Origin of the sequence: Polymorphospora sp. NPDC051019, from assembly GCF_040683055.1 — a bacterium.
In the GTDB taxonomy this organism is placed as follows: domain Bacteria; phylum Actinomycetota; class Actinomycetes; order Mycobacteriales; family Micromonosporaceae; genus Polymorphospora; species Polymorphospora lycopeni.
Window position 1 is genome coordinate 286,472 of record NZ_JBFBCH010000002.1, and the last position, 56,992, is coordinate 343,463.

52 protein-coding genes and 3 pseudogenes (2 of these 55 cut by a window edge) are annotated in these 56,992 nt (G+C 72.8%); 15 read left to right on the top strand and 40 right to left on the bottom strand.

Going from position 1 to position 56,992, the window contains the following annotated elements; all coding sequences use genetic code 11:
• From AB0M79_RS05410 to AB0M79_RS05445, 8 genes and pseudogenes are all read right to left on the bottom strand, one after another.
• Nucleotides 1-504, bottom strand: the 5' end (the start) of a protein-coding gene (locus tag AB0M79_RS05410; protein ID WP_364208018.1) for a hypothetical protein. 2,586 nt of this gene lie to the left of the window's left edge; the window shows 504 of its 3,090 coding nt (coding positions 1-504); it begins with the start codon at nt 502-504; its stop codon lies beyond the left edge, outside the window.
• A gap of 502 nt (nt 505-1,006) precedes the next feature.
• Nucleotides 1,007-2,062: a hypothetical protein gene (locus AB0M79_RS05415; protein WP_364208019.1), complete on the bottom strand. Its 1,056-nt coding sequence runs from the start codon at nt 2,060-2,062 to the stop codon at nt 1,007-1,009.
• A 323-nt stretch (nt 2,063-2,385) separates the two neighbouring features.
• Nucleotides 2,386-4,629, bottom strand: a complete 2,244-nt coding sequence (locus AB0M79_RS05420) for an LLM class flavin-dependent oxidoreductase (RefSeq protein WP_364208021.1) — start codon at nt 4,627-4,629, stop codon at nt 2,386-2,388.
• Between the two features lie 106 nt (nt 4,630-4,735).
• Nucleotides 4,736-5,320: a MarR family winged helix-turn-helix transcriptional regulator gene (locus AB0M79_RS05425; protein WP_364208024.1), complete on the bottom strand. Its 585-nt coding sequence runs from the start codon at nt 5,318-5,320 to the stop codon at nt 4,736-4,738.
• Nucleotides 5,321-5,455: 135 nt separating this feature from the next.
• Entirely contained in the window at nt 5,456-5,680 is a 225-nt protein-coding gene (locus tag AB0M79_RS05430; RefSeq protein ID WP_364208027.1) for a hypothetical protein, read from the bottom strand.
• A 112-nt stretch (nt 5,681-5,792) separates the two neighbouring features.
• A complete protein-coding gene (locus AB0M79_RS05435; RefSeq protein WP_364208030.1) occupies nt 5,793-7,937 on the bottom strand; it encodes an EAL domain-containing protein in 2,145 nt (714 codons plus the stop codon).
• Between the two features lie 53 nt (nt 7,938-7,990).
• Nucleotides 7,991-8,809 (bottom strand): SAM-dependent methyltransferase, encoded by an 819-nt coding sequence (locus tag AB0M79_RS05440; protein WP_364208810.1) that lies wholly within the window; start codon nt 8,807-8,809, stop codon nt 7,991-7,993.
• A gap of 417 nt (nt 8,810-9,226) precedes the next feature.
• A pseudogene (locus AB0M79_RS05445) lies at nt 9,227-9,529 on the bottom strand (SDR family NAD(P)-dependent oxidoreductase); the annotation flags it as partial.
• Nucleotides 9,530-9,576: 47 nt separating this feature from the next.
• Between AB0M79_RS05445 and AB0M79_RS05450 the strand changes: the two are divergent.
• The 5 genes and pseudogenes from AB0M79_RS05450 to AB0M79_RS05470 all read left to right on the top strand — a co-directional run bounded on the left by AB0M79_RS05450 (nt 9,577) and on the right by AB0M79_RS05470 (nt 13,359).
• Nucleotides 9,577-10,542 (top strand): glutathione S-transferase C-terminal domain-containing protein, encoded by a 966-nt coding sequence (locus AB0M79_RS05450; protein WP_364208032.1) that lies wholly within the window; start codon nt 9,577-9,579, stop codon nt 10,540-10,542.
• Nucleotides 10,535-11,344, top strand: coding sequence for a DUF998 domain-containing protein (locus AB0M79_RS05455; protein WP_364208035.1), 810 nt, complete (start codon nt 10,535-10,537; stop codon nt 11,342-11,344). The genes AB0M79_RS05450 and AB0M79_RS05455 overlap by 8 nt, the downstream gene beginning before the upstream one ends.
• Before the next feature lie 10 nt (nt 11,345-11,354).
• Nucleotides 11,355-11,870 carry an ArsR family transcriptional regulator gene (locus AB0M79_RS05460; protein WP_357535796.1) on the top strand — a complete coding sequence of 172 codons (516 nt, stop codon included), beginning with the start codon at nt 11,355-11,357 and terminating at the stop codon, nt 11,868-11,870.
• Nucleotides 11,867-12,559, top strand: a pseudogene (locus AB0M79_RS05465) (serine hydrolase); the annotation flags it as partial. The gene AB0M79_RS05460 and the pseudogene AB0M79_RS05465, both read left to right, overlap by 4 nt.
• 77 nt (nt 12,560-12,636) lie before the next feature.
• The gene (locus AB0M79_RS05470) at nt 12,637-13,359 is read left to right on the top strand and encodes a serine hydrolase (protein WP_364208860.1); all 723 of its coding nucleotides are present in this window, start codon (nt 12,637-12,639) and stop codon (nt 13,357-13,359) included.
• A gap of 13 nt (nt 13,360-13,372) precedes the next feature.
• Here AB0M79_RS05470 and AB0M79_RS05475 read toward each other — a convergent pair whose 3' ends face one another.
• Nucleotides 13,373-13,891, bottom strand: a complete 519-nt coding sequence (locus AB0M79_RS05475; RefSeq protein WP_364208038.1) for a hypothetical protein — start codon at nt 13,889-13,891, stop codon at nt 13,373-13,375.
• 130 nt (nt 13,892-14,021) lie between these two features.
• Nucleotides 14,022-14,861: a GNAT family N-acetyltransferase gene (locus AB0M79_RS05480; RefSeq protein WP_364208041.1), complete on the bottom strand. Its 840-nt coding sequence runs from the start codon at nt 14,859-14,861 to the stop codon at nt 14,022-14,024.
• A gap of 244 nt (nt 14,862-15,105) precedes the next feature.
• Between AB0M79_RS05480 and AB0M79_RS05485 the strand changes: the two genes are divergently transcribed.
• On the top strand, nt 15,106-15,705 hold the full coding sequence (locus AB0M79_RS05485) for a PadR family transcriptional regulator (RefSeq protein WP_364208044.1): 600 nt from the start codon (nt 15,106-15,108) through the stop codon (nt 15,703-15,705).
• A gap of 273 nt (nt 15,706-15,978) precedes the next feature.
• On the opposite strand, the gene ispG is transcribed toward AB0M79_RS05485, so the two are convergent.
• From ispG to dxr, 3 genes are read right to left on the bottom strand one after another with little or no spacing between them, the layout of a single operon-like run.
• Entirely contained in the window at nt 15,979-17,151 is a 1,173-nt protein-coding gene (gene ispG / locus AB0M79_RS05490; RefSeq protein WP_357535787.1) for a flavodoxin-dependent (E)-4-hydroxy-3-methylbut-2-enyl-diphosphate synthase, read from the bottom strand.
• Nucleotides 17,152-17,158: 7 nt separating this feature from the next.
• Nucleotides 17,159-18,397 carry a site-2 protease family protein gene (locus tag AB0M79_RS05495; RefSeq protein ID WP_364208047.1) on the bottom strand — a complete coding sequence of 413 codons (1,239 nt, stop codon included), beginning with the start codon at nt 18,395-18,397 and terminating at the stop codon, nt 17,159-17,161.
• Nucleotides 18,397-19,608, bottom strand: coding sequence for a 1-deoxy-D-xylulose-5-phosphate reductoisomerase (gene dxr / locus AB0M79_RS05500; RefSeq protein ID WP_364208050.1), 1,212 nt, complete (start codon nt 19,606-19,608; stop codon nt 18,397-18,399). The genes AB0M79_RS05495 and dxr overlap by 1 nt, the downstream gene beginning before the upstream one ends.
• Before the next feature lie 109 nt (nt 19,609-19,717).
• On the opposite strand from dxr, the gene AB0M79_RS05505 reads away from it, so the two are divergent.
• The 3 genes from AB0M79_RS05505 to AB0M79_RS05515 all read left to right on the top strand — a co-directional run bounded on the left by AB0M79_RS05505 (nt 19,718) and on the right by AB0M79_RS05515 (nt 23,053).
• On the top strand, nt 19,718-20,623 hold the full coding sequence (locus tag AB0M79_RS05505; protein WP_364208053.1) for a YhjD/YihY/BrkB family envelope integrity protein: 906 nt from the start codon (nt 19,718-19,720) through the stop codon (nt 20,621-20,623).
• A 65-nt stretch (nt 20,624-20,688) separates the two neighbouring features.
• A complete protein-coding gene (locus tag AB0M79_RS05510) occupies nt 20,689-21,390 on the top strand; it encodes a TetR/AcrR family transcriptional regulator (RefSeq protein WP_364208056.1) in 702 nt (233 codons plus the stop codon).
• A 52-nt stretch (nt 21,391-21,442) separates the two neighbouring features.
• Nucleotides 21,443-23,053, top strand: a complete 1,611-nt coding sequence (locus tag AB0M79_RS05515; protein ID WP_364208059.1) for an NAD(P)/FAD-dependent oxidoreductase — start codon at nt 21,443-21,445, stop codon at nt 23,051-23,053.
• A gap of 381 nt (nt 23,054-23,434) precedes the next feature.
• On the opposite strand, the gene AB0M79_RS05520 is transcribed toward AB0M79_RS05515, so the two are convergent.
• Complete coding sequence (locus AB0M79_RS05520; RefSeq protein WP_364208062.1) at nt 23,435-25,030, bottom strand: Rieske 2Fe-2S domain-containing protein; 1,596 nt, start codon at nt 25,028-25,030, stop codon at nt 23,435-23,437.
• 173 nt (nt 25,031-25,203) lie between these two features.
• Between AB0M79_RS05520 and AB0M79_RS05525 the strand changes: the two genes are divergently transcribed.
• The gene (locus AB0M79_RS05525; protein WP_357535775.1) at nt 25,204-25,425 is read left to right on the top strand and encodes a DUF2631 domain-containing protein; all 222 of its coding nucleotides are present in this window, start codon (nt 25,204-25,206) and stop codon (nt 25,423-25,425) included.
• Nucleotides 25,426-25,560: 135 nt separating this feature from the next.
• Here AB0M79_RS05525 and AB0M79_RS05530 read toward each other — a convergent pair whose 3' ends face one another.
• The 8 genes from AB0M79_RS05530 to AB0M79_RS05565 form a co-directional block, all read right to left on the bottom strand.
• A complete protein-coding gene (locus AB0M79_RS05530) occupies nt 25,561-26,748 on the bottom strand; it encodes a DivIVA domain-containing protein (protein WP_364208065.1) in 1,188 nt (395 codons plus the stop codon).
• A 143-nt stretch (nt 26,749-26,891) separates the two neighbouring features.
• Nucleotides 26,892-28,088, bottom strand: a complete 1,197-nt coding sequence (gene rlmN / locus AB0M79_RS05535; protein ID WP_364208068.1) for a 23S rRNA (adenine(2503)-C(2))-methyltransferase RlmN — start codon at nt 28,086-28,088, stop codon at nt 26,892-26,894.
• 69 nt (nt 28,089-28,157) lie between these two features.
• A complete protein-coding gene (locus AB0M79_RS05540) occupies nt 28,158-29,381 on the bottom strand; it encodes a phosphatidate cytidylyltransferase (RefSeq protein WP_364208070.1) in 1,224 nt (407 codons plus the stop codon).
• Nucleotides 29,381-29,938 carry a ribosome recycling factor gene (gene frr, locus AB0M79_RS05545; protein ID WP_364208073.1) on the bottom strand — a complete coding sequence of 186 codons (558 nt, stop codon included), beginning with the start codon at nt 29,936-29,938 and terminating at the stop codon, nt 29,381-29,383. Before frr ends, AB0M79_RS05540 begins: the two co-directional genes overlap by 1 nt.
• Nucleotides 29,939-29,982: 44 nt before the next feature.
• Nucleotides 29,983-30,750: a UMP kinase gene (pyrH, locus tag AB0M79_RS05550; protein WP_357535770.1), complete on the bottom strand. Its 768-nt coding sequence runs from the start codon at nt 30,748-30,750 to the stop codon at nt 29,983-29,985.
• Nucleotides 30,751-30,933: 183 nt separating this feature from the next.
• Complete coding sequence (gene tsf, locus AB0M79_RS05555) at nt 30,934-31,764, bottom strand: translation elongation factor Ts (protein WP_364208076.1); 831 nt, start codon at nt 31,762-31,764, stop codon at nt 30,934-30,936.
• A 135-nt stretch (nt 31,765-31,899) separates the two neighbouring features.
• Nucleotides 31,900-32,745: a 30S ribosomal protein S2 gene (rpsB, locus tag AB0M79_RS05560; RefSeq protein ID WP_364208079.1), complete on the bottom strand. Its 846-nt coding sequence runs from the start codon at nt 32,743-32,745 to the stop codon at nt 31,900-31,902.
• A 295-nt stretch (nt 32,746-33,040) separates the two neighbouring features.
• Nucleotides 33,041-34,312, bottom strand: coding sequence for a hypothetical protein (locus AB0M79_RS05565; protein WP_364208082.1), 1,272 nt, complete (start codon nt 34,310-34,312; stop codon nt 33,041-33,043).
• Between the two features lie 437 nt (nt 34,313-34,749).
• Between AB0M79_RS05565 and AB0M79_RS05570 the strand changes: the two genes are divergently transcribed.
• The 5 genes from AB0M79_RS05570 to AB0M79_RS05590 all read left to right on the top strand — a co-directional run bounded on the left by AB0M79_RS05570 (nt 34,750) and on the right by AB0M79_RS05590 (nt 40,584).
• Nucleotides 34,750-35,109 carry a YraN family protein gene (locus tag AB0M79_RS05570; protein WP_364208085.1) on the top strand — a complete coding sequence of 120 codons (360 nt, stop codon included), beginning with the start codon at nt 34,750-34,752 and terminating at the stop codon, nt 35,107-35,109.
• A 145-nt stretch (nt 35,110-35,254) separates the two neighbouring features.
• A complete protein-coding gene (locus AB0M79_RS05575; protein ID WP_364208088.1) occupies nt 35,255-36,775 on the top strand; it encodes a YifB family Mg chelatase-like AAA ATPase in 1,521 nt (506 codons plus the stop codon).
• A gap of 58 nt (nt 36,776-36,833) precedes the next feature.
• Nucleotides 36,834-38,060, top strand: coding sequence for a DNA-processing protein DprA (gene dprA / locus AB0M79_RS05580; RefSeq protein ID WP_364208091.1), 1,227 nt, complete (start codon nt 36,834-36,836; stop codon nt 38,058-38,060).
• 132 nt (nt 38,061-38,192) lie between these two features.
• On the top strand, nt 38,193-39,125 hold the full coding sequence (locus AB0M79_RS05585) for a tyrosine recombinase XerC (RefSeq protein ID WP_364208094.1): 933 nt from the start codon (nt 38,193-38,195) through the stop codon (nt 39,123-39,125).
• Between the two features lie 271 nt (nt 39,126-39,396).
• Nucleotides 39,397-40,584 carry an aminotransferase class V-fold PLP-dependent enzyme gene (locus AB0M79_RS05590; protein ID WP_364208097.1) on the top strand — a complete coding sequence of 396 codons (1,188 nt, stop codon included), beginning with the start codon at nt 39,397-39,399 and terminating at the stop codon, nt 40,582-40,584.
• Between the two features lie 27 nt (nt 40,585-40,611).
• Here the strand turns inward: AB0M79_RS05590 and AB0M79_RS05595 are convergent, their stop codons facing one another.
• The 18 genes and pseudogenes from AB0M79_RS05595 to AB0M79_RS05680 all read right to left on the bottom strand — a co-directional run.
• Nucleotides 40,612-41,226, bottom strand: a complete 615-nt coding sequence (locus AB0M79_RS05595) for a peptidoglycan DD-metalloendopeptidase family protein (protein WP_364208100.1) — start codon at nt 41,224-41,226, stop codon at nt 40,612-40,614.
• Between the two features lie 355 nt (nt 41,227-41,581).
• Nucleotides 41,582-41,905, bottom strand: a complete 324-nt coding sequence (locus tag AB0M79_RS05600) for a DUF2469 domain-containing protein (protein ID WP_212816376.1) — start codon at nt 41,903-41,905, stop codon at nt 41,582-41,584.
• Nucleotides 41,902-42,831, bottom strand: a complete 930-nt coding sequence (locus tag AB0M79_RS05605; RefSeq protein ID WP_364208103.1) for a ribonuclease HII — start codon at nt 42,829-42,831, stop codon at nt 41,902-41,904. The genes AB0M79_RS05600 and AB0M79_RS05605 overlap by 4 nt, the downstream gene beginning before the upstream one ends.
• Entirely contained in the window at nt 42,825-43,298 is a 474-nt protein-coding gene (locus AB0M79_RS05610) for an NUDIX domain-containing protein (RefSeq protein WP_357535752.1), read from the bottom strand. Before AB0M79_RS05610 ends, AB0M79_RS05605 begins: the two co-directional genes overlap by 7 nt.
• 132 nt (nt 43,299-43,430) lie before the next feature.
• Nucleotides 43,431-44,072, bottom strand: a complete 642-nt coding sequence (gene lepB / locus AB0M79_RS05615) for a signal peptidase I (protein ID WP_357535751.1) — start codon at nt 44,070-44,072, stop codon at nt 43,431-43,433.
• A complete protein-coding gene (gene lepB / locus AB0M79_RS05620) occupies nt 44,069-44,959 on the bottom strand; it encodes a signal peptidase I (RefSeq protein WP_364208107.1) in 891 nt (296 codons plus the stop codon). Before lepB (AB0M79_RS05620) ends, lepB (AB0M79_RS05615) begins: the two co-directional genes overlap by 4 nt.
• A gap of 255 nt (nt 44,960-45,214) precedes the next feature.
• Complete coding sequence (rplS, locus tag AB0M79_RS05625; protein ID WP_364208813.1) at nt 45,215-45,580, bottom strand: 50S ribosomal protein L19; 366 nt, start codon at nt 45,578-45,580, stop codon at nt 45,215-45,217.
• 155 nt (nt 45,581-45,735) lie between these two features.
• Nucleotides 45,736-46,506 carry a tRNA (guanosine(37)-N1)-methyltransferase TrmD gene (trmD, locus tag AB0M79_RS05630; protein ID WP_364208110.1) on the bottom strand — a complete coding sequence of 257 codons (771 nt, stop codon included), beginning with the start codon at nt 46,504-46,506 and terminating at the stop codon, nt 45,736-45,738.
• Between the two features lie 24 nt (nt 46,507-46,530).
• Nucleotides 46,531-47,088: a ribosome maturation factor RimM gene (rimM, locus tag AB0M79_RS05635; RefSeq protein WP_364208113.1), complete on the bottom strand. Its 558-nt coding sequence runs from the start codon at nt 47,086-47,088 to the stop codon at nt 46,531-46,533.
• On the bottom strand, nt 47,088-47,321 hold the full coding sequence (locus AB0M79_RS05640) for an RNA-binding protein (RefSeq protein ID WP_212828255.1): 234 nt from the start codon (nt 47,319-47,321) through the stop codon (nt 47,088-47,090). Before AB0M79_RS05640 ends, rimM begins: the two co-directional genes overlap by 1 nt.
• Nucleotide 47,322: 1 nt before the next feature.
• Complete coding sequence (gene rpsP / locus AB0M79_RS05645) at nt 47,323-47,760, bottom strand: 30S ribosomal protein S16 (protein ID WP_364208116.1); 438 nt, start codon at nt 47,758-47,760, stop codon at nt 47,323-47,325.
• 226 nt (nt 47,761-47,986) lie between these two features.
• Nucleotides 47,987-48,637 carry a DUF402 domain-containing protein gene (locus AB0M79_RS05650; RefSeq protein WP_364208119.1) on the bottom strand — a complete coding sequence of 217 codons (651 nt, stop codon included), beginning with the start codon at nt 48,635-48,637 and terminating at the stop codon, nt 47,987-47,989.
• A gap of 92 nt (nt 48,638-48,729) precedes the next feature.
• Nucleotides 48,730-50,136: a proline--tRNA ligase gene (proS, locus tag AB0M79_RS05655; RefSeq protein WP_357535739.1), complete on the bottom strand. Its 1,407-nt coding sequence runs from the start codon at nt 50,134-50,136 to the stop codon at nt 48,730-48,732.
• Between the two features lie 95 nt (nt 50,137-50,231).
• Nucleotides 50,232-51,314, bottom strand: a complete 1,083-nt coding sequence (locus tag AB0M79_RS05660; protein WP_364208122.1) for an amidohydrolase family protein — start codon at nt 51,312-51,314, stop codon at nt 50,232-50,234.
• Nucleotides 51,315-51,390: 76 nt separating this feature from the next.
• Nucleotides 51,391-52,938: a signal recognition particle protein gene (gene ffh / locus AB0M79_RS05665; RefSeq protein WP_364208125.1), complete on the bottom strand. Its 1,548-nt coding sequence runs from the start codon at nt 52,936-52,938 to the stop codon at nt 51,391-51,393.
• Between the two features lie 712 nt (nt 52,939-53,650).
• A pseudogene (locus AB0M79_RS05670) lies at nt 53,651-55,831 on the bottom strand ([protein-PII] uridylyltransferase); the annotation flags it as partial.
• A gap of 23 nt (nt 55,832-55,854) precedes the next feature.
• Nucleotides 55,855-56,193, bottom strand: coding sequence for a P-II family nitrogen regulator (locus tag AB0M79_RS05675; RefSeq protein WP_212828248.1), 339 nt, complete (start codon nt 56,191-56,193; stop codon nt 55,855-55,857).
• Between the two features lie 24 nt (nt 56,194-56,217).
• Nucleotides 56,218-56,992 carry the 3' portion of an ammonium transporter gene (locus tag AB0M79_RS05680; protein WP_364208128.1) on the bottom strand. It continues 560 nt past the right edge of the window, so only the last 775 of its 1,335 coding nucleotides appear in the window; its start codon lies beyond the right edge, outside the window — the gene reads right to left on this strand; it ends in the stop codon at nt 56,218-56,220.

Consider the following 56,992-nt stretch of genomic DNA (forward strand, 5'->3'; position numbering starts at 1 on the left):
CTGCCGGTGGAAGGTGCGCCACACCTGCGTCTGCGCACCCCGGAACAGGATCTCCCAGACGTGTTCCTGGGTGCCGGTGCGGATCTGCTCGATCGGCGGCACGATGCCGCCCAACTCCTCGCCGGTGGTGGTGCGCAGCAGCGCGCCGACGGTCGGCCCGCCCAGGTACGCCCCGTCGGTCTCGGCCAGTTTCGCCATCGACGCCGCCAGCAGCAGCAGCTTCGCCGGCGACTCGTCGTCGGCGCGGACGGCCTGCGTCACCGCCGTGGTGGTGACGGTGAGGTGCTGCTGGATCTCCGGCCGGGCGGCGCTCGGGTTCCTGGCCCGCCAGTCCAGCAGCTCGGCGGCGACCACCGTGTCGACCAGTGCGGTGGTGCCGGTACCGCGTACGCCGACCGCGGCCGCGAACAGCGCGTCGTGGGTGCCCGGCTCGTCGTAGGCGACCGGGTCCGCGGCCCGGGCCGGGGCGGCGAGCCCCAGCACCAGAGCCGCACAGAGTGTCATCGCGTACCACCGGTGCCGGTGGCCGCGACGGCGACGAAAGTCCACCATCTTCTCCTTCGTGTGGTGCCGCCAATTGCGCCCGGCCACACTTGCGGGTCTCTTACGGCCGGCTTGTCGCCCTGCTCAGCACCCCGCCGCGGCGTAATTGCGTTGCCGATCGGGGCGGGCCGGCGCATGCTCGTTGGCATGACAAGGCACCACGGAGCGCGCCGGCACCGGCGCACACGCAGCGTGGTCCTGCGAAGGGTCCTCAGGCGTCGTTAGCGCACCGGGCCCGGCAGGGCCCGGTCCCTCCCCGGGAGTCGCCTGACGACTTCCCCGCCGGGTCTTCGGCCGACCCGGCACCGCGGCGGCGCGGGGCGTGCTCACCTCTCTCACCCGTACGGCGTTCGCCGTGCCAGCGCCCGCCCCGCGCCGCCGCCCTTTCGCCCCCGGCTCGCACGCCGGTGGGCCGGGTGCCGAGGATGCGATCCACGACTCCCGGCCCACCTTCACGTGCTGGCTAGGCCTGCGGCCTGCCCGGTTCGATGGTGTAGTCCACGCCACCGACGACGAAGCTCTCGCCGGGCTCACGCAGCGGCCCGACCTGGGTGATCTGGAGCCCGTACGACTTCTGCAACGGCTGGGCCGCCGAGAAGCTCAGTTTCAGCACGGGACGCTCACCCGGGTTGATCAGGATGCCCTTGATCGTGGCCCGTTGCGGGTCGGCGAACTCGATCTGGGTGCGGCCGACCACCCGGATGCCCTCACCCTGCTGGCCGCCCCGCTGCCAGCGCGCGAACAGCTCCGGACCGAGGTCGGCGACGAGCCGCAGCCCCGGGACGGGTTCGGCCAGTGGCCGGACCGCGATGTCGAAGGGGGCGGCGACGTTGAGCGCGTTCGCCACCGCGAACGGCCGGTCGATGATGATCCCGCCGCCGCCGACCGAGACGGTGTTGGCGTTCTTCCACACGATGTTGTTGTTGTACTGGGTGTTGATGGACGTGGCCGGCCCTTCGAAGAGCATCGGGTCGGTCTCCGACTCCCAGCGGAGCAGGATGCAGAAGTGGCCGAGGGAGGGCACGTTGGGCCACGTGATGAAGGTCGAGGTGACCCCGCCGGGGGCGACCGCGATGGTGCGGGAGCCGATCGGGGTCCAGTCGCCCGGCCAGTTCGCGCCGCCACCGGACGTGGTGTAGTAGGCCTTCAGCGTCCCGAAGCTCACACCCGCCCCGTACGGCCCGTTGGCCCGGAGGTTGGCGTGGATGTAGCTCGTCGACCCGACGACCGGGTTCGAGTGGACGCAGCCCGGCGACGTATTCGGGCAGACCTTGACGTCCGGGCTGTTGAAGAAGGACGAGAGGATCGCGCCGTGAGGCTCGAAGCCGACGTCCGAGGAGCTGTCCTTGAGGTAGGCGTCGGTGCGCGACGACACCGTCGAGCCGGAGCCCGGGCCGGCGTCGACGGTGGTGCCGGCCGTGGCGGCACCACCGGTGGAAACGGCCATCAGCGCCGCCAATGCCGCGCCGAACAACAGCCGCGCCACCGCTTTGCGGCCGCGCGGAACTGATGCGTTCATGGGTTTTCCTTCCCGTCGAGAACTGGGGTGTCGAGCAGCGGGGAGCACTCTCTAGAGCCGGCGGGAATACTGTAGTTCAGCGACGGACGGCAATGGAATAACTGCATAAAAGCAATTGGGGGACGTGCCCACTTTTGCCGGGGAGTGGCCATTTGTCGAATGCGGGAAAACGCGAATGGAAAAAGCGTCGGGCGATATGTATCAATCGGCGGGACCGAGCCTCTTGTACGCCTGCACCGCCCCGCACCCGCCGGCCCGGCCCGCACCGGACCGGACTGCACCGGACCGACCCGACCCGCCGGCCAGCGGACCGGCCGGCGGGGTCAGGACACGTTGAAGTTGTCGCGGAACAGGTTGCCGGGGTCGTGGCGCCGCTTCAGCTCGCGCAGTCGCCGCAGCGTCGCGGGCGGGAAGGCGTCGGTGATCCGTTCCGGGCGCAGGTCGGTGTCGAAGTTGGTGTAGAGCCCGGAGAAGTGCCGGGCCAGGTCGTCCCACAGCCGGTCGAGGCGCCGGCGGTCGGTCCCGAACGCGACCGCCTGGAAGTTGGCCGACCGGTGCGCGAAGGCGGTCGCGTCGGGGTCGACGTCGGCGACGGCGCCGCCCATCGCGCGGATCTGGAAGAAGTACACCGCCCCGCTGGCGACCAGGTAGGCCGCCGCGTTGGCGAACTCCGGGGTGAGGTGCTCGAGCAGGCCGGACCGGGCGACCGGTTCGCCCTGCCCCTGGTGCGAGCCCTCGACGTGGTGCATGAGCGCGGCGTACGGCACGATCTGCGCGGCCTGGTCGAGCACCGGCGCGATCCCGGCGATCGGCTGGAGCCGCTCGCCCACGGTGTCCGGGTCGGCGGCGTCGACGACGGTGAGGATCTGCGCGACCGGCGGTCGACCGCGCCGCGCCCCGCCCATGATCAGGTTGGCGGTGGTGTCGCGCGGTGCCGCCTCCAGCACCGCGCCGAAGCGTTCCAGCAGGCCGGCGGTGTCGCTCGCGTCCAGGGCGAACTGTCCGAAGCCGACGTCGCCGACCTTGTCGACGACGAACTCGAACGACGTCACGATGCCGAGGTTGGCGCCGGCGCCACGGACGCCCCAGAACAGGTCGGGGTTCTCGTCGGCGCTGGCCCGCACCGTCGTGCCGTCGGCGAGGACGAGGTCGACGGCGAGCAGGTGGTCGATGGTGAGCCCGTACCGGCGGACGAGCCAGCCGATCCCGCCCGAGGTGGCCAGCCCGCCGACCCCGACCCCGCCGTAGTCGCCGGAGGTGAGCGCCCAGCCGTACCGGGCGAGGGCGGTGGCGACGTCGCCCCAGCGGGCCCCGGGCCCGATACGTACCCGGCGGGTTTCCCGGTCGACGACCTCGATCGTGTCGAGGTGGGCCAGGTCGATCACGATGCCGCCGTCGTTGGTGGAGCGTCCGCCGATGCCGTGCCCGCCGCTGCGGACCGACAGCGGCACCGGTTGCTCGCGGGCGAAGGCGAGCGCGTCGACCACCTCGGCGGGGTTCCGGGGCTGGATGACGAGCCCGGGCGAACCGGCCCGCATCGCCGACGAGCGGACGCGGGCGTACCCGAAGTCGCCCGGCTCGACGGTCACCGCCGCGAGCGACGGGGGTACGCCGTCGTAGTCGATGCCGGTGCGGCGGCGGGCCAGCGCGGCGGCGCCGCGCCGCTCGGGCTCGGCCCGCGGGCCGCGTTCCCGGGCGACGGCCTCGCGCAGCGCGGGCGCGACCTCTTCGGCGAACCTGCGTGCGACGTCGGGGTCGTCGGCCATCAGGATGAACGTGCCGATGCCGTCGCGCAGCGCCAGCGGCAGCAGTTCCTCGACCCACTGGTCGGCCGGGCCGTCGAGGAAGCCGCGCCGGGACGCGGCGAAGGTGCCGCTGATGTTGAGCAGCCGGCGGATCTCGCGCGGGTCGCGGCCGGCCTCCCGCGCCGCCTCGTCGATCACCGCCTGGCCGGCGGCCAGGTCACCCGGTTTCAGGTACGGCAGCGACGGCAGCCAGCCGTCCGCCTTGCGCCCGACCAGGCGCAGCATGCGGGGCTTGTACGCGCCCAGCCAGATCGGGATGTCGTGGGCGGGCAGCGGGCCGCGTTTGGCGCCGTGTACCCGGTAGTGGTCGCCGTCGTGCTTCAGGATGCCGGGTTCGTCGGCGGCCCAGATCCCGCGGATGATGTCGATCGCCTCGTCGAGGGCGTCGACCGACTGCCCGGGGGTCAGCCGGCGGCCGCCCATCGCCTCGATCGCGTCCCAGAATCCGCCGGCGCCGAGGCCGAGGTCGAACCGGCCGCCGGAGAGCAGGTCGAGGCTGGCGGCGGCGCGGGCGGTGACGGCCGGTGGGCGCAGCGGCAGGTTGAGCACATTCGCCGAGATGTGCACGGATCGGGTCTTCGCGGCGACCCAGGTCATCAGGGTCCAGGTGTCGAGGAAGCCCGGCTGGTAGGGATGGTCCTGGAAGGTGACCAGGTCGTAGCCGAGTTCCTCGCTGAGCTGGGCACGCGCGACGGCGGCGTCCGGCGGGGTGACGGTCGGGGTGATGAACGTGCCGAACTGCAGCGGGTGCCCGTAGTCCATGACGCCCTCCGATCGAGTGGTGATGACGACTGTCTGGGATGCCAATCGTATGTCGGACCACTCATTTTGCGACCAGCACGTGCCGTCACGCTCGTCACAGGAAGCGTCAGGAGGCCGCGTCGGCCCGACGGTCGGCCGAGCCGCGCCGAACACGTCGCTTCGGGGTCGGCGCCGGGCCGGAACCGAGGTCCTGGACCAGCTCGCAGGCGTTGTCGAGCCGGTCGGCCTCGTTGGCGCGCACCGCGAGGCGCCGCAGCACGTCGCGAAACACCCGCGCCTCGTCCTCGGAGACCTCGCCGAGCAGGTGCGTGTCGATCGCCCGCAGGTGACGCTCGGCCAGTTTCCAGGCGAGGTGCCCCTTGTCGGTGGCGACGATCTGCCGGTTGCGCCGGTCGGCCGGATCGGGCCGGCGGGCCACCAGCTCGGCGGTTTCCAGATCGTCGACCAGGTAGGTCATCACCGTGCGGTCGATGCCGAGCCGCTTGGCGAGGGCGGACTGGCTGCCGGCGTCGCCGTGGACCGCCGCCGCGAGCACCTGGTATCCGCGCGGCCCGCCCGGGATGTCGCTGACCACCTCGTTGGACGCCTTGACGTACGCGCGGAACAGCACCCCGAGGTTGAACCCGAGGTCGTGGGCGAGCGACGCGCCCGCCGGGGCACCGAGGGCGGAGGCGGGCGGGGTGTTGTCCATACCGACGACCCTAACAAGCCCTGCTGTCCAGCCAGAAGATCACAATTCGCGACGTTCTTCAGCGAAGACCGTCTGTCCCGAAGATGGGTCACCGGCTGCCGGTGCCGGCCACGACGGGCCGGCACCGGACCCTGGCTACCGGGCGCCGTCGGCGAGGGTGACCAGGGCGGTGGCCGCGCGGAAGTACTTGTTGCGGCCGAGATCGCCGATCGTCTTGATGTTGAGCGCTTCCCTGAGCAGCTTCGCGTCGTCGTCGGTCACGCCGGCCAGTGCGGCCACCGGCGCGTCGACCAGCTCGGCGAGTTCCTTGTCCTCGTACGACTTGTCGAGCAACTTGGCAAGATCCGCTGTCACCGCCATGACGCCTCCCTCCGTACGGGCATCCGACCGGACACCTTGAGATGAGAGAAACTTTTACATATCGGACTTGTCCCATGTGCAGCATTCGCCGACATTGGCGCTGAGTTACGGCTCAGCGGCGGGAGGCGACGCCGGCCGCGCCACGCAGCAGGGCGGTGATGCCGCCCGCCTCCTGCGGCGGCCCGTAGAAACGGCCCTGACCGGTGTCGCAGCCCAGCGCCGACAGCCGGTCGGCCTGGTGCCGGGTCTCCACCGCCTCCGCCGTCACCGAAAGGTTGAGCGCGTGCGCCAACCGCACCAACGCGTCGACGATCCGCTCGTCGACCCGGCTCACCGGATCGTCGCCCCGGATGCCCTCCACGAACGCACCGGCCAGCTTGAGCGAGTGGATCGGCAGCCGGCGCAGATAGGCCAGGTTGGAGTAGCCGGTGCCGAAGTCGTCGATCGCCAGCCGTACGCCCAGCGCGGCGAGCCGGCGCAACGACCGCAACGGCTCCCCCGTCGTGGCCATCACCGCGCTCTCGGTCAGCTCCAGCTGCAACAGCTCCGCGGGCAGGCCGGTGCGCTTCAGCACCGCCGCGACCTTGCCGACCAGCGCCGCTTCGCTGGCCTGCCGCGCCGCCAGGTTGACGCTGACCCGCAGCCGGGCGTCGGGAAACTCGGCCAGCCAGCGACTCGCGTCGGCGCAGGCGGTCGCCAGCACCCGTTCACCGAGGTCGACGATCAGCCCGGTCTCCTCGGCCAGCGCGATGAACCGGTCCGGCCCCAGCCGGCCGAGCTGCGGGTGCTGCCAACGCACCAGCGCCTCGACGGCGATCAGCCGCCGGTCGCCGGTCGCGACGATCGGCTGGTATTCGAGGACCAGCTCGTCACGCTCCAGTGCGGCCGGCAGCGCGGTCGCGAGTGCCGACTTGGCCCGGTCGCGGGCGCTGCGTACCGGGTCGAAGACCGCCCAGCGGCCGCGACCGTCGGCCTTGGCCCAGTAGAGCGTGGTGTCGGCGGCCTTCATCAGGTCGGCCGGATCGGTGTCGGCGACCGGACGCTCGACGATGCCGATGCTGGCCGAGACGGCGAGCTGGTGTTCGCCGATGCGGACCGGCTCGGCGACGGCGGACAGCGCCGCCTCGGCGACCCCGACCACGTCCTGGCGGCCGGTGCTGCCCTCGACCAGGATGACGAACTCGTCGCCGCCCATCCGGGCCACCAGGTGCCCGCCGTCGGCCACGCAGTCGGCCAGCCGGTTGGCGACCACGCTGAGCAGCCGGTCGCCCAGGTCGTGCCCGAGGCTGTCGTTGATCGCCTTGAAGCCGTCGAGGTCGATGAAGCAGACCCCGATCCGGTCGCCGGGCGCGGCCCGGCCGAGCACCGCCGTCAGCCGGTCGAAGAACAGGGTGCGGTTGGGCAGCCCGGTCAGCGGGTCGTGCTGGGCCTGGAACCGCATCCGCTCCTGGAGTTCGTAGCGGTCGGTGATGTCCTCCATCATCGCGACCGTGAAGCGCGGCCGGCCGTCGTCGTGGCGGACCAGCGACACGGCCAGGTTGGTCCAGAAGGCGGTGCCGTCGCTGCGGTGGTAGAGCTTCTCCATCCGGGCCGCGTCGTGGCGGCCCTGGATCAGGTCGGTGTAGTGCTGCCACATCCCGTCGGGGTCGTCGGTGTGGAAGAGCTGCGCGACGTTGACCTGCCGCATCTGTGCCGGGGTGTAGCCGAACATGTCGGCGAGCGCCTGGTTGACCTCGACGATGCGGCCGTCGGTGTCGGCGATGCCGATACCGATCGCGGCCCCGGTGAAGATCGCGCGGAAGCGTGCCTCGCTGTCGCGCAGGGCCTGCTCCGCCTCGTTGCGGGCGGCCCACACCGAGCGGCTGAGCCGCTCCTGCTGGACGAAGGTCCGGTCGCGCAGCGCGGCGGAGAAGCCGGCGGCGAGCGCGCCCTGCAGCGCGGTGGCCCGTTGCCGGACCGCCGGGGAGTCGGCCAGGTCGGGCAGTACGTGGGTGACGAACCGTTCGCCGAGCGCGCGCACGGTCCAGCCGAGCACCGCCGGCTCGGTCAGGTGCGCCTCCACCAGGGCCGTCCCGACGTCGTGCCCCGGCCGGTCGGTGAACTGCGGTGCGAGCGTCGCCCGGGCGAGCCGGACCGTGTGCGCCAGGAGCATCTGCTCGATCTCGACCGAGCTGACCGGCACGAAGCCGAGCCGCCCGACGGCGGCGGCCCAGTCCCGGGCGAACAGCTCCGCCCCGGCGTGGCTGAAGCCGTCCACATCGGACCGACCCGGTGTCGCGCCGGCTGGATCGTCCGCGGGCCCTGTCACGGCTACCCGTCGGCGCGGTCGTTGCGGCCGAGCGCGCCGAACGCGCCGAACCGCTCCGGATGATCGTCCACGTCGGACGGTACGTCGGGCCGCCACAGCGGCATGTGGACGACGCCGGGCGGGAGAATGGTGAAGTCGCCGAAGAACGCGGTGACCTCGGCCTTGGACCGCAGGGTGATCTCGGTGGAGGTGCGGGCGGAGAGCCGCTGCGCGTCGAGCATCTCCTGCGGCTGGTCCTCGAACGTCGAGTGCGAGATCAGCAGGTAGCTGCCGGGCACCGTCGCCCCGCGCAGGGTGGCCAGGATCGCGCCCGGGTCGTCGGCGTCCGGGACGAAGTGGACGACGCCGGCGAGCAGGATCGCGACCGGGCGCCCCAGGTCGATCAGCCCGGTGGCGGTCGCCTCGGCCAGGATCCGCTCCGGTTCACGCAGGTCGGCGTGCAGCACGGCACAGCGGTCGTTGCCGTCGAGGATGGAACGGCTGTGCGCGACGGCGACCGGGTCGATGTCGACGTACACGACCCGGGCCTCCGGGTTGGCGGCCTGGGCGACCTCGTGGACGTTGCCGACGGTCGGGATGCCGGAGCCGATGTCGAGGAACTGGTCGATCCCCTCGGCGACCAGGACGCGTACGGCCCGGCGCAGCAGGGCCCGACCGGCCCGCATCGTGTCGGCGAGATTCGGCGTCATGCCGGCGATCTGCGCGGCGAGCTGGCGGTCGATCTCGAAGTTGTGCGCTCCGCCGAGAAAGTAGTCGTAGACCCGGGCCGCGCTGGGCCGGTTCATGTCGATCTCGGTCGGCGGTCCACTCGACTGGTCCATCTGTCGCCTTCGGGTAGTCCGGGGAATCTGAGGGGGTCCCTGGCCGGCCCGAGCATAACCGCCCCGCGCCGAGGTGCGGTGACCGTGGTCATGCCGTCCCGGCCGTCGCCGGCAGCCCGACCGCGCGCAGGCTCGCCGTCCAGAGCCGGCGGGCCCGGTCCGGGTCGGTCGAGCGGGGCGAGGCGGCGAACGGGGCCCGGAACGCGAAGTAACCGCCGGGTACCAGCGCGTCGTCGGCGGTGGCCAGCCAGACCAGTGTGTCGGCGCCCCGCTCCGGCGTACGGAACAGCAGCGGGACCGGGCGGGCCAGGGTGACAGCGGGCTGCCCCGCCCGAACCGGGTCCGTACCAGGCCGGGGAGCAGGAAGCCGCCGAGGTGGTTGACCTGCATCGTGACGTCGTGGCCGTCGACGGTGGCACGGGTCCGGGCTGCGAGCTGGCCGGCGTTGTTGACCAGTACGTCGACCCGGGGAAGGTCGGCCCGCAACCGGTCGGCGACCTCGCGTATCTCGGCGAGCCGGGCGAAGTCGCCCCGGTAGGTGCGGGGCGGGCGGCCGGCGACTGCGGCGACCCGGTCCGCGGCGTGGGCCAGCCTCGCCGGTTGCCGCCCGAGCAGCACCACGTCGTCGCCGGCACGGGCGAGCGCGACGGCCGCCGCGAGCCCGATCCCCGAACTGCCACCGGTGACGACCACCGTCCTGCGCTGCCCCATACCCGTCATTCGATCATCGGCGGCGCGCGCCCGCCGGGCACGGATAGGTTGGCGGTATGGCGCAGGCGCAGTTCACCCGGGAGACCGGCAGCGGCGGCGAGTTCGTCCGCCAGCCCAACCGATTCACCGACCGGATCACGGCCGACTCCCAGTCACCGCCCGGTGGCGGGCCGGACTCGCGGGGGCGGTGGCCGGTCGAACCCGGCCGCTACCGGCTGGTCTGGTGCCGGGCCTGCCCGTGGGCGCACCGCGCCCGGATCGTGCTGGGCCTGCTCGGACTCGACGAGGTGATCTCGGTCGGCACCGTCGACCCGATCCGCGACGAGGCCGGCTGGCGGTTCACCCTCGACGAGGGCGGACGCGACCCGGTGCTGGGCGTGGAATTCCTGGCCGAGGTCTACCGGGCGACCGATCCCGACTACGCCGGCCGGGTGACCGTGCCGGCGCTGGTCGACACGGTCACCGGACGGGTGGTGACCAACGACTATCCACAGATCACGCTGGACTTCGGCACGCAGTGGCGGGCATACCAGCGGCCGGGCGCCCCGGACCTCTATCCCGAGGCGTTGCGGCCGGAACTGGACGCGCTGATGGCGGAGATCTTCCGCGACGTCAACAACGGCGTGTACCGGTGCGGGTTCGCGGTGACGCAGCAGGCGTACGACGAGGCGTTCACCAACCTGTTCGCCCGGCTCGACCTGCTGTCGCAACGGCTCACCGGGCAGCGCTACCTGATGGGCGACACGATCACCGAGGCGGACGTACGGCTGTTCACGACGCTGGTGCGCTTCGACGCGGCGTACCACGGGCACTTCAAGTGCAACCAGCGCAAGCTGACCGAGATGCCGGTGCTGTGGGCGTATGCCCGCGATCTCTTCCAGACGCCGGGGTTCGGCGACACCGTCGACTTCGACCACATCAAGCGCCACTACTACGGCACGCACCCGGCGATCAACCCGACCGGGATCGTGCCGCTGGGTCCCGACCTGTCCGGTTGGACCACGCCGCACGGGCGTGGCTGAACCGCTCCGGGCGGCGGCGGGGTTCGGGGCGGCGGCCTGCGCCGTCGCCGGCACGGTCGCGGTCACCGTCGCGGTGGTCGCCGGGCCCGGTCCGGGCCTGACCGGGTACGTCAGCGAGGCCGGGGTCGAATCCAGCGGGTACGCGTCGACGTACCGGCTGGGGATCTTCGTGCTCGCCGCCGGCCTGCTGCTGTTCGCGCTGGCCCTGCCGTGGGCGCCCGCCGGCGGCCCGGCGGTGCGGGGCGGCGCGGGAAGCCGGGGCGGGCCGGCGATGCGGGACGGCCCGGCGGTGCCGGGCGGGCCTGCGGTGCGGGGCGGGCCGGCCGTGCGGGGCGGGCCGGCCGTGCGGGTCGGTGGCGTCGTGTTGCCCGACCTGGTCCGCACCGCCGGGGCGCTGCTGGTCGCCAGCGCCGCCTGCACCGTGCTGTCCGGCGCGGTGACGTGCAGTGCCGGCTGCCCGCTGCCGCCGTTCGAGCCGGCGACGACCGCCGACCTGGTGCACGGTGCGGCCAGCATCGCCGCGGTCGCGTCGTGCGTCTTCGCGATGGTCGCGCTGGCCTGGTCGCCGGCCACCCCGCGGGCGTTGCGCCGGTTGTCGGCGGTCGCGGCGGCCGTGGCGCTGCCGCTGTCGGCCACGGTCGGGATCGCCATGCTCGTGCTGGGCCGCAGTTCCGTGGTCGCCCTGGTGGAGCGGGTGCTGCTGGTCGAGGCGGCCGCCTGGGTGCTCGCCGGCGGCGTGCTGGTCGGGGTCGGGCGGCTCCGGTCCCGCCCCGCCAAGATGCGAAATTACGTAGGTACGTAATACTGGAGACATGTCGAAGGACGATCTCGCCGCCCGGGTGGCCGCCCTGGAGGAGGCGGTGGCCCGGCTGACCCGGCAGGCCACGCCGGAGCCGCGTACCGGCCCCACCGGCCCGGACACCTTCTGGGCGCTGGAAGGACTGCGCGACCGGCTGCCGCCGCAAGCCGAGGCCGGCGCCGTACTCTTCACCGGCACCGTCGACCTGCCCACCGGCGAGCACTACGAGTGGCAACTGGGCCGGCCGGTCGACGACCTGCTCGGCACCGACTGGTCCGAACACGCCGGCACCCTCGCCGCGCTCGGCCACCCGGTACGCCTGCTCCTGCTGCGCCAGGTGCTGCTCGGCTGCCGTACGACCGCCGAACTGGCCGAACAGGAAGGGCTCGGCACCACCGGTCAGCTCTACCACCACCTGCGCCAGCTCGTCGGCGCCGGCTGGCTGCGCCCGTCGTCGCGGGGCCACTACACGGTGCCGCCCGAGCGGGTGGTGCCGCTCCTCACGATCCTGACGGCGGCGACCCGATGAAGATCACCCGACCACTGGTCGCCGCCGCCCTGACCGGGCTGGTCGCGGCCGGGCTGGCGACCTTCGCCGCCCCCTCACCCGCCGGGCTGGCCGGCGACCGCACCGGCGACACCGGACCCGCCACCCGGGTCCGGGACGCTGTCGACGACCCCGCCGGCTACCGCGGCCTCGCCGTCGCCACCGTCGACGGCGGCCAGGTACGGGTCGCCGGGATCGGCGAACGCGGCACCGCCGGCGGCGACGTCGACGCCGGCACCCGGTTCGAGTCCGGCTCGCTCACCAAGGTCATGACCGGCATGCTCCTCGCCGACCTGGTCGCCGACGGCGTCGTGACGCCCGACGACACGCTGCGGCAACTGTTCCCCGGCCGCGCCTTCGAGGACCCGGCCGTCGGCGACGTCACCCTGGCCGAGCTGGCCGGTCACACCTCCGGGCTGCCCCGGCTGGCCCCCGCGCCCGGCGGGCCACTGAGCACCGTCGTCGCGGCGGTCCGCGGCACCGACCCGTACGCCGGGCAGGACGCCACCCACGTACTCGACGCGTTGTCCGGCACCCGGGTCCGCGACCACCGGGGTGAGGTGACGTACTCCAACTTCGGCATGGCGGTGCTCGGCCTGGCACTCGCCGAACGGGCCGGTACCGCCTACCCGGAGCTGCTGCGCCAGCGCCTGCTCGACCCGCTCGGCATGACCGCGACCGGTTTCGTCGGCGAAGGCGATCCGCTGCCGGCGGTGCCGCGACCGGCGGCACCGGTGCGGGTCGCCCCATGCGGGCGTGGCGGGCCGGCGGGCTGGCCGCCGCCGGCATCGGCATGTGGACGACCGCGCACGACCTGGCCCGGTTGCTGGCCGCGACGATGGCCGGAACCGCGCCGGGCGCCGACGCGACCACCCCCAGGTACGGCCCGGACGACGAGCGGATCGGGTACGGCTGGTTCACCACCCGGTACGACGACCGCGAGATCGTCTGGCACAACGGCGCGACCGGCGGCTTCAGCACGTACGTCGGGTTCGAGCGGTCGACCGGCCGGGGCGTGGTGCTGCTCGGCAACACCGACCGTGGTGTCGAGGCGGTCGGGCTGCGACTGCTCGGCGTCGACCGGCCGACCGACGGCCCGGACGCCAACTGGCTGCTGATCGCCGTCACCGTCGTACTGCTGGTCGGCGGCGGGCTCGGCCTGGTCGCGACGGCGACCGGCACCGGCAGCACCTGGCGGCCCGCACCGGACCGGCTCGGGCTGGCCGGCGGCATGCTGTCGGCGACGGCGTCGCTGGTGCTGGCGCACCGGGCGGGGGCGTGGCTCGACGTTCCGGCGGTGCTGTGGCCGGTGGCGGTCGGGTTCGCGGTCGCCGGCGTGGTGCTGGCGGTGTTCCGATGGCCGGGCCTGCCGGTGACCGGCCGGGGCACGCCGTGGGTGCGCTGGACCGGCGCGGCGATCGGCGCGGTCGTGAGCGGCGGGCTGATCCTCGCGGTGGCGATCCTGACCTGATCGCCGCTGTCCCCTACTTGGCCGCCTCCAGGGTCGGTGCCGGCTGGGCGGCCGGGCCGGGGGTGGCCGCCGACGTACCGAGCCGCTCGTAGAGCATCCCGCCCTGGTGGGCGAGGGCACCGACGACGGTGGGCACGATCGGCAGGATCCAGTCGGCGACGATGCCGCGGTGCGGCAGGTTGAGGATCAGCACCGCGGCGGCGGCGCCGCCGAACCCGTGCGCCAGGGCGCGCCAGACGGCGCGGCCGGTGTGGCCGACGGCGGCCCGCCGGGCGGCCCGGTCGCCGAGGTCGGGGAAGCCGGCCAGGGCGCGGGCGTCCCGGCGGCCGAAGTTGACCCCGGCCACCCCGCCGGCCACCGACGTGCCGACGACGGTCGCGGCCAGCAGGTCCCGGGCCAGCAGCAGGAGCAGCCCGAACGCCAGCGCTCCGAGCCCGAGGGCGACGGCGGCGCGGATCCACTCCCGCTTGTCGCCCGGATACCAGTAGTACTTGGTGGTGCCCTCGGAGACCTGCTTGACGATCCGCCCCATTTCGGCCCCTCACCTCGCTGACCGTAACCCGTTCCCTCAACGATCGTTACGAAGCGTAGGCATCAGCGGGATCACCCGGCTGGCAGCATACTGAAAATAGCTACCATTCTCCCAAATGACGGGAAACCGGTCAGAAGAGGACGGTTGCGAACGTGCCCACCGAACGGAAACCACACCGCTCGTACACCCGGCGGGCCGGCACGTTGTAGTCGTTGACGTAGAGGCTCACGGTCGGGGCGACCCGGCCCGTCGCGTCGCGCATTACCGCCGACATCGCCGCCGTCGCGATCCCCCGCCCCCGCCACTCCGGAGCGACCCAGACCCCCTGGATCTGCGCGGTGCGCCGGGTCACGACGGCCAACTCCGCCTTGAAGACCACCTCACCGTCGACGACCTTCACGTACGCCCGCCTGGCGCGTACCAGGTCGAGCACCCTGCGCCGGTAGCCGCGCCCGCCGTCGTCGACCAGCGGCGACGCGCCGACCTCCTCGGTGTACATCGCGACCGCCGCCGGGAAGAGCAGGTCCATCTCGTCGGAGCGGGCCAGCCGCACGTCGGGGTCGGGGCGCACCGGTGCCGGACCCTCCGCGGCCAGCAACGGCTGGTTCGGGCGTACGTCCCGCGCCGGTCCCCACCGGCTCTCCAGCCGCTCCCACAGGCCGAGCACCGCGTCGGCGCGGCCGACGATGGAGGAGCAGAGCCGTTCCTCGGAGCCGATCCGCTCGGCGAAGGCGGCGACCGCGGGTTTCGAGGCGAGAACCGGGGTCAGGTGGCCGCCGAGCCAGCACAGCGACTCCACCTGGCGGCGCGAGCCGTAGCCGAAGATCCGCCCGTCGGCCCGCCACCAGGAGAGGCCGTGCGCGGCGACCCGCTCGGCGACCTGGGCGGCGGCGAACGGGTCTAGGTCGAGGAGCCTCTCGACCGCACCGCGCTCGGTCTCCCCGAGCTGCCGTACGGGCACCATGAGCACGCTTACCAGCGTGCCAGATTCGCGGCGCCCAGGTGCGGTCAGCCGCCAACTCCCCACTCCCCCCTCGACGATCCCCGTGATCAGGGACCAAGTCGGGCGTGTTGCCGGCGTGTCGTGGTTCGAATCCCCTGATCACCGGGATCAAGAAGCCCGGCCTCGCGTGGTGGACGTCTCTGTCGTCTTGTCGGCGATAGTTTTCCGATATATCGTCGAGCCATCAACGACAGTCTGAGGGGAGACTGAAATGGGATTCCGACGCGATTTCCACGCGGCCCACGAGGGCCGGATGCGGGGCTTCCGGCCGTTCCCGCCCGGCGGCTTCGGCCCCGGGTTCGGCGCCGGCTTCGGCGCGGGACCGGGATTCGGTCCAGGACACGGTCACGGCCGGGGGCGCGGGCGGGGCCGGCGGCCCAACGTCCGCACCGCCGTGCTCGCCCTGCTCACCGAGCGGCCCATGCACGGTTACGAGATGATCCAGGAACTCGACCAGCGCACCGGCGGGGCATGGCGCCCGAGCCCCGGCTCGATCTATCCGACGCTGCAACTGCTGGAGGACGAGGGCCTGATCGTCGCCAGCACCGAGGAGTCCGGCGGCGGGCGCAAGCGGTTCGCGCTCACCGAGGCCGGACGGGAGGAAGCGGCCACCGCGGCCGAGGCTCCGCCGTGGGCGGAGTTCGAGGAGAGCGTCGGTAGCTGGCAGGACATCCGCGACGCCAGCATGCAGGCGATGCAGGCGCTGCGGCAGGTGATGACGACCGGCACCGACGACCAGCGGGCCCGCGCGGCCCAGGTGCTCGACGAGACCCGGCGCAAGCTCTACGCGATCCTCGCCGAGGAGAAGTGAGCACGGCTTCCGGGTTCCTCACCGCCCTGATCCCGGTGATCAGGGACTAGGGCGGGCGTGTCGTCGGCGTGCCGCGGTCACCAGCCCCTGATCACCGGGATCTCGCAGCCGCGGCCGACCATCGCCCACGGCGGTGGCGGCTGCCGGCCGTCGGCCACGGGTGGCGGCGGCTGCCGGCCGCGGCGGTGAGGGCGCCTGCCGGCACGGTGCCCGGCCCGGACAGCGGAACGGCCCGCCACCATCGGTGGCGGGCCGTCGGCGGATCCGCGTGGGTCAGTGGACCGTCACGGACGGGGCGCTGACCAGGTCACGCAGTTCTTCGGGAAGCTCGGCGCCCATCTCGTCGGCGAGCCGGATCGCCTCCTCGACCAGGGTCTCCACGATCTGCGACTCCGGCACGGTCTTGATCACCTGGCCCTTGACGAAGATCTGGCCCTTGCCGTTGCCGGAGGCCACCCCGAGGTCGGCCTCCCGGGCCTCCCCCGGCCCGTTGACGACACAGCCCATGACCGCCACCCGCAACGGCACCGGCAGCCCCTCGAGGGCGGCGGTGACCTGCTCGGCCAGGGTGTAGACGTCGACCTGGGCCCGGCCGCAGGACGGGCAGGAGACGATCTCCAGACCCCGCTCGCGCAGCCCGAGCGACTCCAGGATGGCGTTGCCGACCTTGATCTCCTCGACCGGCGGGGCGGACAGCGACACCCGGATCGTGTCCCCGATCCCCTCGGCCAGCAGGGCACCGAACGCCACCGCCGACTTGATCGTGCCCTGGAACGCCGGCCCGGCCTCGGTGACGCCCAGGTGCAGCGGGTAGTCACACTGCTCGGCGAGCTGCCGGTAGGCCCGCACCATCACGACCGGATCGTTGTGCTTGACGGAGATCTTGATGTCACGGAAGCCGTGCTCCTCGAAGAGCGAACACTCCCACAGCGCCGACTCGACCAACGCCTCGGCGGTGGCCTTGCCGTGCTTGGCGAGCAGACGCTTGTCGAGCGAGCCGGCGTTGACCCCGATCCGGATCGGGATGCCGGCCGCCGAGGCCGCCGCGGCGATCTCCTTGACCTTGTCGTCGAACTGCCGGATGTTGCCGGGATTGACGCGTACGGCCGCGCAGCCGGCGTCGATCGCGGCGAAGACGTACTTCGGCTGGAAGTGGATGTCGGCGATCACCGGGATCTGCGACTTCTTCGCGATGGCCGGCAGCGCCTCGACATCGTCCTGCGACGGCACGGCGACCCGGACGATCTGACATCCGGACGCCGTCAGCTCGGCGATCTGCTGGAGGGTGGAGTTGACGTCGGCGGTGAGCGTGGTGGTCATCGACTGGACCGACACCGGGGCGCCGCCTCCGACCGGCACCTGGCCGACCATGATCTGGCGGCTGTGTCGGCGCGGGGCGAGCGGCGGGGGCGGTACGGCGGGCATGCCGAGGCTGACTGCGGTCACTGGGTACTCACCTTGAGAAGAGCGTGATCGGATTTATCACGTCGGCGGTGACGGTCAGCAGCGTGAAGGCACCACCGACGAGGATCACCACGTATGTGACTGGCATGAGTTTGAAGTAGTCGACCCGCCCCGGATCCGGCTTGCCGAGCCGTGCGAAGAGCCACGAGCGGGCCCGCTCGAACCAGGCGATCGCGATGTGCCCGCCGTCGAGCGGCAGCAGGGGCAGCAGGTTGAAGACACCGACGAAGAAGTTCAGCGAGATGAAGAGCAGGACGAAGATCTCCCACGCGTCGTTCTCGACCGCCTCGCCGCCGAGCCGGCTGGCGCCGACGACGCTGATCGGGGTGTCCTGGTCGCGCTGGTCGCCGGTGATCGCCGCCCACAGCGCCGGGATCTTCTCCGGGATGCGCTGCATCGCCCGGACGGTGCCGACCGCCATGTCGCCGGTGTATTCGGCGGTGGCCCCGATCGCCTCGATCGGACCGTACGTGACCATCAGCGGAACCCCGGGGGGCGGCACCGGGCCGGCGACACCCAGCGCGGAGACGGTGACGGCGGCACCCTCGGGGTTGTCCAGCGGCGTCCGCTGCACGGCCGCGAGGTCGGCGGTCACCTGGCCCGCCACGCCGGCGCGCTCGTAGCCGATGGTGGCCTGACCGGGCGGCAGTCCGCGGACGACGTTGACCAGGTCGGTGTAGGTGGCGACCGGGGTGCCGTTGATCGAGGTGATCTTGTCGTCGTCCTGGAGGCCGGCCTGGCGGGCCGGGCCCGCCGGATCGCTCGGCAGGCACTCGCGCGACTCGTTGGCCACGACGACACAGTCAGTGATCTTCACGTGGGCGGGAAGCGGACCGGCGAGGGCCTTGTTGGGCAGTCCCATGAACATGGCGGCCAGCCACAGCGCGACGATCGCCAGCATGAAGTGCGTCGCCGAGCCGGCGCCCATCACGATGGTGCGCTTCCAGACCGGGTAGCGCCACATCACGCGGTGCTCGTCGCCCGGCTCGACGTCGTCGTCCTGCGGGGTCATCCCGACGATCTTGCAGAATCCGCCGAGCGGGATGGCCTTGAGTCCGTACTCGGTCTCACCGCGCCGGAACGAGAAGATGGTGGGGCCGAAGCCCACGAAGTAACGGCTGACCTTCATGCCGAACTTCTTGGCGGTGAGCATGTGCCCGGCCTCGTGCAAACTCACCGAGACAAGGATGGCCAGGGCAAACAGCACAACCCCGAGCAGGTACGCCATCAAGCTCCCTCCGCAGACGCCCCGATGATTTGCCGCGCCTGCGCCCGTGCCCAGGTCTCCGCGGCGAGCACGTCCTCGACGGTACCCGGTTCGGCGAAATCGGGGGCCGCCCCGAGCACCCGCTCGAGTGTGTCGACGATGCCGAGGAACGGTAGCCGACCGGCGACGAACGCGGCCACGCACTCCTCGTTGGCGGCGTTGTAGATCGCCGGGCGGCAGCGGCCGGCCTCGCCCGCCGCCTTCGCCAGCCGTACGGCCGGGAACGCCTCGTCGTCGAGCGGGGCGAATTCCCAGGTGTGCGCGGCGGTCCAGTCGACGGCGGCGGCCGCTCCCGGCACCCGGTCTGGCCAGCCCAGGGCCAGCGCGATCGGCAGTTTCATGTCCGGCGGACTGGCCTGGGCCAGGGTGGAGCCGTCGACGAACTCGACCATGGAGTGGATCACCGACTGCGGGTGGACCATCACCTCGATGTCGGCGTACGGCACGTCGTAGAGCTCGTGTGCCTCGACGACCTCCAGCGCCTTGTTGACCATGGTCGCCGAGTTGATCGTGACGACCTGCCCCATGTTCCAGGTCGGGTGGGCCATCGCCTGCTCGACGGTGACCCCGGTCAGCTCCTCGCGGCGCCGCCCGCGGAACGGGCCGCCGCTCGCGGTCAGCACCAGCCGGCGCACCTCTTCGCGGGAGCCGCCGCGCAGGCACTGCGCCAGGGCCGAGTGCTCGGAGTCGACCGGCACGATCTGCCCGGGGCGGGCCAGCGCGGCTTTCACGAGCGGGCCGCCGGCGACCAGCGACTCCTTGTTGGCCAGGGCGAGGGTCCGCCCGGCGCGCAGGGCCGCCAGGGTCGGCGCGAGCCCGAGCGAGCCGACGACCGCGTTGAGCACGATGTCGGCCGGCAGCTCGGCCAGCTCGGCCATCGCCGACGGGCCGGCCACGATCTTCGGGATCTTGAAGCCGCCGGCGGGGTAGTCGCGCCGGGCCGCCTCGGCGTAGAACGCCAACTGCAGGTCCTGGGCGGCGGACGCCTTGGCCACGCCCACCACCTCGACGCCGAGTTCCAGCGCCTGGGCGGCGAGCAGGGCGACGTTGCCGCCGCCCGCGCCGAGCCCGACGACCCGGAACCGGTCGGGTGCGTGGCGGACGATGTCGATGGCCTGCGTGCCGACCGAGCCGGTCGAGCCGAGCAGGACGATGTCGCGGGGTGAACTCACGCCGCCCATTGTGGCCGAGCGGGATTGGGAGCCGGTGGGGAGCCGCCCTCGATCAAGGGCCGGCCAGCGTACGGGCGTGCGGACGGCCGGGTCGGGGAATGAAGGAGTGATGGAATCCGGCTGGAGGTGGCCGCGCCGGTTGGCCCGCGCGGCGTTGCGGCCGGTCCGGGGCCGGGACCTGGCACTGCACGCGGCGGCGATCACGTTCTACGGCGCGGTGGCGGTGGTGCCGGTGGCCCTGCTGGCGGTCTGGGCGACCGGCCTGGTCGCCGGCGCCGACCGGGTACGACGGCTGGCCGGTCACGCGATCGAGACCCTGCCCGACCAGATCGGCGCCGACCGGGCCGCCGCCGCGCTGATCGACGCCGGGCTGGGGCTGACTCCCCTGTTCGCACTGGCCGCCCTCCTGCCGGCGTCGCTGTACGGCGAAGGGCTGCGTCGGGCGTTCGGGTCCGTCGCCCGCCCGGCGCCACCGGCCGGGCGGCTGATCGGCTGGCGTGGCCGGTTGCTGCTGTTGCCGGTCCTGGCCGCCGCGCCGGCGCTGCTGTTGTCGGTGCTGCTGACACTGCCACTGACCACCGGGCTGGTCGGCGAGGGCGGCTGGGCCGGCGTACTCGGGGTGGTGCTGTCCTTCCTCGCCGTCTGGCTGGGGCTGACGCCGGTGCTGGTCTGGGTGTTCCGGGTGGTCGGGCCGGCCCGGCCGGACTGGGCGTCGACCGCCGTCGTCGGCTCGTTCACCGCGGCCAACCTGTCCGGCTTCCTGCACGGGTTCGTCCTCTTCTGCTCGCTGCCGCTGGATCTCGGCGTACCGTTCGGCGGCTTCGACGGGATCGGCGCGGTCGTCGCGGTGCTGTTGTGGCTGTACCTCTTCCACGTGATCGTGCTCACCGGCTATTCGGCGACGCTGGCGGGCAGCGCCTGGTGGGTCCGGCGGGCCACCGGTGGCGCCGACCGCCTCACCGCGCCGGTGGTTCCGGCCGGCCGGAACCGGGATCGGGAACGGATAGTCTGTTAGAGCCGGTTAGCGCAGTGAACAGCGTTCATCCGGCGACGCGGCCCGTGGCGACGAGGAGGTGGCGGTTGACGACGGCACCGACGCGACGCGAACGCCTTCGTACGGCGACCGTCACCGAGATCAAGGAGGGGGCCCGCCGACTGCTGAGGGCCGGCGGGCCACCGGCGATCTCGCTGCGGGCCATCGCCCGCGACATGGGCATGACCGCCCCGGCGATCTACCGCTACTTCCCCAGCCTCGACGCGCTCACCGCCGCCCTCGCCGGCGACCTGTACGACGAGGTGCGTACGACCGTCGAGGCCGCCCGGGACGCCGCCGGGGCGGACCCGCTCGCGCAACTGCTGGACATGGCTCGGGCGTTCCGGCGCTGGGCGGTGACCCACCCGGACGAGTTCACCCTGATCATGGGCCAACCCGCCGGTGGGACCGGAGCGTCCGAGGCGGCCTGCGCCGACGCCGGGCACCCGGGCGCCCGGCTCGGCGCCACGTTCCTGCGGCAGCTGACGGTGCTGTGGGAAGGCGCCCCGTTCGGCGCGCCGGCCGGAGAGGCGCTGGAGCGGTCGCTCGCGCCGCTGCGCAGCCGGCACGGCGAGGTGCCGGTGGAGGTCGGATACCTGTTCCTCGCCGCCTGGACCCGCCTCTACGGCCTGGTCGCGATGGAGGTGTTCGACCACCTGGGGTGGGCCGTCACCGATCCCGAACCCCTCTTCGAGGCCGAACTGGCCAGCCTGGCCGAGCAGCTCCGCTCCCCCACCAAGATCCCTTGATCGCATAGCCGGGCATCGCAGTGAGACGGCCCGCGCCGTTACGCTGCCGGGCATGAATGAGCGGTCGAGCGCCCAACTGCCCTCCCGTGCCGACGTGGTCGTCGTCGGCGCCGGCCACAACGGTCTGGTCTCCGCCGTCCTGCTGGCCCGCGCCGGCCTCGACGTGGTGGTGCTGGAGGCCGCGCAGGCCGTCGGCGGAGCCGCCCGCACCGAGCGGCCGTTCGCCAAGGTCCCCGGCCTCGGCCACTCCACCGGTTCCTACCTGCTCGGCCTCATGCCGCCGGAGCTGATCACCGAACTCGGTGTCGAGATCCCGGTCCTGCGCCGCGATCCGCACTATTTCCTGCCGACGCCGGGCGGCGCCGGCTCGCCCTACCTGCTGTTCGGATCCGACCGGGCGGCGACCCGCGAGCAGATGGCGGCCTTCTTCTCGCCCGCCGACATCGCCGCCGACGACGCGATGCAGGCCGAGTTGGCGGCCCTGCGCGAGGATCTCGCACCGGCCTGGCTGGCCGAGCCGTCCGCCGTCGAGGAGACCGCGCAGCGATACGTCCGGCCGGCGCTGCGGCAGGTCTTCGTCGACCTCGTACGCGGCTCGGTCGCCGACTACCTGGCCCGGTTCGAGTTCCGCTCCGAACTGCTGGTCGCCATGTACGCGGTGACGGATGGCCTCTCCGGCCTCAACGCCGGTCCCGACGATCCCGGCACCGGGCACAACTTCCTGGTGCACAACATGTGCCGGCTGCCGGGGGCCGACGGCACGTGGATGATCGCCCGGGGCGGGATGGGCACGGTGTCGCGCACCTTCGCCGACGCGGCCCGCGCCGCCGGGGCACAGATCTTCACCGGCACGCCGGTCAGGTCGGTCACCGTCGATGGCGGCGCGGCCAGCGGTGTGGTGCTGGCCGACGGCCGTACGGTCGGCGCGCGGGTGGTGCTCGGCGCCTGCGATCCCTACCGGCTGATCGACCTGGTGCCCGACAACGCGCTGCCGGCCGAACTGACCGCCCGGATGGCGGCGGCCCGGCGACCGGGCAGCACATTGAAGATCAATCTCGCGCTCTCCGGGCTGCCGCGGTTCGCCTGCCTGCCGGACGACGCGCCCAGCCCTTTCGGCTCGACGATCCACCTGCTGCCCGGTTCGGCGTCGCTGGTCGGTGACGGGGCGGGCGAGTCGCCGATGGCGGCGCTGCGCGCCATGTGGGCCGACGTGCAGGCCGGCCGCCTGCCCGAGGAGCCGACGATGGAGTGGTACCTGCACACCACGGTCGACCCCTCGTTGCAGGACCCCGCCGGCCACCACTCGTCGGCGCTGTTCGTGCAGTCGGTGCCGTACGAGCTTGCCGACGGGACCTGGGCCGACGCCCTGCCGTCCTACGTGGACAAGCTGCTCGCGGTCTGTGAACGCTACGCCCCCGGCACCGGTGAACTGGTCGCCGACATGATGCCGCTGACGCCGCCCGGCATCGAGGAGCACTTCGGCATCACCGGCGGACACATCCACCACGTCGACAACACGGTGTCGTTCACCGACCGGATGCCTTACGCGACCGGGCTGGACGGCCTCTACGCCGGCAGCGCCGGCTGCCATCCGGCCGGCAGCGTCATCGGAGCGGCCGGCCACAACGCGGCGAAGCGGATCCTCGCCGACCTGGCCACCTGAGCGCACGCTGGCCACCTGAACGCACGGCAGCCGGCGGGCAGCGGGCAGCGGGCGAGTCTCGGGCGTGTCGCTACCGAAGATCCCTGATCACCCCAGGTCGGACCGGAAATCGGCCCGACCTGGCGGCCAACCGGTTGACAAACCCCTGTTAGTGCCCGCAACTCCGGACACACTGCGTTGAATGGGCAAAAGCGCCGAGTTCAGGCCGACCCCGAACTCGCGCGAAGCCGGAGAGAGTGGCCTCCCCGCACCGGACGGCCACTCTCTCCGTTTCGCTCTCTCCACCTGGTCACGTGCCGGCCGGCGCGCAGTTCCGCTCCACGCGGTCGCGCCGGCTGGCGCGCACGGCACCCGCCGTCAAGAGGCGGACGCGGTGACGAGTCAGCCGGCCGCCGGGTCGGCGGGAGCCGGTTCTGCCTCGGCTGGTGCCGGCGTCCCGGCGCGGCGGGCCCGGACCTCGTGGCCGACGCTGGTCAGACAGCGCCCGCTGGGCAGGTCGAACCGCCAGCCGTGGAGCTGGCAGGTCAACTGGTTGCCCTCCACGATCCCGAACCGGGTCAGGTCCGCCTTCAGGTGCGGGCAGCGACGCTGCACGATCCAGTCGCCCAGCTTGATGTCCTCGGCGTCCGGCTTCTGTTCGGCATACCAGCCCTCGGCGTACTGGAGGCGCTCCTCCGACAGGCACTTGAAGAACGCGTAGACGAACTCGTTGTACTGCCCGATCCGGGCGGCGGAGAACCGGCAGGACAGGAACAGCGAGTTGACCCAGTCGACCTCGCCGGAGTGCAGCAGTTGCTCGATCAGGGCGCGCTCGGTGCGGAATCGGTAGCGGACCTTCTCGTCGGCGTACGGGCGAACCTGCTTGCCCGGGAAGTCCACGACGACCGACTCGATCGACTCGCCGTCGTAGCCGACCAGGTCGAACCGGACCGGGCCACCGACGCCCTTGGCGAGGTAGACCGACTCCTCGAGCAGCGGCTCGATCCGCCGCTTCATCTCCTTGAGCACGTCGACCTCGGGGTGCCGCCAGGACTGCTTCGCCGCCTCGATCACCGGCCGCTGCCGCTCCTGGTATTCGCGCAGGTGCTGTTCCTTGTTGGCGAAGAACTCGTCGAGGTCCGCCACCGGGTGCTCGGTGCGCGCCCCACCGTCGGCGGTCAGCTCGGTGACCGTGCCGGGCAGCAGCACGATCGCGTTGCTGCCGCCGACCTTGGCGTATTCGCGCAGGAAGTCGGACTGGTCGGGGAAGATGTTGCCCTCGTCGCCGTGGATGTCGTTGAACTGCCACAACTCGTCGTCGAGGAAGCACGGCGGACCGGCGATCGGGAAGACGTGCGACGCCTTCAGGTCGTCGATGTAGCGCCAGGTGCGGTCGTACTGCCGCTCCCGCTTCTGCTTGCCGAACGCGGTCTTGGCCGCGTTCGGCAGCTCGTAGACCATCGGGTACCAGATAGCGCCGGAGAACTGGAGCAGGTGCGCGTGCACATGTCCGAGTTCGGCGAACATGGTCAGGTCGGTCGGGCGGGCGTCGTTCTGGTTGAGCAGCCGGACGCCGTCGTACTCGACCCACAGCGACGAGTCCCCGATGGGACCGTCGGTGGGCGACGTCAGCGCCTGGATCAGCACCTTGAGGCCGCCGCCGAGTTCGGTCACCTCGTTGGTCTTGGTCCGGATGAACCGGGTGAAACCCACCTCGCGCAGCTCGTCCTCGAGTTCCGTGGTCGGATACTCCGGCAGCAGCACCGTCGCCTTCTTCGAGATGAAGCGGCGCAGGTGCGCCGCGTCGAAGTGGTCACGGTGGAGATGCGAAACGTAGAGGTAGTCGACGTCGCCGAGCGTCTCCCAGTCGAGTTGGGAGTTGTCCGGGAAGGGAAACCAGGAGGCGAAGTAGGCCGGGTTGACCCACGGGTCGCACAGGATGCTGCCCGCGGCCGTGTCGATCCGCATGCTGGCGTGCCCCGTACCGGTCACTCGCACCGCACAGACCTCCTAGATCAAGACCATCAAGGTGTACGGCAAAACGCTACCGGAGCCGACGGTGCCGCGGTTCGCCGACGCCACCGAACGGGTCGTACGGCCCACTGGCGGCGGGCCGGGTGGCCCGTGCCAGACTCTTACCCAGATCGCATCACCTGGGAAAGGACCTCACCGTGGCGGGAAGCGAGCCGGTAACCTCACCCGACCAGCGCAAGCCGGGCCACCGCAAGGCGGGCCAGATCGGTGCGGTGGTGTCCGCACTGCTTCTGCTGTCGATGGTCATCGGTAACCACGAGGGCCGCGTCGAGGACATCTGGCTGGTCGGCCTCGCCGCGCTGCTGCTGCTCATCGTCGTCGGCGACATCGTGCTGCGCCGCAACGGCCTGCGTAACTGACACCGGCCGCTCCGCGCCGCGACCACCCTCGCGGCACCAGCCGTCGGCCCGTGCCGGGTCGCGGCACCAGACCGGCCCCGGAACACACAGGGCCCGTTCCGGTACGTACCGGAACGGGCCCTTCGTGCGTGCGGCTCAGTGCCGGCGCAGGATGTCCTGGACCTCCTTGAGTGCCGCCTCGACCTCGGCCTCGAAGTAGCCGCCCGGCACCAACTCGAACCGGGTGTTGTCCAGGGCGGCCGGGTCGACCGGCATCGGGCCACGGCCGGACATCGCCATGAGGATCCCGTCGAAGAGCCGGTCGACCTGCACCGGGTCGTATCCGCTGCCGAAGCGGCGAACCTGGAAGGTACGCCGGATCTCGTCGACCCGCTGCGCGTCGCCACCGGCGGGCGGCGGGCCGCCGAACGGCGGCCGGTCCAGCGGCGGCGGACCGTCGAACTGGGGCCGGTCCAGCGGCGGCGGACCGTCGAACTGGGGCCGGTCGTAGGGCGGCCGGTCCAGCGGCGGGCGGTCGACCGGCGGGCCGTCGAACGGCGCGCGGGCCACCGGTGGGCGATCGTAGGGGGGCCGGTCCGGCGGCGGGCCGGCCGGTCCGGTACGCGGGCCGGCGGCGCGCGGGTCACGGTCGGGCATCCGGATCTCGGCGGTCATGTCCATGCGGCCGTGCCGGCCGGGCTCGAAACCGTCGAACCGGTCATCGGGCTCGTCGAACCGGCGCGGGCCGGCACCCGGCGGAGGACCCGCCGGGCCGGGCGGGCCGTCGTAGCCGCGGGGGCCGTCGTAGCCACCGCCGAACGACCCGGTGGGCTCGTCGTAGCGACCGTAGGGGTCGCCGGGCGGCGGGCCGGCCGGTGCCGGCATCGCGCGGGGCGGCGGGGCGGAACCGACCGGAGGCATCCGGTCGGGTCCGGGCGGACCCATCCGGTCCGGCGGCCCCATCCGGTCGGGCGGGCCGAGACGGTCCGGCGGACCCATCCGGTCCGGCGGACCCATCCGGTCGGGGGCCTTACGGTCGGGCGGGCCGCCACGGTCGAACCGCTCGACGGCGCGGGGCTCCGGCGCGTGGGCCGGGCCGCCGCGCTCCTCGAACTCGGCGAGCTGCCGCTCCACCCGGTCGAGGTGCAGGTCCACCTGCCACTCGTCGTAGCCGCCGAACCGGACCCGGAAGACCACGTCGTGGACCTCCTGCGAGGCGACCGGCGAGCCCACCGGCTCACCGGCGAGCGTGGCCTCGACCCGGTCGAGGAAGGTGTCCACCTCGTCGACCTTGTAACCCCGACGGAGCGCCTTACGCCGGAAACGCTGACCCTGACTCGCCACTATGTCTCCTGGTTCGCTCGCTCGTCACGCCTGGTCACCCGGCAACCGGCCGGCGGGCCCGGGCCGGCCCGCACGCCAACTGTGCCATTCTGACGCCCATCCGCCGCGCCGGCAGCGGTCGTGGGTCCGCCCGTTCCGCCCGCTCACCGGTCCACCTCGGCGGCGGCGAGCTGCCCGCAGGCGCCGTCGATCTCCTGGCCACGGGTGTCGCGTACGGTCGTCGAGACGCCCGCCTGGCGCAGGCGGCGGACGAACTCCCGCTCCACCGGCTTGGGGCTGGCGTCCCAGCGGCTGCCCGGGGTCGGGTTGAGTGGGATGAGGTTCACGTGGGCCAGCCGCCCAGCCAGCAGCCGGCCAAGGAGGTCGGCTCGCCACGGCTGGTCGTTCACCTCTTTGATCATCGCGTATTCGATCGATACCCGGCGCCCCGTCCGGTCGGCGTAGGCCCACGCCGCGTCGAGCACCTCGGCGACCTTCCAGCGCTGGTTGACCGGCACGAGTTCGTCGCGCAGCTCATCATCGGGCGCGTGCAGCGACAGCGCAAGGGTGACCGAGAGGTCTTCGTCGGCCAGCCGGCGCATCGCCGGGACCAGCCCGACGGTGGAGACGGTGATGTGCCGCTGGGACAGCCCGAGCCCCTCCGGTGCCGGTGCACAGAGCCGGCGTACGGCCGCCACGACCCGGGCGTAGTTGGCCAGCGGCTCCCCCATGCCCATGAACACCACGTGCGACAACCGGGGTGGGGCGCCGGCTACCACACCGGAGGCGGCGACACCGGCGAGGTAGACGGCCTGGTCGACGATCTCGGCCGTCGAGAGGTTACGGGTCAGCCCGGCCTGCCCGGTGGCGCAGAACGGGCACGCCATCCCGCAGCCCGCCTGGCTGGAGATGCAGACCGTGACCCGGTCGGAATAACCCATGAGCACGCTTTCCACGAGCGCTCCGTCGTGCAGCCGCCACAGGGCCTTGCGGGTGGCCCCGTCGTCACAGGCCATCTCGCGTACGGGGGTGAGCAGGGTGGGCAGCAGCTCCGCCGCCAGCCGGTCCCGGGCGGCGGCCGGCAGGTCGGTCATCAGGGCCGGGTCGCGGACCAGCCGGCCGAAGTAGTGCGTCGACATCTGCCGGGCCCGGAAGGCGGGCTCGCCGAGTTCGGTGACGAGTGCCCGCCGGCCGGCGAGGTCGAGGTCGGCGAGGTGCCGGGGCGGCATCGAGGCCCGGCGGGCGGCACCGGGAGCCGGGCCGGGCGTGCCGGCGGGGCCGGCCGGGTCGGCGAAACCGGCGGGGCTGGTCGTGCCGGCAGTGCCGGTGGGGCTGATCGGGATCACTGGCAGGCTATTCATGGCCTGTCCAGTGTCCCACGCGCCGGCCGGACCACCCGGCCCCGAGGACCCCCAAACGTGCACCATCCCTCAGCCGGGTGGGGCGAACAGCGTCAGGAGGAAGTAGGCGGTCGGCACCGCGAAGAGGACCGAGTCGAGCCGGTCCATCAGACCGCCGTGCCCGGGCAGTAGGTTACTCATGTCCTTTATGTTGAGATCGCGTTTGATCATCGACTCGGCCAGGTCGCCGAGGACCGCGGCCACCGAGACCGCCACCCCGAAGACCGCTCCCCACCAGGGCGCTACATCGAGCAGGAAGTAGAGCAGCAGAGCGCTGCCGACGGCCGCGGCGGTCACCGAGCCGCCGAACCCCTCCCAGGACTTCTTCGGGCTGATCGACGGGGCCATCGGATGCCGGCCGAGGAGGACACCGACGGCGTAACCGCCGGTGTCGGACAGGACCACGGCCGCGAGGATGACGAAGATCCGCCAGTCACCGTCCGGCATGGCGGCCATCAGCGCGGCGAACCCGCCGAGGAACGGCACGTAGACCGCGATGAGCACGGAGGCGGTCAGGTCGCGCCGGTAGCCGGCCCACCCGTCGCCGATCCGCCACACGAGAGCGGCGAGCACCGTGACCACGAGCCCGAGAAGAAGCCCGTCCGGACCGACCTGCCAGGCCAGACCGGTCATGAGTACGCCGCCGGCGAGCAGCGGAACCATCGGTGGACGGGCGTCGACGGCGCGTACCGCGCGGGTCATCTCCCAGATTCCGACGCTGAACGCCAGCGCGATCACGACCAGGAACGCCGGCCGGTAGGCGAACAGGGTGCCGACGAGCACCGCGCCGAGGGTGACGCCGACCCCGATCGCGGCGGGCAGGTTGCGGCCGGCCCGACTCGGCGGTTTCGGCCCGGCGGCCGTACCCGCGCGGCCGGCCCGGCGCTTCCCCGGCTGCCGTCGACGCGGCGGTTCCGACGGTTCCGGCGGCTGCACCACCGGGTATGCGGCCGTCTGCGCGTCGGCGTCCACCATCGGGTAGGCGGCCGTCTGCTCGTCCACCACCGGCTCGGGATCGTCACCGGCACCCGGCGGGTACGCGGGGACGGCACCGTTCGTGTACCCGCCATGCCCACCGGGCGGCCGACCCGGTACGGCGTACCCGTTGCCGTTACGCGGCGGCCAGTCGTCGGGGCTGGGCGACGGGTTGGCGTCGGGGCGCGAGTGCCGGGCGTAGGGATCGGGCGCGGCACCGGTGTGCCGCGCCCGATGTGCGTCGGTGCCCGATCCGGGATGAGGGTCGAGGTAGGACATCAGACCTCGAGCAGCTCGGTTTCCTTGTGCTTGACCAGCTCGTCGACGTGTGTCACGTAGCGGTGGGTGAGGTCGTCGAGTTCCTTCTCGGCACGGCGTCCATCGTCCTCGCCGGCCTCGCCGTCCTTGACGATGCGGTCCAGCTCTTCCTTCGCCTTGCGCCGCACGTTGCGGATCGCGACCTTGGCTTCCTCGCCCTTGTTGCGGGCCACCTTGATCATGTCGCGGCGCCGCTCCTCGGTCATCTGCGGCAGCAGGATCCGGAGCTGGTTGCCCTCGTTGTTGGGGTTGACCCCCAGGTCGGAGTCGCGGATCGCCTTCTCCATCGCCTGGAGTTGCGACGCGTCGTACGGCTTGATGATGGCCATCCGGGGCTCGGGCACACCCACCGACGCCATCTGGGTCAGCGGCGTGGGGGTGCCGTAGTAGTCGATGATGACCTTGGAGAACATCGCCGGGCTGGCCCGCCCCGTCCGGATCGCGCCGAACTCCTCTTTGGCGTGTTCGACCGCGCGGTCCATCTTCTCTTCGGCCTCGAGGAGCGTGTCGTCGATCACCTGCTCCGTCGCCTCCTTCTCTTGCTCGTAGGTCGTCGGACGGCCTAGGCCGTGATCAGGGTCCCGATCCGCTCGCCACCGACCGCCCGGATGATGGTGTCCTCGCCCTCCGCGCCGAACACCAGCATCGGCAGGCCATTGTCCATGCAGAGGCTGAACGCCGCGGCGTCAGCGACCCGCAGGCCGCGGCTCAGCGCCTCGGCGAACGTGACGGTGTCGAGTCGGCGGGCATCGGGATCGGTGCGCGGGTCGGCGGTGTAGACGGCGTCCACACCGTTCTTGCTCATCAGCACCACGTCGGCACGGATCTCCAGCGCCCGCTGGGCAGCGACCGTGTCGGTAGAGAAATAGGGCATTCCGGCGCCGGCACCGAAGATGACCACACGGCCCTTCTCCAGGTGACGGATCGCCCGCAACGGGATGTAGGGCTCGGCGACCTGGGCCATCGTGATCGCGGTCTGTACCCGCGTCTCGATGCCCTCCTTCTCGAGAAAGTCCTGCAGCGCGAGGCAGTTCATGACGGTGCCGAGCATGCCCATGTAGTCGGCCCGGGCGCGGTCCATGCCACGCTTCTGCAACTCCGCGCCGCGGAAGAAGTTGCCGCCGCCGATCACCACGGAGACCTGCACCCCACGCCGGACGACGGTGGCGATCTGCCGGGCGACGGCCTGTACGACGTCGGGAGCGACGCCGACCTCCCCGCCGCCGAAGACCTCGCCGGACAACTTCAGGACGACCCGTCGGGACCGGCCGGGGGGTGGTGCGGTGGGATCGTCCTGCACAGCGGTCTGCTCATTCACGGTCTGCGTCATCCGACCCGCCTCTCATGCGCGGGGCAAGCCCGCCGCGCGGTGGCACCGGAGGGTGCCGCCGCCCACCTTATGGGACGAGGAGGCCGCGGTGCCTATCACGTACACCAGCGGCCTCCTCGGATTGTCTATACCCACGCGGCCGTCCCGCCCGCGAGGGCGGGAGAACCGCACGGTCGGGCTCGGTCAGGCCTGGCCGACCTCGAACCGGACGAACCGCGTCACGTCGATGCCGGCCTCGCCGATGACCTGCTTGACCGACTTCTTGTTGTCGGTGACAGACGCCTGCTCCAGCAGGACGAAGTCCTTGAAGAAGGCGTTGACGCGACCCTCAATGATCTTGGAGATGGCAGCCTCGGGCTTGCCCTCCTCGCGGGCGCTCTGCTCGGCGATGCGCCGCTCGGACTCGACCGTCTCGGCCGGCACCTCGTCACGGGTGAGGAACTTCGGCCGCATCGCGGCGATCTGCATCGCCACGGCACGGGCGTCGGCGTCGCCCGCCTCGTCGGCCTTGCCGGCGTATTCGACCAGCACGCCGACCTGCGGCGGCAGGTCCTGCGCCTTGCGGTGCAGGTAGACGGCGACCGTGCCGTCGACCTTGGCGAAGCGGTTCAGCACGAGCTTCTCGCCGATCTTGGCCGACTGCTCGAGCACGGTGTCGGCGACGGTACGGCCGTCCGGCAGCGTCGACGCCAGCAGCGCCTCGGCGTCGGCGACGCCGGCCTGCTCGCCGTGCTCGACCAACTGCTGGGCCAGCGCGATGAAGTCGGCGTTCTTGGCGACGAAGTCGGTCTCGCAGTTGAGTTCGAGCAGCGCCTTGCCGGAGTGGGCCACGAGGCCGTTCGCGGCGGTGCGACCCGCACGCTTGTCGACGTCCTTGGCACCCTTGATCCGCAGGAGCTCGACAGCCTTGTCGAAGTCGCCCTCGGTCTCCGTGAGCGCCTTCTTGCAGTCCATCATGCCGGCGCCGGTGAGGTCGCGGAGCTTCTTGACGTCCGCGGCGGTGAAGTTGGACATGACTCTCTCTTCGATGTTTGAGGCTGTGGGTGGGGTGGTCAGTTGGGGATTACCCAATCCGGGGCGCACCGTGCCCTCGTACCCGATCGGGCGGGCCGGCCGCGGGTCCACGTCCGGCCCGGCCCGATGGTGAGGTCACTCGGCGGCAGCCGCCGCGGGCTCGGCAGCCTTCTGCTCTTCGTCGGCCTTCTTCTCCGGCGTCTCCAGCAGCTCGCGCTCCCACTCGGCCAGCGGCTCGTCGGCCGCGACCACACCCGGCTCGGGCTTCTCGTCGGTGCCGCGCTGCCGTCCGGAGCGGGCGATCAGGCCGTCGGCGACCGCCGCGGCGATGACCTTGGTGAGCAGTTCGGCGGAGCGGATCGCGTCGTCGTTGCCCGGAATCGGGAAATCGACCTCGTCGGGGTCACAGTTCGTGTCGAGCACGGCGATCACCGGGATGCCCAGCTTGCGGGCCTCGTCAACGGCGATGTGCTCCTTCTTGGTGTCGACGACCCAGATCGCGGCCGGCACCTTCTGCATGTCACGCAGACCACCCAGGGTGCGGGTGAGCTTGATCTTCTCGCGGGAGAGCTGGAGCGTCTCCTTCTTGGTGTAGCCCTGCGCGGTGCCGCTGAGGTCGCCGATCGCCTCCAGCTCCTTCATCCGCTGGAGCCGCTTGTAGACCGTCTGGAAGTTGGTCAGCATGCCGCCCAGCCAGCGGTGGTTGACGTAGGGCTGGCCCACCCGGGTCGCCTGCTCGGCGATGGCCTCCTGCGCCTGCTTCTTGGTGCCGACGAAGAGGATGCTGCCGCCCTCGGCGACGGTGCCACGCACGAACTCGTACGCCTTCTCGATGTAGTCGAGGGTCTGGCGCAGGTCGATGATGTAGATGCCGTTACGCTCGGTGAAGATGAAGCGCTTCATCTTCGGGTTCCAGCGCCGGGTCTGGTGCCCGAAGTGGACGCCGCTCTCCAGCAGCTGACGCATGGTCACTACGGCCATGGTGGGGTGCTCCTTCTATGGTCCCTGGTTGTCACGCCCGGCCGGCCGGCCGGGCATCCTGGCACCTGGTCGTCGGCCATGGCGGACCCGAACGGAGTCGGGACCAGGGGGCCGTCGCCCCACGGATGACCGCGGGGAGGGCGCGCGAGGTCGACCGCATGGCGGTCGCCAGTCGATAAGTGTACGCCCTGACGTGGCCGCTCCGGCCCCGACCCGTACCCGCCGGTGACCGGCGCCGGACCGACCCGGCTGGTGGCCCGGCCGGACGCCCGCGCCCGGCCGGACCCGGCTGGGGTCAGCCGGCCGCGAGCGCCGCCGCGACGAAGAGCACCAGGCCGACCGTGAGGTAGGCGGTCGGCGGCCGTAGCCAGGCACGACCCGGCTCGGCGAGCCCGGCCGCGCCGGTCGCCAGGGCGTAGAGGCCGGCACCGAACACCGGCAGCCCGAGGACCAGCATGACGCCCGCGACCACCCCGCCGAACGAGATCGGGTCGGCGAGCAGCGCACTGGCGAGAAGCACCAGGGCGGGCACCTCGAAGATCAGGACGAGCAGGGCGTACGCGACCGCCAGGCCGGGGCGGCGGGTTCGGTACACGCCGTCGCCGACCGGCGCGGTGCCGCCGGGGCGGCGCGGCGCGGCGCGGTCGAACGGGTCGCCCGGGTATCGCGGCCCGTCACCGGGCGGTGCCTCGGCCTGGTGCATCGTGACGGCCGGCATCGGCCCGGTCGGCAGTTCCAGCGGCCGGTGCGCATCGGCGTCCCGGTTCGCGTCGATCGTCCGGCCGGCGTCCGGAACACGGGGAGCGTCCGGAATGCGGTGTGCGTCGGAGGGTGCCCGCAACGCCTCGGTGGCGTGGTGGTGCATCTCCGGCCGGTGCTGCGGTTCGGCGGCGCGCGGCGGCTCGGCCATCGGCCCCGGCTCGACCGGCGAGACCGGTACGTCGATCACGGACCGGGCCGGCTCCGGGGCCGGCGGCCCCGCCGGTGACACCGGCCGTCCCGGCTCGGTCGGCCGGCGTCCGATCTCCACCAGCCCGGTCCGTTCGGGACCGCCACGCCGCGTGTCGAGCGGCTCGCCACGCCCGCTGTCCAGCAGGTCTGCGCCGCCACCGGTGCCACGCGACGGAGGCTCCAGCGGCAGCCGGATCGAGCCGAGGGCGCCCCGGGCCGCCTCGCCGCTTCCGTAGCCGGCACGCCCCTGGTCGTCGCGCACCTCGATGTCGAGCTGCGTGCGGAGCTCTTCGGCGTGCCGGGACTCCGGCTCCCGGTGCCGATCGGCCCCGAACCGGTCGTCGTCGGCGTATCGGTCACCGCCCGCGTAGCGGTCGCTGTCGGTGTAGCGGTCACCGTCGGAGTAGCCGCCCGGTCCGGCATGACGCGGCCCGGGGTCGGCCAGCGCGGCGTAGCGGTTCTCCTCGACCTCGCCGGAGCGCTGCTCGGGCACCCGGTAGCCGTCGTCGGGGTAGCGCTCGTCCGCCCGGCCACGCCAGCCGGACTCGGAGTAGCCGCGTTCACCGGCGTACCAGCGGGGTTCCTGCTCATCGGGGTAGTTACGTTGACCGTCCACGGTCCCGCACCGTATTCGACCCTGGCAATCATCGCCAACCGGTCGCCCGTACCGGCCCGCCGCCTGTCACGTGTCGCGGGCGCCGGCCTCAAGGCGGGGGTGGATCGCCGGCCCGGATCTTCCGTACATCCGCGGCGAACACTCCGAACCGGCCGATACGTCCCGGCGCCACGCACGGTGCGAGTCGGACGGCCAATCGCCGCGGATAGGTGGGTCCACGCCTTTTCGGACGCCGGGCCGATGTCGGGCCGCCGCGTCGCAGGATGAACCGACCGGCGGCGCCGTCGAGATCCTGCCCCGGACCGGCCCGCACGACCGGAGCGGTACGCCATAGCACGGCGACCACTTGATCGTCCGGCTGTCCACAGGGATGCCCGCCGTCCACAGGCGGACCGGCCGCCCTACCCCTGAGCGGCCCGGACGGCCAGCCTCGTGGCATGACGTTGGTGAGACGGGCGGTCGGCGCCTACGGCGAACGCCGTGCGGTGCAGCACCTGGTCGCGGCGGGGCTGCGGGTGGTGGCTCGCAACTGGCGGTGCGTCCACGGCGAGGTCGACATCATCGCCTGGGACGGCGAGACCCTGGTGTTCTGCGAGGTGAAGACCAGGCGGAGCACCACGTACGGGCCACCGGCCGCGGCGGTGGTGCCGGCGAAGGCACGGCGCCTGCGCCGGCTCGCCGCCACCTGGCTCGCCGGCACCGCCACACACCCGCGCGAGGTCCGCTTCGACGTCGTCGCGGTGCACACCACCGGGCGCGGTCCGGCCGCGGTGGAACATGTGCGGGCGGCGTTCTGATGCCGGGTCCTCGCCGGGAACCTCCGTCGGGCCGGGCGGTCGGCACCGGGCCGGCCGGCGGCGTGGGGGCGGGCGACACGGCCGCCGGCAGCGTGGCGGCGGGCGGTCCGTGGCCCGTCGGCGGCGCGGCGGGCGGGTGGCGGCGATGAGCTACGCCCGCGTGCTCTCGGTCGGCCTGGTCGGGGTCACCGGCCATCTGGTCGAGGTCGAGGCCGACCTGGCCGCCGGCCTGCCGGCGGTCGCACTGTCCGGCCTGCCCGACACCGCGCTCAACGAGGCCCGGGACCGGGTCCGCGCGGCGATCGTGAACTCCGGCCAGAGCTGGCCGAACCGGCGGATCACCGTCAACCTGCTGCCGGCCACCCTGCCCAAGCACGGTTCGGGGTTCGACGTCGCCATCGCCTGCGCACTGCTCGGGGGCTCCGGGGAGTTGCCGCTGGCCCCGCTGGACGGGGTGGCGATCCTCGGCGAACTCGGGCTCGACGGGGCCGTACGCCCGGTGCGCGGGGTGTTGCCGATGGTCGTCGCCGCCGTACGGGCCGGGATAACCCGGGTGGTCGTGCCGCTGGCGAACGCCGCCGAGGCGGCCGTGGTGCCCGGCGTACGGGTCAAGGGCGTCGACTCGCTGCACCGGCTGGTGGCGTTCGTCCGCGACGGCGGCCGGCTGCTCGAACCGCCCGAGCCGGACCCGGTGTCCCCGCCGGCTGGGCCCGACCTCGCCGAGGTCGCCGGGCAGGGGCTCGGCCGGCGCGGGCTGGAGATCGCGGCGGCCGGCGGGCACCACGTCGCGTTGATCGGGCCGCCCGGCGCCGGCAAGACCATGCTGGCCGAACGCCTGCCGTCGATCCTGCCGCCGCTCGACGACGAGGCGGCGCTCGAGGTCAGCGCCCTGCACTCGATCGCCGGTCTGCTCCCGCCGGGCGGCCGGCTGCTGCGCCGGCCGCCGTTGCAGGCCCCGCACCACACCGCGACGGTCCCGTCGCTGGTCGGAGGCGGCAGCGGCCTCGCCCGCCCCGGCGCGGTGTCGCTGGCCCACCGGGGCGTCCTCTTCCTCGACGAGGCCGCCGAGTTCAACGTCCGGGCCCTGGAGGCGCTACGGCAGCCGCTGGAGAGCGGCCGGGTGCTGATCACCCGCAGCCGTGGCGCGACCGAATACCCGGCCAGCTTCCAGCTCGTCCTGGCCTCGAATCCGTGCCCGTGCGCCAAGCCGTCCGGCGACCTGGCGTGCGAGTGCACCCCGCTGGCCCGGCGTCGCTACATCGGGCGATTGTCCGGGCCGCTGCTGGACCGGATCGACGTGCAGGTGCCGCTCGTGCCGCTGCGGGCCGCCGACCTGGTCGCCGCCGCGACCCCGGCCGAGCCGTCGGCGGTGGTCGCCGAGCGGGTCCGGGCCGCCCGTTCGGCGGCCGCGCAGCGGTGGGCCGGCACGGGCTGGCGGGTCAACGCCGACGTACCCGGCCCGCACCTGCGACGGACCCGCTGGCGGCTGCCGGCCCGCGACACCGAGCAGTTGCGCCGGTCGCTGGACACCGGGGCGCTGTCCGCCCGCGGCTACGACCGGGTGATCCGGATGGCCTGGACGATCGCCGACCTCGACGGGCGGGACCGCCCCGGTGCCGACGACGTTGCCGAGGCGAGCCAGCTCCGCTCGGGCCGGTCGGCCTGACCGGCACCCGGTACCCACCATGGCCGGCCCCGCCGGCCGCCTTCGAAGGGAGTGCACGATGGGTGGCATCGACCGGACCCGGCTGGCCCGGGTCGCGGTGAACTGGCTCGCCGAGCCGGGCAACTGGGCGGCCTACCGGATGGTGGCCACCGACGGCCCGGTACGCGCGCTACAGCGGATGGTCGACGGCGATGTGCCCGACCCCGGGCTGCGTACGGCGGTCGGGGCCCGGCTCGCCAGCGGCGATCCATGGGCGGTGGCCGAGGCCGCGGCCGAACGGGCCGGACGGCTGGGCGCCCGGATCGTGGTGCCCGGCGACGACGAGTGGCCGGGGCCGGTCGGCGATCTCACCCGGCTGGCCCTCGACGTCGAACGCAGGGTCGACCGGGAGACCGCGCCGCCACTGTGCCTCTGGGTGCGCGGCCACCTCGACCTCGCCAACGCGCTCGACCGCGCGGTCGCCGTCGTGGGTGCCCGGGCGGCCAGCCCCTACGGCCTGCACGTCGCCGGGGAACTCGGCTTCGGTCTCGCCGAGCGCGGTTGGACCGTGGTGTCGGGCGGTGCGTTCGGCATCGACGCGGCGGCGCACCGGGCCGCCCTGAACGCCGACGGTACGACGGTGGCGGTGCTGGCCTGCGGGCTCGACCGGCCCTATCCGGCGGGCAACACCGCGCTCTTCGACCGTATCGCCGACACCGGGCTGCTGGTCAGCGAGTGGCTGCCCGGCCAGGAGCCGCTGCGGCACCGCTTCCTGATCCGCAACCGGGTCATCGCGGCCGGCACCGCCGGCACGGTGCTGGTCGAGGCGGCGGCCCGCAGCGGTGCCACCCAGACGATGCGCCGGGCGCTGGGCATCGGTCGCCGCGCGATGGTCGTGCCCGGACCGGTCACCTCGGCGATGTCCGTCGGCTGCCACGAGCTGCTGCGCGACCAGCCCGACGCCCGCCTGGTCACCGGTGTGCCGCACGTGCTCGAGGAGGTCGGACGAATCGGCGCGGACCTGGCCCCGCCCGTTCGCGCGCCCGAGCAGCCCCGTGACCGGCTCGACGACCAGGCCGCGCAACTGCTGGAGGCGATGCCCCGGCGCGGTCCGATCGGGCTCGACCCGCTGGCCGCCCGGGCCGGAGTCGACGTACGGACCGCGATGCGCAAGGTCGCGCTGCTCGAACAGCTCGGTTTCGTCGTACGCCACGACGACGGTTACGCGCTGGCCCCGAAGTCCCGCGGGTCGGGCCCGCCCGGCGACCGACCGGCACGACCCGCACCCGCTGATCGACCGGCATGACCCGCACCCGGCGGCCGACCGGCGTGACCCGTGCGGCGAGCGGCCGACGCCCGTCCCGGTGACCCGGCGGCGTGCCCGGGTCCGGGGCGTGGCCGCTTGACGCGGTGCCCGGCACCGGACACCGTCACGGTGATGAGCCGAAGCACGCAGGTCACCCACGAAGAGCTGCCGCCGGCGATGCGGGACGCGGTCGACGACTTCGCCCGCCATCTGTCCCGGGTCGACAACCGGTCGGCGCACACCGTACGGGCGTACGTCGCCGACGTGGTCTCACTGCTCGACCACGCCAGCGCGATGGGCTGCACCGCACCGGAAGAACTCGACATCGCCGTGCTGCGTAGCTGGCTGGCCAGGCTGCGCACGCTGGGCGCGGCCCGCAGTTCGCTGGCACGCCGGGCGGCGGCCGGGCGCACGTTCAGCGCCTGGGCCCACCGCAACGGGCTGCTCGCCACCGACGTCGGCGCCCAATTGGCCAGCCCGAAGGGGCGGCGCGAACTGCCGACCGTCCTGCGCGCCGACCAGGCCGCCACGCTGGTGCGGGCCCCCGGCGACGAGGCCGCGCCGGTGTTGCTGCGCGACCGGGCACTGCTGGAGCTGCTGTACGCGACCGGAATCCGGGTCAGCGAACTTTGCGGGCTCGACATCGCCGACGTCGACCGGGGGCGGCGGGTCGTACGGGTCATCGGCAAGGGTGACAAGGAGCGCGCGGTGCCGTACGGCCTGCCGGCCGAGGAGGCGGTCGACGACTGGCTCCGGCTCGGCCGGCCCGACCTGGCGACCCCGGACAGCGGGAACGCCCTGCTGCTCGGTGCCCGGGGCGGGCGGCTGCAACCGACGATCGCCCGCCGGGTGGTCGGCGGCTACGCCCGGGCCGCCGGCCTGCCGCACACCAGCCCACACGGGTTGCGCCATTCCGCGGCGACCCACCTGCTGGAGGGCGGTGCCGACCTGCGGGCGGTGCAGGAGCTGCTCGGCCACTCGTCGCTCTCGAGCACCCAGATCTACACCCATGTGTCGGTGGAGCGGCTGCGCGCCGCCTACCGGCAGGCCCACCCGCGCGCCTAGCCTCGTTCTCGACCGCCGAGCCGGGCCGGCGGCACACCGAGGGCTGCCGGGGCACCGGCGCCCAGCAGGCACACCGGGACCCAGCCGGCGGCACATCTCGCCGGCCGCACTCCAGGTCCACCCGCGCACCGGACCACGGCCCACACCGGCGGACACCGAACGCGCCGTCTTCGCACCGTGGGCGCCGACCGCTCCGAGCCAGCCCCGGGCTGCCGAGCACGCCGCCGGCAAGACCTGGAGGCCGTTGATCGCCAGAAGCTACGATCGCGCCGTGACCGCTGACGGACCGCGACCACCCGAACCGATCACCGGCGCCCGGCTGTTGTTCTCACTCGACCCGGCCGTCGCGTATCTCAACCACGGTTCGTTCGGCGCGGTGCCGATCGGGGTGCAGCGCGCCCAGCAGCGCATCCGTGACGAGGTCGACGTCAACCCGATGCGGTTCTTCCAGTCCGGCCTGGTCGAGCGGATCACGCACACCCGTCGGCACCTGGCCGGTTTCCTCGGCGCCGACCCGGACGGCACCGCCCTGGTCGGCAACGCCACCACCGGCGCCGCGATCGTGCTCGGGTCGATGCGGCTGCGCCCCGGCGACGAGATCCTGCACACCGACCACGGATACGGCGCGGTGTCGCTCGCCGTCGAACGGGAATGCCGCCGCACCGGGGCGGTGGCCCGGTCCGTGCCCGTGCCGCTGCGGGCCAACGACCAGGAGATCGTGGCCGCGGTACGCGCCGCGCTGCGCCCCGGCCGGACCAGGCTGCTGATCGTGGACCACATCACCTCGCCGACCGCCCGCCTGCTGCCGGTCGCGGCGATCACCGCCGTGGCCCGGGCGCACGACGTCGCGGTGCTGGTCGACGGCGCCCACGTGCCGGGTCACCTGCCGGTCGCGGTCGACGCGATCGGGGCGGACTTCTGGGTCGGCAACTTCCACAAGTGGGCGTACGCGCCACGCGGCACCGCCGTGCTGGTGGTGGCGGCGAAGTGGCGGGAACAGATCGAGCCGCTGGTCGTTTCGTGGGAACAGCCCGCCGGTTTCCCGGGGTCGGTCGAGTTTCAGGGGACCCTCGACTATTCGCCGTGGCTGGCCGCCCCGACCGGGCTCTTCACACTGCGCACCCTCGGCGTCGAGGCGGTACGCGCGCACAACGCGGCACTGGCCGCGTACGGGCAGCGGGTGGTCGGTGCCGCGCTGGGAATCCCGGCCGACGAGCTGCCCCGCCCCGGCGGTGACTCCGTCGCGATGCGGCTCGTCCCGTTGCCGACCGGCCTGGTCACCGACCATCGGGAGGCGCACACCCTGCGCCAGCGGATCGCGGACGAACTGGCCGTCGAGGTGGCGATCAACGCCTGGCGCGGGCAGGGGCTGCTCCGGCTGAGCGCGCAGGTCTACAACCGCGCCGAGGAGTTCGACCGGCTGGCCCGGCAACTGCCCGCCTTCCTCGCCGGCCGCTGACCGCCGCCACTCCGCCCGAGCGGCCCCTCACCGGCCCGCCGGCCGTTCCGCTGACCGTCGACGCCCCCGACGGCCGCCGGCGGCCCCGTCGACCGTCGACGGCCCCGCCAGGTACTGCGGCAGCAGCCGGACCCGGCCGAGGCCGAGCAGGGCCAGCGGGTCGAGGTATTCGTCACCGCGGCGCAGGCCCCAGTGCAGGCACGCCTCGACGGGGCAGCCCGGGTGTCCGGCCTCCAGGGTCCCGATCGGGTCGCCGGCCCGGACCGTCGCGCCTCCCGTGACGGCGGGCAGCACCGGTTCGTACGTCGTGCGCAGGCCGTTGCCGTGCACCACGCTGACCACGCCCCGCCCGGCGATCCGGCCGGCGAAGAACACCGTGCCGGCGCCGGCGGCGAGCACGGGGACACCGGTCGTGGCGGCCAGGTCGACGCCCCGGTGGCCGGGCAGCCACGGGCGGGGCGGCGGGTCGAAGCGTCGTACGGGCCGTGGGGTGCCGTCGAGTGGCCAGCGGAAGGCCCCGGCGGGCCGCTGCACGGCCGGCTGCGGGGTGTCCGGCGGGCCGGCCGCACCGGGCCGCACCGGTGTCGCGACACCCATCACGACCGCGAGCCCGGCGACCAGGAGCAGCCGCCATGCGGGCACCCTCCGCCGGGCTGGCGGTACGCACCCCGCCGGCGGCCGGCCGACGCGGGACGGGGACGGGAAGAGGGGCGGCCGGGAGAGGTACCGGGTCATGGTCGAGCAGCCTGGCCGGCGGCCGGCACGGGCGCAACGACGCCGGCTACGCCCTGTGGACGGTGGGCGGACTGTGGACAACCGCTGTCCGGCGGGTGGATCTGCTATGGCGGGGGCAACGCCGCACGGAGGGGGACGGCGACAGGCGACCAGCGACGGGTCCATTGTGGATCGCCGGTGCCCGGTCCGTACACTGTGGAGGGCGCCGGAACGTGGGACGGGCGTTGCGCCATCCGGACAGTGATGGCAGTGTTACAAGGAGTCAGCTACCGAATCCGGAGTCTGCGGGAAGGGAGATATCAGGCTTCTCCAACTCTTCCACATTGACATCCTTGAAAGTCATCACTCGGACATTCTTGACGAACCGCGCAGGGCGGTACATGTCCCACACCCAAGCGTCGTGCATCTCGACCTCGAAGTACACCTCGCCCTCCGAGTTGCGCACGTGCAGGTCCACCTGGTTGGCGAGATAGAAGCGTCGCTCGGTCTCGACCACGTAGGAGAACTGACGGACGATGTCGCGGTACTCCCGGTAGAGCTGCAGCTCCATCTCGGTTTCGTACTTCTCGAGATCTTCCGCGCTCATCGCACTCCGCCTTCCATTGCCACATCTTCCCCCACCGGCGCCGGCAGCCGAGGGTGCTCCCCGAACGCCACGCCGACGGTACTCCCTGCGAGGCCGCTGCGCTCCATCGGCTCGCCTCCATCGCGGGCGGCCGGAGCCGCGCCCGAACCCACCGCGCCACCCGCGCCCGAACCGGCCGCGCCAGCTTCGTCCACGCCGTCGGCCCCACCCGTGCTACCGGCCCCGCCGCCCGGTCGACCGAGCCCTTCCGGCCGGCGGGCCCGTGGCGGGCTGCCGGCACGCCCCGAGGCGGTGGCGACGTTGACGTACGAGAAACGGTGTTCGGCACAGGGCCCCTGCCGTCGCAACGCCTCGTTGTGGTCGGCGGTGACGTAGCCCTTGTGTTCGGCGAACCCGTAGCCGGGGAAACGGGCGTCGAGTTCGACCATGATCCGGTCCCGGGTCACCTTGGCGAGCACGCTGGCGGCGGCCACGCACGCCGCCACCTGGTCGCCCTTCCAGACCGCGAGGCCGGGTACGCCGAGCCCGTCGACCCCGAACCCGTCGGTGAGCACGTAGTCCGGCCGGGTCGACAGCGCGGCGAGGGCGCGGCGCATCGCGGCCAGGTTGCAGACGTGCAGGCCCAGCGCGTCGACCTCCTCGGCCGGGATCACCACCACCGCGTACGCCAGGGCCCGCCGGACCACCTCGGCGTAGATCCGCTCGCGGTTGGCCGGGGTGAGCAGCTTCGAGTCGGTCAGCCCGTCGATCTCGCCGCGCCGCCCCTCGGGCAGCACCGCGGCGGCGGCGACCAGCGGGCCGGCGCAGGCACCGCGCCCGGCCTCGTCCGCCCCGGCCACGTACGGGAAACCCCGGCGCTGCAGCACGCGCTCCAGGGCGTAGATGCCGCTCTCCCGGCGGACCACGGCGCGCGGCGGGGTCAGCACGCCGGCTCCCACGGTACGGCGGTCAACTGGCGCAGCAGGCCTGGCAGATCCTCGGGATAGAACCGCTCGGCGGTCCGTTCCAGTTCGTCGGCCGACCACCACCGGTGCGACTCGATGCTGTGTCGTTCCACCTCGTCGAACCCTCTCGTGTCGACCTGCCAGGACGTGACCCGGGCCAGGAAGAAGTCCTGCTCCTGGCGATACCACCGGCCGTCGAACGGAAACTCGACCTCCTCGTGCCGAACCGGGTCGCCGAGTTCGGCCGGGGTCAGCAGCAGGCCGGTCTCCTCCGCCAACTCGCGCACCGCACCGGCCGCCGGCGACTCGGCCGGCTCCAGCCCGCCACCCGGCGTGAACCAGTAGCGGTGGTCGGGCCGGGCCGGATCGAACCCGTTGAAGAGCAGCACCCGTCCGGCCCGGTCGACGAGGAGCACCCGGGCCGCCCGCCGGAGGATGAAGTCAGGCACCGCACCAGCCTAGGTGGTGGATCTGGCGACCGGCCGGACCCCCGGTGTGCCGGCCGTACGGCTCGGGACGCCGAGCCGGGGCGGCCGGTGGGCGGCCCGCGCCGGCCGGGGCGCGGCGCGGGCCGGCGCCGGTCAGCTCTGCGGGCCGGGCACCGAGTCGAAGGTGCTGGGAATCGACAGCCAGGTGGCGCGGCCGAAGGGCCAGAAGAGCACGAACGCCCGCCCGACGACGGCGTCCTCCGGGATCGTCGCGTTGTCGATGTCCTGCGAGCGGTTCCAGTGCTCCAGCGAGTCGCCCGAGGCGGACCGGTGGTCGCCCATCATCCACAGCCGTCCGGGTGGGATGGTGACGTCGAACTCCTGGCTGGCCGCCGGGTCGGAGACGCCGCCCTCCGAGAAGATGTAGGGCTCGTCGAGCGAGTGCCCGTTGATCATCAAGCGGTCCTGCGGGTCGCAGCAGACCACCCGGTCGCCGCCGACCGCGATGACCCGTTTGATGAAGTCCGAGCCCTCCTCGCCCCCGTGCCACGCGCCGGGTGCCCGGAAGACGATGATCTCGCCCCGTTCCGGCGACCGGAAGTTGTAGACGAGCTTGTTGACCAGCACCCGGTCGTTGATGTCGAGGGTGTGTTCCATCGACTGCGACGGGATGTAGAAGGTCTGGATGACGAACGCCCGCACCAGGACGGCGACGAGGATCGCCACGCCGAGCAGAATGGGCAGCTCGCGCCAGAACGAGTTCTTCTTGGGCTTGTCGGTCTGCTCGTCAATCACGGGACGAGCCTACGACGACGGGACGGCGGCCGGAGTCGGGAACGCGCGGCGAACAGGAAACCACCCAAAATAGGCACAACAACGGCGATACCTCCCGGATTCTCGGACTTGCTGGGTGTCGCGTCGGCCCCCAGGGCAATGGGCTGCGGCACGGTCTCGAACGTCTCCGGCACCGACAGGCTGCTCCACTGCGAGTGTGGCCACACCACGGCGAACGCGCGGCCGATCACGTTGTCGATCGGCACCGGCCCCTGACAGCGGGCGTCCTGCGACACGAGCCGGTGGTCGCCCATGACGAAGAGCTGCCCCGGCGGTACGACGACCTCCTCGAACCGCCGCGGCCCGCAGTCGCCGGCGCTGGGCGGCAGTTCGAGCGGCGAGTTCCGCAACACGTAGCTGGATTCGTCGAGCGGATGGCCGTTGACGGTGAGCCGGCCCTGCTCGTCACAGCACTGAACGCGGTCACCGGGCACCCCGATGACCCGCTTGATGAAGTCCTTCTCGCCGGGGCGGCCCACCCCGACGAGGTCGCCGAGCGTACGGCCGAGCTGGGCGAAAAAGCCGCCCGCCGGCTCCTCCTCCAGCTGCGGCGCCCACGCCTCGGTGCCCCGGAACACCACCACCTCGCCGCGTACGGGGTCCCGCATGTCGTAGACGACCTTGTTGACCAGGACCCGGTCACCGACGAGGAGGGTGTCTTCCATCGACCCGGACGGGATGTAGAACGCCTGGAGCAGGAAGGTGCGGATCAGCACCGCGAGGCAGAACGCGACGACGAGGAGGAGCGGCAACTCCTGCCAGAGCGGCATGGGCTTGCGCTGGCGTCGACGGTCGGCCCGGCGACGCCAGGGCTCGACCTCGTCCCGCAGGTCGTCTTCCGCGTCCACGCTACGAATCTCCCCGGTCCCGATATACAGCTCTACCGCCCGCGGCGGCCCCGTCAGGGCGCCACGGGCGGTAGAGCGATTCTGTCCCGCTCCCGCGGCTCGCACCGCGGACGTAGCGTTCGTCGCCACTCACTGACTGGCGGCGTTCGATGTCTCCTCAGCGCCGCGCAGCACAGTCTCGCCTGTCACTCTCCATAGCGTAGAGGTATCGAGCGATCACGGCACTGTGAGAAGGCTGAAAGTCTCGCCCCGCCGTCAGGCGACCGGAGCGGTGACCTTCTCCCGCTTCTCCTTGATCTTGGCCTTCTTGCCCCGCAGCTCGCGGAGGTAGTAGAGCTTGGCCCGACGGACGTCACCGCGGGTCACCACCTCGACGCGGTCGATGGCCGGACTGTTCACCGGGTAGGTCCGCTCCACCCCGACCGCAAAGCTGATCTTGCGTACGGTGAAGGTCTCACGCAGGCCCGATCCCTGGCGGCGGATCACGACGCCCTGGAAGATCTGGACCCGGGACCGGTTGCCCTCGATGACCCGGGCGTGCACCTTGACGGTGTCACCAGCCCGGAAAGTCGGAATGTCGGTCCGCTGCGACTGGGCGTCCAACGCGTCCAGGGTGTTCATCGCTGCATCCTCGAAGATCACGGCGCACCGGTCGTCGGTGCGCGGATGGGTGATTCTGATCCCCGGCATCGGTCCACCCCGGATTGCTGGTGGGGAGGAGGCGGGCCCGGAGATCCTCGTAGCCGACCGCGGCGCGGCCGACCACGGCAACCTCACTACTCTGCCATACGCTCGGCCGGCGCCGGGAACCCGGCCCCGGTCAGCGCCGCGACATCCCGTTTGTCCAGTTCGTCGGGGGCCAGCGCGGCCAGCATGTCGGGCCGGCGCCGCGCGGTACGCAGCAACGCCTCGTCGCGTCGCCAGCGGGCGATCCGACCGTGGTCACCCGACCGCAGGATCTGCGGCACCTCCCGCTCCCGCCACACCGGCGGCTTGGTGTAGACCGGCCCCTCCAGCAACCCGTGCGCGTGCGACTCCTCGGCCAGCGAATCGGCGTTGCCGAGCACACCGGGCAGCAGCCGGGTCACCGCCTCCAGGATCACCAGAACCGCCACCTCGCCGCCGAAGAGCACGTAGTCGCCCAGCGACACCTCGGTCACCCGGGCCCGGGCGGCGGCGTCGTCGAGCACCCGCTGGTCGATGCCCTCGTAGCGGCCGCAGCCGAACACCAGGTGCGGCTCGGCGGCCAACTCGTGGGCGAGCGACTGCCGCAACGGCTCCCCCGCCGGCGTCGGCACCACCAGCCGGGCCGGCGGGCCGGACGGCAGGACGGCGTCGAGCGCCTCCCCCCACGGCTCCGGCCGCATCACCATGCCCGGGCCACCGCCGTACGGCGTGTCGTCGACCGTACGGTGCACGTCGTGGGTCCAGGTGCGCAGGTCGTGCACTGCCAGGTCGAGCAGGCCGGTGGCCCGCGCCTTGCCGATCAGCGACAGGTCGAGCGGGCTGAAGTACTCGGGAAAGATCGAGATGATGTCGACACGCATCACTGCCTCCGGAAGTGACCGGGGCTACAGGTCGAGCAGCCCGCCGGGAGGGTCGACCACGACCCGGCCACCGGCCAGGTCGACCTCGGGCACGATGGCCTTGACGAAGGGGATCAGCGCCGTACGCCCGTCGGGGCGGCGCACGACCAGCAGGTCGGAGGCGGGCGCGTGGTCGATCCGGGCCACCTCGCCCAGCGTCTCGCCGGCCGGGTCGACCACGGTCAGCCCGACGAGCTGGTGGTCGTTGAACTCGTCCGGGTCGGTCGGCGCGGCCACGTCGGCGCTGTCGACCGTCAGGATCGTGTCGCGCAGCACCTCGGCGACGTCACGGTCGACGACCCCTTCGAAGCAGACCAGCAGCCGGCCCTGGTGCCACCGGATCGACTCGACGGTCAACCGGTCGGGAACCCGTACGAGGTGACCGGGAACGGACGGCGCCGGGGTGACCGGCGACGCCGCCGGATCGGTGGCCAACACCGACCCGGCGGCGAAACGCGTCTCGGGCTCATCGGTCCGCACCTCGACGGTGACCTCACCGCGGATGCCGTGCGGCCGGCCGATCCGGCCGACGATGAGGCGCATCAGTACGAGTCGACGATGTCGACGCGCACGCCGCGCCCACCGATCGAGCCGATCACCTGGCGCAGGGCCTTCGCGGTGCGCCCGCCCCGGCCGATCACGGTGCCCAGGTCTTCCGGGTGCACACGGACCTCGAGGCGCTTGCCCCGCCGGGAGTCGACGAGCCGCACCCGCACGTCGTCGGGGTGGTCGACGATGCCCTTGACCAGGTGCTCGAGCGCGGGCCGCAACGCCACGTCAGGCCTGCTCACCGGAGTCCGCGGCGGCCGGCTCCTCGGCCTTCGCCGGCTCGTCGGCCTTCTTCTTGCTGGCCTTCGCCGGGGTCGGGGCGACACCGGCGGCGGCCTGGGCCTCGGCCTCGTAGGTGGCCTTGCGGTCGGCCTTCTCCGCCTTGGTCAGCAGCGGCGGCGGCGCGGGCAGGCCCTTGAACTTCTGCCAGTCACCGGTCTTCTCGAGCAGGCGCTGGACGGCCTCGCTCGGCTGGGCGCCGACGGACAGCCAGTGCTGGACGCGGTCGGACTTGACCTCGATCACCGAAGGGTGCTCCTTCGGGTGGTAGATCCCGACGTACTCGATCGCACGACCGTCACGCTTGGTGCGCGCGTCGGCGACGACGATGCGGTACTGCGGGTTGCGGATCTTGCCCATCCGCAGAAGCCGGATCTTTACGGCCACGTGTTTCGCTCCTGTTGCGAGTCGCACCTGCCCGGACGGGCGGTGTGCACGGGTGAGAGCCGACCGGCACAGTGGGGTTGGGCCGGTGACTGCTCGGATGGACTGGCAACGCGCCCGGGTTAGAGGGCGCCGCACGCGTGCCGGATACCAGCAAACCATTCTGCCAGATCCACCCCGGCGTGCTCACACCGGACCACGAACCGCGACCGGAATCCGCCGCCGCGGCTCAGCGCTCGACCGGCGGCCGGTCCCAGCCGTCCGGCAGGGCGGCCGGCGGATGCCAGCCCGGATCGGGTACGAAGTCGCACCACGTGCCGTCGAACGGGAACGCCCCGGCCTCGGCGAGCGCGATCACCCGCTTGCCCTCGGCCCGCACCTCCTCGGCGTCCCGCACCCAGTAGTGATCCGGGAACGCGAGCCGCTCGACGAACTCCTCCTCGTCCTTCCACTGCCAGGACAGGTCCGGGCGGACGACCACGTCGAGATCCTGGTCGACCATGTCGATCCCGGCGAGGAGCCCGTCGTCCCAGCGGACCCCGGGCTCCTCGAGGTTGACGTACCAGTTGGCGAAGACACCGGCCTCGTCGCGGAACCACCAGACCGAGTGGGCCGCGCCGGAGGGCAGGAACTTCAGCACCGGCGGGCCGCTCCACCGGCCGGGGAGCAGCCGGTAGGACCGGCGGGTCCACTCGGCGAACGGCATGGCCCGCATCCCACGGCCGTCGTCGGCGACCTCGTTGGCCACCGCCGAGCCCCGGTCGATCCAGAGCAGCAGGCCGCGCGGCTCGTCGCTGACCACCCGCGCCGTACGCACCCAGCCGATCCGGCCGCGCCGTACGTTGCGGTGCACGATCAACTGGCCCGGCTCGAAACGCATGCGCCGACCCTATCGACCCGGCACCGCCGGGCCGCACCCCGCCGCGCCGGGCCGGTGCGCGGCCCCGGGCGGGCGTGCGGCGCGGCGACCGGTCAGTAGGCGCGGGCGAGGATGGCGACGAGGTCCGGCTCGTCCTCGCTGTCCGGAACCGAGCCGTCGGGACGGACCAGGCAGCGCACGGTCACGCCCTGGCCGTTGGCGCGGGTCTCACCCTCGGTGCCGACCGCCGCCCAGGGCAGCCGGGCCCAGCCGGTCGCCGACGCCTCCAGCGCCTCGTCGAGGGTCTTGACGTCGACGGTGCGGGACTCGCGGAACGCCAACGCGCTGTCGTGCAGCGTCTTCTGGTCGGCGTCGAGCGCGGCGAGCACCGTCGACACCACGTCGCCGACCGGGACCGGGGTCTTCGAGCCGTCGGTACGGCGCACGACGACCGCATTGCCGGCGGCGAGGTCGCGGGGGCCGACCTCGACGCGTACCGGGTAGCCCTTCAACTCGGCGTCGACGGCCCGGCGGCCGAACGGGGTGTCGACCCGGTCGTCGAGCGCGACCCGGACCCCGGCGTCGCGCAGCGCGTCGCGCAGCTTGCCCGCCGCCTCACCGACGCCGTCACCGGCCTTGACGATCATGACGTATGCCTGGATCGGGGCGATCCGCGGCGGCACCCGCAGCCCGTCGTCGTCGCCGTGCGCCATGATCAGTCCGCCCAGCATCCGGGTGGACGTCCCCCAGGACGTGGTCCAGGCGTGCTCGACGGTCCGGTCGGCCGAACTGTAGGTGATGTCGAACGCCCTGGCGAAGTTCTGCCCCAGCTCGTGGCTGGTGCCCATCTGGAGCGCCTTGCCGTCACCCATCATGCCTTCGAGGGTGTAGGTGCTGGTCGCGCCGGCGAAGCGCTCGCGGGCGGTCTTGCGGCCGACGACGACCGGGATGCCCAGCACGTTGACCATGAAGTCCTCGTACGCCTCGTGCAGGATCCGCCGCGCGTAGGCCCGGGCGTCGGCCTCGTCGGCGTGCGCGGTGTGCCCCTCCTGCCAGAGGAACTCGCTGGTGCGCAGGAAGATCCGGGGGCGCAGCTCCCAGCGGACGACGTTGGCCCACTGGTTGAGCAGCAGCGGCAGGTCGCGGTAGGAGTCGACCCACTTGGCCATGAACTCGCCGATCACGGTTTCCGAGGTCGGCCGGACCACGACCGGCTCGGCGAGCTGCTTGCCGCCGCCGTGGGTGACCACCGCCAGCTCCGGCGAGAAGCCCTCGACGTGCTGGGCCTCGCGCTTGAGGTAGCTCTCCGGGATGAAAAGCGGGAAGTACGCGTTCTCCGCGCCGGTCGCCTTGATCCGGGCGTCCATCTCGGACTGCATCCGCTCCCAGATGGCGTAGCCCGCCGGTCGGATGACCATGGTCCCGCGGACCGGCCCGTTGTCGGCGAGCTGAGCCTTGGCGATCAGATCCTGGTACCAGCGGGGGAAGTCCTCCGCGCGGGGAGTGAGCACGCGTGCCATGACCGCACATCCTAGACCGGCGGGTGGACGCTCCCCGTCCCGCGGTGCGGATGTTCCGCGCCGGGGCCCGGTGAGCCCGCGCCCGGCACCGGCGTTCAGCGGACGATCCGGCCGCGCAGCACGATCCGCTGCGCCGCCTCGACCACCCGCAGGTCGCGGCGCGGGTCGCTCGGGTAGGCGACCAGGTCGGCGAGGCCGCCCTCGACCAGGCCGGGGAATCCCAGCCACTCCCGGGCGCCCCACGACGCGGCCCGCAGCACGTCGGAGGCCGGCATCCCGGCCCGCTCGTGCAACATCAGCATCTCCCGGGCGGCCAGCCCGTGCGCGATCCCGCCACCGGCGTCGGTGCCGACGTAGACCGGCACGCCCGCCTCGTACGCCGCCCGGACCACGTCCGGGAAGCCGTCGCGCAGGGCGAGCATGTGCTTGGCGTACCCGGGGAACTTGTCCCGCGCCCGGTCGGCGATGTTGCCGAACGTCGCGATATTGATCATGGTGGGGACGAGCGCGGTCCCCTGCCGGGCCATCACGTCGATCAGGTCGAGGCTCAGCCCGGTGCCGTGCTCGACCGAGTCGACGCCGGCCCGCACCATGATCTCGACGGCCGACTCGGAGAAGGTGTGCACCGCGATCCGGGCCCCGGCGGCGTGCGCCGCGTCGACCGCGGCGGCCAACGTCGCGTCGTCCCAGGCCGGGGCGAGATCGCCGGCGTCGCGCTCGATCCAGTCGCCGACCAGCTTCACCCACCCGTTGCCGGCGTGCGCCTGCGCGGTGACCGTGGCCGGCACGTCCGCCGCCGCCACCTCCACACCGATGTCGCGCAGGTAGCGCCGGGGTGGCGCGACGTGCCGGCCGGCGCGGGCCAGTCGCGGCAGCCCGGGCTCGTCGTCGAGTTCCGGGTACGGGTACGGCGAACCGGCGTCCCGGATCGCCAGGACCCCGGAGTCACGGTCGACGGCGGCCAGTTCCCGGGCCCGGTCGAGCGAGTCGATCGGGGCGCCGCCCGGGGCGATGCCGATGTGGCAGTGCGCGTCGACCAGGCCGGGCAGGACGAACCCGCCGTCGACGATCGTGGTGGCCCCGGCGACCGGCTCGTACGTCACCCGGTCGCCGACCAGCCACAGGTCGCGTACCTCGTCGTCGGGCAGCACCACCCCGCGTACGTGCCAAGCCGTCATCGCCACCCGCCGTTCCGCTCGCCCGATGTCGCCCCGCCGCCCCGTCGACCCGCCGCCCCGACGGGCGGCCGGCCGGTTACTTGCCGTCGGGGCGCTTCGTGAGCTTGCTGAAGTCGAGGTTCGGCAGCTTGAAGCCGGGCGGCAGGCCCTGGCCACCCTGCAGCGCGCCCGGGTCGAGGCCGGGCGGGAGCTGCGGCATGCCACCCGGGAAGCCGCCACCGGCCGCGTGACCGGCCGCGCGGGGCCGCCCGCCGCCCTTGTTGCCCTTGCGCTTGTTCTTCGGCGACTTGGTCGCCTTACGCCGCGAACCGGGCAGCCCCATCATGCCGCCCATCTGCTTCATCATCTTCTGCGCGTCGGCGAAGCGGTTGAGCAGCTGGTTGACGTCCATGACGGTGACGCCGGAACCGCTGGCGATCCGGGCCCGGCGCGAGCCGTTGATGATCTTCGGGTTGGTCCGCTCCCCCGGCGTCATCGACCGGATGATCGCGGTGACCTTGTCGAAGTGCTTGTCGTCGACCTCCGCCAACTGGTCCTTCATCTGCCCCATGCCGGGCATCATCGCCAGCACGTTGGCGATCGGCCCCATCCGCCGTACGGCGATGAGCTGGTCGAGGAAGTCCTCCAGGGTGAACTGCTCGCCGCCCATCAGCTTGGCGGTCATCTTCTCCTTCTGATCGGCGTCGAAGGCCTGCTCGGCCTGCTCGATCAGAGTGAGTACGTCGCCCATGCCGAGGATGCGGCTCGCCATCCGGTCGGGGTGGAAGACGTCGAAGTCCTCCAGCTTCTCGCCGGTCGAGGCGAACAGGATCGGCTGCCCGGTCACCTGCCGTACCGACAGCGCCGCACCACCGCGCGCGTCACCATCGAGCTTGGACAGCACGACGCCGGTGATGCCGACCCCGTCGCGGAACGCCTCGGCGGTGGTCACCGCGTCCTGGCCGACCATCGCGTCGATGACGAAGATGACCTCGTCCGGGTCGACGGCGTCGCGGATGTCGGCGGCCTGCGCCATCATCTCCGCGTCGATACCGAGCCGGCCGGCGGTGTCGACGATGACGATGTCGCGGGCGGCCCGCCGGGCGTGCTCGATCGACGCCTTGGCGACCTGCACCGGGTCGCCGACGCCGTTGCCCGGCTCGGGCGCGTAGACCTCGACACCGGCCCGGCCGCCGAGCACCTGCAACTGGCCGACGGCGTTGGGACGCTGGAGGTCGGCGGCGACCAGCAACGGCTGGTGCCCCTGCGCCTTGAGCCAGCGGGCCAGCTTGCCGGCCAGCGTCGTCTTACCCGAACCCTGGAGACCGGCGAGCATGAGCACCGTCGGCGGCTGCTTGGCGAACTGGAGCCGTCGGGCCTCCCCGCCGAGTACGCCGACCAGCTCCTCGTGCACGATCTTGACAACCTGCTGGGCCGGGTTGAGCGCCTGGGAGACCTCGGCACCCCGCGCCCGCTCCTTGACCTTGGCGATGAACCCCTTGACGACCGGCAGCGCCACGTCGGCTTCCAGCAGCGCGAGCCGGATCTCGCGGGCGGTCGCGTCGATGTCGGCGTCGCTGAGCCGGCCCTTCCCGCGGAGCTTGCCGAAGATCCCGTTGAGGCGGTCACTCAAGGTGTCAAACACGACGCAACATCCCGTTCGTCAGATTTCCGCGGGCAGAACCTCGTCGGCCGCGACGGGAACCGGGCGCCGCGCCGCGGCGGAGACCGGCACCCGGCCGCAACGGCACCGGACACCCGGGTCCCGACGGAGACCGGGCGCCGGGTCGCGTTGGAGACCGACGTCGCAAGAGTAACCGCCCACCCCCCACCCGGTCCCCACCCACCGACCCACCACCCACCCCGGCACCCCCGCCACGACACCCCCGACCATCCACCCCACGCTCCCGCCGCCGGGCCACTTGGGCCGCCGGGCCGCCCTCGCTGCCACCGAGCCGCCCCCTGCCGCGCCGATAAGCCGCCGTCGGGGCCGCGGCCTCTCCGCCGGACCGATCAGCCGCCGTCGGAGCCGCTTCTCTCCGCCGGGCCGATCAAGGAGAAGTCGTCCCCAAACCTGCCCGCTTTGTCGCGAACATCCCCTTGATCAGCGCATCGCGTGCCCGATACGGGCGCCGTCGGCCGGACCGCACCGCGTGATCGCGTTGATCGAGGAGAAAACATGGTGATTCGTGCCCGTTCTGCGGCAAGTATCACCTTGATCGGCGCGGCGGGCGGCGGGACGCACGCGGCGCGGCGGGGCAGGCGCACGACGGGGCGGGGCGCACGACGGCGCAGCGGGGCGGCGGGGCGGGTCGGCGGGGCGGCGGGGCCGATCGCACCGGCCCCGCCGGGCGTTGTCAGATCGCCGCCAGGACGGCTGTCTCGATGCGGGTGAGTTCGGCGTCGTCGAAGGTGCCGACGAGGTAGAACGCGTCGACCACGTCGCCGCCGAGCGTCGAGATCCGGGCGGCCCGGACCTGGACGCCGGCCTCGTCGAGTGCGCTGGTGACCCGGTAGAGCAGCCCCGTCGCGTCCGCCGCCCGCAGCTCCAGCACGACCGCGTCCGTCGCCGCCGCCCGGTGCCAGACGATCTTCGGTGCGGCGCCGCCGGCCCGGGCGGCCATCGCCCGGCCGCGCAGCCGCTGGGTCACCGACACGTCGCCGGTGACGGCCCGCCGCAGGTCGACGGTGAGCGCGATCGAGTCGGGCGGGGTGCCGTAGCGGGGCTGGACCCGGAACTCGACCAGGGCCGTCCCGTCGACGGTGGAGGCGTCGGCGGTGAGGACGTCGAGGCGGTGCAGGGCGAGGCAGCCGGCGACCGCGGCGAGCAGACCGCGCCGGTCGGCGGCGGCCACCGCGACCCGTTCCCCGTCGAGGTGTACGGCGGGCAGCGGCCCGGCCACGAGGGCCGGGTCGGGTACGGGCGGTTCGGGCAGCGCGCCGGTGTCGAGGGCGGTGTGGACGCGGCGGACCAGGCCGGCGACGAGCCGGGCCTTCCAGTCCGACCAGGCGGCGGGGCCGGTGGCGCGGGCGTCGGCGCGGGCGAGGCCGTGCAGCAGGTTGAGGGTGGCGGTGTCGCCGACGGCTTCGGCGACGCCCGCGACGGTGACCGGGTCGTCGAGGTCGCGGCGGGTGGCGACCTCGGGCAGCAGCAGGTGCAGCCGGACCAGTTTCTCGATCATGGCCACGTCGGCGGGCGGCAGCCCGATCCGGGTGGCGATCTTCCCGGCCACGGGTGCGCCGGCGACGCTGTGGTCGCCGGGCAGTCCCTTGCCGACGTCGTGCAGGAAGGCGCCGAGCAGGAGCAGGTCTGGCCGGTCGACCTCGCGGGTGTACGCGGTCGCCTCCTGGGCGGTCTGCACGAGGTGCCGGTCGAGGGTGTAGCGGTGCACCGGGTTGTGCTGGGGCAGGCTGCGCATCCGGGTCCATTCCGGCAGCCAGCCGTCGATCAGGCCGTACCGGTCGCAGGTCTCCCAGGTGGGCACCAGGCCGTCGCCGGCACCGAGCAGCGTGACCAGGGCGGCGCGGGCGGCGTCCGGCCACGGCGCGGGCAGCGGCGGACAGTACGCGGCGAGCCATTCGCAGGTGGCGCGGGCGATCGGCAGCCCGGCGACGGCGGCGGCCGCGGCGACCCGCAGCGACAGGCTGGGGTCGGGCCGGGCGCCGATGGCGGTACGGGCCAGCACCAGTTCGCCGTCGTGTTCGACGACGTCGCGGGCGACGGGTCGGCGTACCGGGCGGTTGTCGGCGCCCCGGCGGCGGGTGCGCAGCCGGTCGGCGGCGCGGAAGGCGTCGTCGAGGGCGTGGCGGACCGTACGGGCGTCCCCGGCGACCCGGCGCAGCAGGGCGTCGCCGTCGTCGAGGTCGAGGAGCTTGGCGACGGCGTCGCGTTCCTGGGCGAGGAGCCGGTCGACACGCCGGCCGACGGCGACGTGCAGGGCGTCGCGGGTGTCGAGCAGGCGCAGTTGGGCGGCCTGTACGGCGGGCCGCATCGCGTCGCTGATGCCGGCCAGTGCGATGCCGCGCAGGATGCCGACGTCGCGCAGCCCGCCGGCGGCCTCCTTGAGGTCGCCCTCGAGCAGGAAGGCCAGTTCGCCGTGGGCCTTCCAGCGGGCGGCGGTGACCTCGCGCAGGGCGGGCAGCTGGCGGACGGCGGTGCGCCGCCACTGGTCGGTGGCGGCGGCCAGCAGCCGGCCGGTCAGTTCCCGGTCGCCGGCGACGTGCCGGGCGTCGAGCAGGCCGAGGGCGACCTTGACGTCGTCGTGGGCGACGGACAGCGCCTCGGGGAGGGTGCGTACGGAGTGGTCGAGACCGACCCGGGCGTCCCAGATCGGATACCAGATGGCGGCGGCGAGCTGGTCGGTCCCGGGCACTCCGTCGTGCAGGAGGACCAGGTCGAGGTCGCTGTACGGGGCGCACTGCAGCCGGCCGAGCCCGCCGACGGCCACGAGCGCGACGCCGGGGACGCCGCGTGGCAGGAGTGAGTTGAGCCAGACGTCGAGCGCCGCCGCACGTTCGACACGTGCGGCGGCGCCGATGGCGTTCGTCATCGCGGGGGTTTTCAGAGCGCGTCGAGCCCGCGCTCACCGGTACGGACCCGGACCACGTCCTCGACGGCCGTGACCCAGACCTTCCCGTCGCCGATCTTGCCCGTACGGGCGGCGGCGACCACCGCGTCGACGACCTTGTCGACGTCGATCTCGTCGGTCAGTACCTCGACCCGGATCTTCGGCAGGAACTCCACCGTGTACTCGGCACCCCGGTAGACCTCGGTGTGCCCCTTCTGCCGGCCATAGCCCTGGACCTCGCTGACGGTGAGCCCGGCCACGCCCAGGGCGTGCAGTGCTTCCTTGACGGCGTCCAGTTGGTGCGGCTTGATGACCGCGGTCACCAGCTTCATGTCCAGTCCCTCCATCGCTGGAACTTAACCGGCGACCTTTTCGGTGGCCGGGGCGGCCGGCTCCGCCGGCTCGGTCGACGCGGTCGGCGCGGCGCTGGTCGGCTTGCCGACGATGGAGGCGAAGCCGCCACCGGTGCTGGAGAACTCGTACGCCGACTCGGCGTGCTCGGCGTTGTCGATGCCCTCGACCTCGGCCTCGGCGCTGGCCCGGAAGCCGATCGTCTTCTCGATGGCGAAGCCGATGACGTAGGCGACGACGAAGCTGTAGACCATCACCGCGACGACACCGAGTGCCTGCTTGCCGAGGAGGCCGATCCCACCGCCGTAGAGCAGTCCGGCGTTGCCCTCACCGGCGATGACCTCGACGGCGAGGAAGCCGATGAGCAGCGAACCGATGATTCCGCCGACCATGTGGACCGCGACGACGTCGAGCGAGTCGTCGTACTTGAGCTTGTACTTCAGGCCGACCGCGGCGGCGCAGACGGCACCGGCGATGAGGCCGAGGGCGATGGCGCCCAGCGGCTCCAGGTAGGCACAGGCCGGGGTGATGCCGACCAGGCCGGCGACGGCGCCGGAGGCCGCGCCGAGGGTGGTCGGCTTGCCGTCGCGCAGCCACTCGACCACGATCCAGCCGAGCACCGCGGCGGCGGTGGCCACCTGGGTGTTGATCAGCGAGATGGCGGCGGTGCCGTTGGCGGCACCGGCGGAGCCGGCGTTGAAGCCGAACCAGCCGAACCACAGCAGGCCGGCGCCGAGCAGGACCATCGGCAGGTTGTGCGGCTTGAACTTGTCCTTCGGC

Excerpts from the sequence above, each read along its gene's own strand:
- AB0M79_RS05540 (WP_364208070.1), bottom strand. The coding sequence starts at position 29,381 with ATGTCCTACCTCGACCCTCATCCCGGATCGGGCACCGACGCACATCGG.
- AB0M79_RS05585 (WP_364208094.1), top strand. The coding sequence starts at position 38,193 with ATGAGCCGAAGCACGCAGGTCACCCACGAAGAGCTGCCGCCGGCGATG.
- tsf (WP_364208076.1), bottom strand. The coding sequence starts at position 31,764 with ATGTCCAACTTCACCGCCGCGGACGTCAAGAAGCTCCGCGACCTCACC.
- AB0M79_RS05505 (WP_364208053.1), top strand. The coding sequence starts at position 19,718 with ATGGAATCCGGCTGGAGGTGGCCGCGCCGGTTGGCCCGCGCGGCGTTG.
- AB0M79_RS05570 (WP_364208085.1), top strand. The coding sequence starts at position 34,750 with ATGACGTTGGTGAGACGGGCGGTCGGCGCCTACGGCGAACGCCGTGCG.
- rpsB (WP_364208079.1), bottom strand. The coding sequence starts at position 32,745 with ATGGCCGTAGTGACCATGCGTCAGCTGCTGGAGAGCGGCGTCCACTTC.
- AB0M79_RS05495 (WP_364208047.1), bottom strand. The coding sequence starts at position 18,397 with ATGGCGTACCTGCTCGGGGTTGTGCTGTTTGCCCTGGCCATCCTTGTC.
- AB0M79_RS05430 (WP_364208027.1), bottom strand. The coding sequence starts at position 5,680 with ATGGCGGTGACAGCGGATCTTGCCAAGTTGCTCGACAAGTCGTACGAG.
- AB0M79_RS05515 (WP_364208059.1), top strand. The coding sequence starts at position 21,443 with ATGAATGAGCGGTCGAGCGCCCAACTGCCCTCCCGTGCCGACGTGGTC.
- AB0M79_RS05660 (WP_364208122.1), bottom strand. The coding sequence starts at position 51,314 with ATGACGGCTTGGCACGTACGCGGGGTGGTGCTGCCCGACGACGAGGTA.
- rlmN (WP_364208068.1), bottom strand. The coding sequence starts at position 28,088 with ATGAATAGCCTGCCAGTGATCCCGATCAGCCCCACCGGCACTGCCGGC.
- AB0M79_RS05425 (WP_364208024.1), bottom strand. The coding sequence starts at position 5,320 with ATGGACAACACCCCGCCCGCCTCCGCCCTCGGTGCCCCGGCGGGCGCG.
- AB0M79_RS05440 (WP_364208810.1), bottom strand. The coding sequence starts at position 8,809 with ATGGACCAGTCGAGTGGACCGCCGACCGAGATCGACATGAACCGGCCC.
- AB0M79_RS05675 (WP_212828248.1), bottom strand. The coding sequence starts at position 56,193 with ATGAAGCTGGTGACCGCGGTCATCAAGCCGCACCAACTGGACGCCGTC.
- AB0M79_RS05470 (WP_364208860.1), top strand. The coding sequence starts at position 12,637 with ATGCGGGCGTGGCGGGCCGGCGGGCTGGCCGCCGCCGGCATCGGCATG.
- trmD (WP_364208110.1), bottom strand. The coding sequence starts at position 46,506 with ATGCGTGTCGACATCATCTCGATCTTTCCCGAGTACTTCAGCCCGCTC.
- rplS (WP_364208813.1), bottom strand. The coding sequence starts at position 45,580 with ATGAACACCCTGGACGCGTTGGACGCCCAGTCGCAGCGGACCGACATT.
- AB0M79_RS05575 (WP_364208088.1), top strand. The coding sequence starts at position 35,255 with ATGAGCTACGCCCGCGTGCTCTCGGTCGGCCTGGTCGGGGTCACCGGC.
- AB0M79_RS05650 (WP_364208119.1), bottom strand. The coding sequence starts at position 48,637 with ATGCGTTTCGAGCCGGGCCAGTTGATCGTGCACCGCAACGTACGGCGC.
- AB0M79_RS05450 (WP_364208032.1), top strand. The coding sequence starts at position 9,577 with ATGGCGCAGGCGCAGTTCACCCGGGAGACCGGCAGCGGCGGCGAGTTC.
- AB0M79_RS05485 (WP_364208044.1), top strand. The coding sequence starts at position 15,106 with ATGGGATTCCGACGCGATTTCCACGCGGCCCACGAGGGCCGGATGCGG.
- AB0M79_RS05415 (WP_364208019.1), bottom strand. The coding sequence starts at position 2,062 with ATGAACGCATCAGTTCCGCGCGGCCGCAAAGCGGTGGCGCGGCTGTTG.
- dprA (WP_364208091.1), top strand. The coding sequence starts at position 36,834 with ATGGGTGGCATCGACCGGACCCGGCTGGCCCGGGTCGCGGTGAACTGG.
- AB0M79_RS05600 (WP_212816376.1), bottom strand. The coding sequence starts at position 41,905 with ATGAGCGCGGAAGATCTCGAGAAGTACGAAACCGAGATGGAGCTGCAG.
- AB0M79_RS05420 (WP_364208021.1), bottom strand. The coding sequence starts at position 4,629 with ATGGACTACGGGCACCCGCTGCAGTTCGGCACGTTCATCACCCCGACC.
- AB0M79_RS05475 (WP_364208038.1), bottom strand. The coding sequence starts at position 13,891 with ATGGGGCGGATCGTCAAGCAGGTCTCCGAGGGCACCACCAAGTACTAC.
- pyrH (WP_357535770.1), bottom strand. The coding sequence starts at position 30,750 with ATGACGCAGACCGTGAATGAGCAGACCGCTGTGCAGGACGATCCCACC.
- proS (WP_357535739.1), bottom strand. The coding sequence starts at position 50,136 with ATGGCACGCGTGCTCACTCCCCGCGCGGAGGACTTCCCCCGCTGGTAC.
- AB0M79_RS05460 (WP_357535796.1), top strand. The coding sequence starts at position 11,355 with ATGTCGAAGGACGATCTCGCCGCCCGGGTGGCCGCCCTGGAGGAGGCG.
- rimM (WP_364208113.1), bottom strand. The coding sequence starts at position 47,088 with ATGCGCCTCATCGTCGGCCGGATCGGCCGGCCGCACGGCATCCGCGGT.